Raw genomic sequence first — 56011 nt, forward strand, 5'->3', positions numbered from 1 at the left:
ACCAGTTCTTTACCCGTACCGGACTCGCCGTTAATCAACACGCTGATCGATGAGCGCGACAGGCGGCCGATAATACGGAACACATCCTGCATCGCCGGGGCTTCACCGATAATATCGGTGGTCGGCCCGCTGACCGGCTGGTTACGCGGCTGCTGCTGCTCCTGATAGTGGCTGATGGCACGCTCAACCAGCGCCACCGCTTCATCGATATCAAACGGTTTAGGCAGGTAGTCAAACGCGCCCTGCTGGTAAGCGCTCACCGCCGCGTCCAGATCGGAGTGCGCGGTCATAATGATCACCGGCAGCATCGGGTGGCGTTGTTTAATCTGCTTCAGTAGCGCCAGTCCGTCCATGCCGGGCATACGAATGTCTGACAGTAATACATCTGGGGTCTTAGTGGCGAGGGCTTCCAGCACCTCGTTCGCGCTGTCAAAAGTCGCGCAGCTCAAACCGGCTCCAGTGAGCGCACGTTCGAGCACCCAGCGGATGGAGCTATCGTCATCGACGATCCAAACTATCCCTCGTTGCATAGAAACCTCACTGGCGAATAGGCAGGTAAACCGAGAATTCAGTATGTCCGGGCCAGCTGTTGAACTCTATTTTTCCCGAATGCTGGTCGATCAGGCTGCGGGCGATGGATAACCCCAGCCCGGTGCCGCCTTCGCGGCCGCTCACCATCGGGTAAAACAGCGTGTCCTGTAGCTGCGCCGGAATGCCTGGGCCGTCATCTTCAATATCGATGCGTGCCACCAGGCGATAGCGCGTACCGTGCAGGGTTAACTGAAACGCCGTGCGGGTACGTAAAGTAATGGTGCCGCCTTCTTCACCCAACGCCTGTAACGCGTTGCGGACGACATTCAAAAGGACTTGTTCTATCTGATCCGGGTCGTGCGGCAGCTCCGGCAGGCTTGGGTCGTAATCACGGATTAACGACACATTGTCCGGCAGCTCCATCGACACCAGATTGACCACGCGTTCAGCGACCTGATGGATGCTCTGGGTGACGTGCATCCCCGGCTGTTGCGGGCCAAGCAGACGGTCAACCAGATTGCGCAGGCGATCGGCCTGTTCAATGATGACCTTGGTATATTCGGTTAACGACGGGTCGGGCAAGGCTTTGGCCAGCAGCTGTGCTGCGCCGCGCAGTCCCCCCAGCGGGTTTTTAATTTCGTGTGCCAGACCGCGGACTAAATCCCGCGCTGCCACCTGTTGTGCATGCTGCAGCTGTTCCTGGCTGAGCCTGCGCTGGTTATCCATCGGAGCCATTTCCAGCAGAATCAAACCTTCGGGCAGACGTTGCGCGGTGAGCGACATAATGTGCGCACGGCTGTCGACCACCAGGGTCACTTCGCTATCGGTAAAGCCCTGTCCGGCATCCAGACTTTCGAGCATCACCTCAATATTCAGGGAAAAATAACCCATCAGTTCCGGCAGGGGCGTACCAAACAGCTTGCGGGAACTCTGTGCCAGCAGTTGCTGAGCCGCAGGGTTGGCGTAATGAACCACCAACGCGTTATCAACCAGTAAAATACTGTTGATCAGTGAATTGAGAATCTGCCCAGCATCGGGCAGCGTGCCAGTTGCCATTACAGCGTTCTCCTGAGTAATTTATCTGCACCAGATTGGTGCATTATAGTCATGCAACCCGGAAATCGTCGTCCTGACGTTGAATTCGTGGAGAAAAAAGCCCATCCGAAGATGGGCTGAAAAGTTTCCACGGCAACAAATAAAACCAATTAAACGCTGTAGTACAGTTCGAACTCAACCGGGTGCGGAGTCATACGAATGCGGTCAATTTCTGCCTTACGCAGTTCGATGTACGCTTCGATGGCATCGTCAGTGAACACGCCACCACGGGTCAGGAACTCGCGGTCTTCGTTCAGTGCAGCCAGAGCTTCGTCCAGAGAACCTGCAACTTTTGGAATCTCAGCTTCTTCTTCCGGTGGCAGGTCGTACAGGTTTTTGTCCATAGCATCGCCAGGGTGGATCTTGTTGATGATGCCGTCCAGGCCAGCCATCAGCAGTGCAGCGAAGCACAGGTATGGGTTAGCCGCTGGATCCGGGAAGCGCGCTTCGATACGACGTGCTTTCGGGCTGGCAACCACAGGGATACGGATAGAAGCAGAACGGTTACGGGCAGAGTAAGCCAGCATAACTGGCGCTTCGTAGCCTGGGACCAGACGCTTGTAAGAGTTGGTAGTCGGGTTCGCCAGGGCGTTGATCGCTTTAGCGTGCTTGATCACACCGCCGATGTAGAACAGTGCCATTTCAGACAGGCCGCCGTATTTGTCGCCAGCGAACAGGTTGGTGCCGCCTTTCGACAGAGACATGTGGCAGTGCATACCAGAACCGTTATCACCGAACATTGGCTTAGGCATGAAGGTCGCGGTTTTGCCGTAGGCGTGAGCGACGTTGTGAACCACATATTTGTAGATCTGAATTTCGTCAGCTTTTTTGGTCATGGTGTTGAAGCGGGTTGCCACTTCGTTCTGACCCGCGGTCGCCACTTCGTGGTGGTGAGCTTCAACCACCAGGCCCATCTGCTCCATGGTCAGACACATAGCAGAGCGGATATCCTGTGATGAGTCGACCGGTGGCACTGGGAAGTAACCGCCTTTCAGACCTGGACGGTGGCCTTTGTTGCCGCCTTCATAGGCTTTACCGGAGTTCCAGTAAGCTTCAACGTCGTCGATAGCGACATGGGAACCGGAAGTGCTGCTGCCGAAACGGATATCGTCAAACAGGAAGAACTCGGGTTCTGGTCCAAACAGCACGGTGTCCGCGATGCCGGAAGAGCGCAGGAAATCTTCAGCGCGTTTAGCGATAGAGCGTGGGTCACGATCGTAGCCCTGCATGGTGCCTGGCTCGAGGATGTCACAACGGATGATCAGAGTGGAATCTTCGAAGAACGGGTCAAGGACAGCGGTGGTTGCGTCAGGCATCAGAACCATGTCTGATTCGTTGATACCTTTCCAGCCACCAATCGAGGAGCCGTCAAACATTTTGCCTTCTTCGAAGAAGTCAGCATTAACCTGATGAGCGGGGATAGTCACGTGCTGCTCTTTACCTTTGGTATCGGTAAAACGCAGATCAACAAATTTGACTTCGTGCTCGTTCATCATCGACAGAACGTGTTCAGCGGACATACTTAACTCTCCTGGATTTGTCATTGTCGTCGTGGTTAGAGATCTTCACGGTGCGCTTTGCGTTTCGCCGCGCTTACTCCGATAATAAAGATCTCTGACAAGCTTACAACCGTTGTGGAAACTGGCATTTTTTGCTTGTTAGAGTAATTGCGAAATCTATGCCAACTTTTTTATTTTCCGAAAAAAGCGCTATGATGCGCCCTCTCGTGAGACGAGGACTGCACCACGATGGAAGTCGCGCACCATTTTGGTGCCATTGGCTGATAAATGGGCACTGTTTTGGTGCAATTTTTCGTCACAGTGCAAGCTTTGCACTGAAAATGGCTATAAAAGCAATCCGAACAGTTATCTTTATATGAAATTTGTGATCCTGTTCAGTCCTTCGATTAATCCGTGTACAATAGCGCGCTATTTCTAATGCCTGAGGCAAAGCTGTGATCGAAAATTTGCGTAACATCGCCATTATTGCCCACGTTGACCATGGTAAAACTACCCTGGTTGATAAGTTGCTACAGCAGTCCGGGACCTTTGATGCCCGCACCGAAGCGACCGAACGCGTAATGGACTCCAACGATTTGGAGAAAGAGCGTGGGATTACCATCCTCGCAAAAAACACCGCCATTAAATGGAACGACTATCGCATCAACATCGTTGATACCCCAGGACACGCCGACTTCGGCGGTGAGGTAGAGCGTGTAATGTCGATGGTTGACTCGGTGCTGCTGGTTGTGGATGCAATGGATGGCCCAATGCCGCAAACCCGCTTCGTGACCAAAAAAGCCTTCGCTAATGGTCTGAAGCCGATCGTGGTAATCAACAAAGTTGACCGCCCTGGCGCACGTCCTGACTGGGTTGTTGATCAGGTCTTTGACCTGTTCGTTAACCTGGATGCGACCGACGAGCAGCTCGACTTCCCGATTATCTATGCTTCAGCCCTGAACGGTATTGCAGGTCTGGATCACGCGGATATGGCGGAAGATATGACCCCGCTGTACGAAGCGATCGTGAAACACGTTTCTCCACCACAGGTTGAGCTGGAAGCCCCGCTGCAGATGCAAATCTCCCAGCTGGACTACAACAACTACCTGGGTGTTATCGGTATCGGCCGCATCAAACGCGGTAAAGTGCGTCCTAACCAGCAGGTTACGATCATCGATAGCGAAGGCAAAACCCGTAACGGTAAAGTCGGTAAAGTGCTGGGCCACATGGGTCTGGAGCGTATCGAATCTGCTGAAGCGGAAGCGGGCGACATCATCGCCATCACCGGTCTGGGCGAGCTGAACATCTCTGACACCATCTGCGACACGCAGAATGTGGAAGCGCTGCCAGCCCTGAGCGTTGATGAACCAACCGTAACCATGTTCTTCTGCGTTAACACCTCTCCGTTCTGCGGTAAAGAAGGTAAGTATGTGACTTCACGTCAGATCCTTGACCGTCTGAACAAGGAGCTGGTGCATAACGTGGCACTGCGTGTTGAAGAAACCCCGGACGCCGACGCCTTCCGCGTTTCAGGCCGTGGTGAACTTCACCTGTCAGTTCTGATCGAAAACATGCGTCGTGAAGGTTTCGAACTGGCGGTATCCCGTCCGAAAGTTATCTTCCGTGAATTCGAAGGCCGCAAGCAGGAGCCATTCGAAAACGTGACCCTCGACATCGAAGAACAGCACCAGGGTTCTGTGATGCAGGCGATGGGTGAGCGTAAAGGCGACATGAAAAACATGGACCCGGATGGCAAAGGCCGTGTGCGTCTTGATTATGTTATTCCAAGCCGTGGCCTGATCGGCTTCCGTAACGAATTCATGACCATGACTTCCGGTACCGGTCTGCTGTACTCCACCTTCAGCCACTACGACGACGTTCGTCCGGGCGAAGTGGGCCAGCGTCAGAACGGCGTGCTGATCTCTAACGGTCAGGGTAAAGCGGTAGCCTTCGCCCTGTTCGGTCTGCAGGACCGCGGCAAGCTGTTCCTCGGTCATGGTGCTGAAGTGTATGAAGGCCAGATCATCGGTATTCACTCACGTTCAAACGACCTGACCGTTAACTGCCTGACCGGTAAGAAGCTGACCAACATGCGTGCTTCCGGTACTGACGAAGCCACCACGCTGGTTCCGGCACAGAAGATGTCCCTTGAGCAGGCGCTTGAGTTCATCGATGATGACGAACTGGTAGAAGTGACTCCACAGTCTGTGCGTATTCGTAAACGTCACCTGACTGAAAACGACCGTAAACGCGCAACCCGCGGTCCTAAAGAAGCGTAATTCTTCTTTAGTCTTGTTATGGGCCGGAGCTCTTCCGGCCCATCGTTTTACCTGCTACTTCCCCGCAGTTTTTCAATTTCCCCTCCTGTTCAGCCTCCCGTTTTACGGCTAGAGTGAATACCTCACCGGAACAAAAGGAGATGGCCATGCTGTATATCTTTGATTTGGGTAACGTCATTGTTGATATTGATTTCAACCGGGTTCTTGGTGTCTGGAGCGATTTAAGCCGCGTGCCGCTGGCCGAACTGCGAAATCGTTTCCACATGGGCGAGAGCTTTCACCAGCACGAACGCGGTGAAATCAGCGATGAAGTCTTCGCGCAAAAAATGTCTGACGAGTTAGGCTTGTCGCTAAGTTTTGAACAGTTCGCGGTCGGCTGGCAGGAAGTGTTTGTCGGCGTGCGCCCGGAAGTGATCGCCATTATGAATAAACTGCGTGAGCAGGGCGATCGCGTGGTGATCCTGTCGAACACTAATCGCCTGCACTGTAATTTTTGGCCGTCGCAGTACCCGGAAGTGCAGCAAGCCGCTGATAAAGTCTACCTTTCCCAGGAGATGGGGCTACGCAAGCCGGACAAGAAAATTTATGAGCGCTTGCTAAATGAGGAAGAGACCTCAGCTCAGGAGGCTATCTTCTTTGATGATAATCTGGAAAACATCGAAGGAGCGCGTGCTGTCGGCATTCACAGCCTGCATATTACCGATGCCAACGTTATCCCGGCATTCTTCGCCGACCGTATTAAAACATGAGTTTACTCAATCACTATCGCCACCGCGGGCGGGCATTCTGGTCGTGGATCAAACTGCTGTGGCAGCGCATTGACGAAGATGGCATGACGATACTGGCCGGGCACCTGGCCTATGTTTCGCTGCTGTCGCTGGTGCCGTTAATTGCCGTGGTCTTTGCGCTGTTCGCCGCATTCCCGATGTTTTCGGACGTCAGCGTGCAGCTCAAGAACTTCGTGTTTAACAACTTTGTCCCGGCCGCCGGGGCGACTATCCAGAACTATCTGGAGCAGTTCGTCGCCAACGTCAGCAAAATGACGGCGGTCGGCGTGGGCGGCCTGGTGTTCACCGCGCTGCTGTTGATGTACTCCATCGACACCGCGCTCAACGTTATCTGGCGCAGCAAACGCAAACGGCCGCTGGTTTACTCCTTCGCGGTGTACTGGATGATCCTGACGCTCGGACCCCTGCTGGCCGGTGCCAGTCTGGCAATCAGCTCCTATCTGCTGTCGCTGCACTGGGCAACGGTCAGCGGCGTCAGCGGGCTGGTGGATATGGGGCTGCGCATCTTCCCTCTGCTGCTGTCGATCCTCTCCTTCTGGCTGCTGTACAGCATTGTACCGACCATTCAGGTGGCAGGGCGCGATGCGCTTATCGGCGCGGTGGTGGCCGGATTGCTCTTCGAGTTGGGGAAAAAGGGCTTTGCGCTGTATGTTACGATGTTCCCCTCGTACCAGTTAATTTACGGCGTGCTTGCCGTTATTCCCATCCTGTTCCTGTGGGTGTACTGGACGTGGTGTATCGTTCTATTAGGGGCGGAAATTACCGCCACGCTGGGTGATTACCGCCAGCTGAAACAAGAAGAACAAGAAAGAGAAAACGAGGAATCATGATTGCATTAATTCAACGGGCACTTTCTGCCAGCGTCACGGTAGCGGGCGAAACTGTTGGTGAGATTGGGCCGGGATTACTGATCCTGCTCGGGGTGGAAAAAGAAGATAGCCGGGAGAGCGCGCGCAAACTGGTCGATAAAGTGCTGGGTTACCGTATTTTTGGCGACGAAAATGACAAAATGAATCTGAACGTACAGCAGGCCGGGGGCAGCGTGCTGGTGGTGTCGCAGTTCACGCTAGCAGCAGACACCAAAAAAGGGATGCGCCCGAGCTTCTCCGGCGGGGCCGCCCCGGAGGTTGCCGAAGAGCTGTATGACTACTTCACCGCCTGCTGTCGTGAAAAAGGGATTGCCACGCAAACCGGGCGTTTTGCCGCCGACATGAAAGTGGCGCTGGTCAACGATGGTCCCGTCACCTTCTGGCTGCAGGTTTGACGCAGCTGGCCGAGCGGCAAAGGAATGGCCTGACGGGCTCAGACAGAGAGAACCATTTTATGTATCACCTCCGCGTACCTGAAACCGCAGAAGAGCTAGATACCTACTACCAGTTCCGCTGGGAGATGCTGCGTAAGCCGCTGCACCAGCCGCTGGGGTCCGAGCGTGACGCCTGGGATGCGCTGGCGCATCATCAGATGGTGGTGGATGAACACGGCGACCCGGTTGCCGTTGGCCGCCTCTATATCAATGCCGATAACGAAGCCGCAATCCGCTTCCTCGCCGTTCATCCCTCGGTGCAGGGCAAAGGGCTGGGTACGCTGGTGGCGATGACGCTGGAGTCTGTCGCGCGCCAGGAAGGGGTAAAGCGCGTGGTGTGCAGCGCGCGCGAAGATGCAGTGGAGTTCTTCTCCAAGCTGGGCTACCTCAATCAGGGGGAGATCACCGCGCCGCAAACCACGCCAGTACGGCACTTCCTGATGATCAAACCGGTAGTGACGCTGGACGACATCCTGCACCGTGCCGACTGGTGCGGGCAGCTGCAGCAGGCGTGGTACGAACATATCCCACTGAGCGAAAAGATGGGCGTGCGTATTCTGCAATATACCGGGCAGAAGTTTATTACCACCATGCCGGAAACCGGCAATCAGAACCCGCACCATACGCTGTTTGCCGGTAGCCTGTTCTCGCTGGCGACGCTGACCGGCTGGGGCTTAATCTGGCTGCTGCTGCGCGAGCGTCATCTCGGCGGCACCATTATCCTCGCCGATGCGCATATTCGCTACAGCAAGCCGATTACCGGCAAGCCGGGGGCGATTGCCGACCTTGGCTCGCTGAGCGGCGACCTTGACCGCCTGGCGCGCGGGCGTAAAGCCCGCGTGCAGCTGGAGGTGGAGCTGTTCGGCAATGATGAATCCGGTGCGGTATTTGAAGGGGTGTATATGGTGCTGCCCGCCGATCCCGACGGGCCACTGGAGGAAGGGGGCTGCGGCGTTTAACGCCCCTTTTTCTTGCGACCCGGCTGGACGAAACGCTTGCGTCCGGCCGGGGTGGCAGCCGGTTTATCGGCGGCTTTGGCGGCCGGTTTTTTTGCCGCTGCGGGCTTCGCCTTCTGCGCCGGTCTCTTCGCTTTGCTATTGTCCTCGGAAGAGGAGTTCTCAATCAGCTTAAACAGCTCGATGAGCTCGTCATCAGTCAGGTCGCGCCACTCGCCCGGCGGCACCCCTTTCAGGGAAATGTTCATAATGCGGATGCGTTCGAGCCTGGTCACCTCGTAGCCAAAGTGCTCGGCCATGCGACGGATCTGACGGTTCAGCCCCTGCACCAGCGTAATGCGGAAGACGAACGTCGACTCTTTCTTCACCTTACACTTTTTGGTTACCGTGCCCATCATCGGCACGCCCGCGCCCAGCCCGCGGATAAACTCTTCGGTGACCGGCTTGTTCACGGTGACCAGATACTCTTTTTCGTGGTCGTTGCCGGCGCGCAGGATCTTATTCACCAGATCACCGTGGTTAGTCAACAGGATCAGCCCCTGCGAATCTTTATCCAGGCGGCCAATCGGGAACACGCGCTTGCTGTGGTTAACGAAATCAACGATGTTGTCGCGCTCGCTATTTTCCGTGGTGCTGACGATGCCCACGGGCTTATTCAGCGCAATCAGCACCAGATCTTCTTCGTTACGCGGCTCGATTAGCTGACCGTTAACTTTTACCACATCGCCGGCAAATACCTGGTCGCCCACAGAGGCGCGCTTACCGTTAATAAAAACATTTCCCTGTTCGATAAAGCGATCGGCATCGCGACGCGAGCAGATCCCGCTCTCGGCGATGTATTTGTTCAGACGAATAGATGAGTTGGTCAGCATAGTTCCCCCGTAAAAAAAACGGACTATACCTTACCCGTGACACGTTGCGAAGGGCCGACCTGGCCCTTTTTACCCGTCATACTTCAAGCTGCAGGTGCGTTGGCTGCATGACTCGGCCCATCCGTGGGCCTCGCCCCTTCGGGTCCGCTGTGGACAGCGTTCAAATCTGCTCCAGGCAGATTTGTCGTTCACCCGAATCACTTACGGAAGTCAAGCTCATCGGGATTAGTGAGCCTCATCCCTGAGGCTCAGCCTCCGGCCAGCGCGAGCGCTGCTCAAATCGGTTCCCGACCGATTTGTCGCTCATTTGCCGCCTTCCTGCACCTCGAATTATTTAGGGTATACCTTACTGTGAGCCGCTCAGCTGGCCCCCGCGCAGAGTTTGCTGCACCGACTGCTCGCCGTTGCTGACCGCCAGCGTGGCGTTGACGGAGGGTTTCAGCGGCTGGCTGGCCTGCAGGCTGCCCTGCATTTTCAGCTGCATCGTGGCGTTGCCGTTCAGCGGGATCGTTGGCCAGCCCCAGTTCTGCAGCAGAGTGGCGTTAACCTGGCGGCCATTCAGCGTCAGCGACAGTGTCCGCTGCGGCTGCTGGCTCAGCGTTGCCAGCCCTTCCAGCATGCCGTCGGCACTGAAGGCGCTCATTTCTGACACATTGATAGCGTTGTCATCTGCGCTGAGGGCAATCGACGGATGGCGCAGATCGACGCGATTAAAGGTTGCGGCGGCGGCGTTGAAACTCAGATTGCCTGACCAGATGCCCCACTGATGATTGCGCGCCATCAGCAGGTTGCTGCCATTGCCATCCAGCGCCGTCATCTGGAACGGGAAGTCCGGATTGATATCGATAATCAGGTTACGGCTGGCGCTGAGTTTGGTCACCTGCACGCTCTCCAGCCACGATGGCAGCGTCTCCATCCAGCGCTCGCGCCAGTTGAGCGGCAGGGTGTATTCCAGCCCGGCCACCACCAGTTCATCCAGCGTCAGTTTCTTGTCGCTGCGCGTCCAGCTGCCCTGCGCACGCACCAGGCCATTGACCCAGCGCGAACTGAACTGCGTCAGCTGCACGCCCTGCGCGGAGAAGTCCATATTGGCGATCGGGTCGTCCAGCTGCATGCTGCCATTCACAAAGCTGCTGGCGTTCATCGACAGCGAACCGTTGTCGCTCTGCCAGTCGCCGTTGCTCAGCGTCAGGTCTTTCAATGTCAGGTCCAGGTCGGTCACCGCCCAGTCCTGCCCCTGCAGGCGGGCATCGGTCATATCAATGCGGTCAAAATGCATCGTCGGCAGCGTGCGCAGCGGTTGCAGGAACTCAGCCAGCGTTTTATCACTCTGCAGGCGAATGCTGTTCAGGCGCAGGCTGTTCACCTGCCAGCCCTGCGCATCACGCTGCGCGCTGGCGGTCACCGAGCCGAGCGCCACGTCAGCCCCGAAATTGCTTAACACCAGCTGCGGTCCGTGAATACTGCCCTGCACCAGCACATTCGCCGCAGGAATACCGTCCAGCGTCAGGGAACCGGCGCTCATCTGGAACCTGGCCTCTTTGCCCAGCACGTTGCCCGCTTCAGGCTTCCACGGGGTGACGCCTCCGTCGACGCGCTGTGCCTGCAGCGGCCAGTCGCCCTGATTGCGGTTAAGCGCCATCTGGCTAAGCTGTAAACGGTCTGCCTGTAAGGAGAGGGGGGCACTTTTATCGCTGAGGTTTAGCGTACCCTGATCGAGTCGAATGCTGGCAAAATGCAGCGGGCTGCTGAACTGCATCAGGCTGAGGCCAAGGTCAACGCGCCTGGCCACCAGCGTGGCGGGCTGGTCTTTACGGCCAAAGGCGACATCGTTAAGCAGCAGATGGCTGGGATCGGAAAAATTGTGCTCCATTTTGCTGAGCGACAGCTGGTAATCACTGCTGGCGCTGACCTGGCGGCTAATCCATCCCGCGCCCCACTGGGTTTGCAGCAGCACGTAGATAGCGACCAGGGCCAGCAGCAGAATGAGCAGCAGGGTAAGCAAAACTTTTCCGAAAAACTTCATCACAACCATCCCTATGAATATCGGGTAATGGCTTGTTATGCCTGATTTATCGTCACTTCTCAACCCACAGCGCAGCGGCCGGAGCAAATATCGCACCCGGGCCGCTGTTTTCAGAATGAGCGTAGTCGCTACTTCTCCTGCGGGAACACCAGATTCAGCACGATAGCGGTGATACCGCCGGCAGCGATCCCGGAGGAAAGCAGCGTTTTCAGCCAGTCAGGGGCAAACTGCAGGATCAGCGGCTGCTGGGAGACGCCAAGGCCGACCGCCAGCGAGAGCGCGATAATCATAATCGCCCGGCGGTTGAGCGGCTCGCGCGACACGATACGCACGCCTGAGGCGGCAATAGTGCCAAACATCACCAGCGTGGCACCGCCGAGTACCGGCTCGGGGATGTGCTGCACAAAGCCGCTGACCGCCGGGAACAGCCCGAGCACAATCAGCATCAGGGCCACGACAAAACCGACGTAGCGACTGGCCACGCCGGTTAACTGGATCACGCCGTTGTTCTGACCGAAGCAGGAGTTGGGGAAGGTGTTAAACAGCGCAGAAACGCAGGAGTTCAGTCCGTTCGCCAGCACGCCGCCTTTCAGGCGCTTCATATACAGCGGGCCGCTGACCGGCTGCTCGGAGACATCCGAGGTGGCGGTGATATCGCCAATGGTTTCCAGCGAGGTCACCATAAACACCAGCATCAGCGGGATCAGCAGATTCCAGTCGATACCCAGCCCGTAATAGAGCGGGGTGGGAATGGCGATCAGCGCACTGTTCGCCGCGGCACTATTTTCCGGCAGCATCCCCAGCGCCCAGGCCAGCAGATAGCCTACCGCCATCGCGATCACCAGCGAAGCGACGCGCAGATAGGCATTGCGCTGGCGGTTGAGCAGAATGATCACCGCCAGTACCACACCGGCCAGCAGCAGGTTTTTCGGTGCGCCAAAGGTGTGATCGTTCATTGCGGCAAAACCGCCGCCGATGGAGGTCAGGCCAACCTGGATCAGCGACAGACCGATAATCATCACCACAATGCCGGAAACCAGCGGGGTGATCACCCGGCGCGCCAGATGCAGCACGCGTGACAGCACCATCTCGGTACAGGATGCCAGCATCAGCGTGCCGAACAGTGCCGCCATCATGGTTTTCACGTCGGCCCCGCCGGTTTTCAGCGCCAGGCCACCCATAATCAGCGGGGTGACAAAGTTAAAGCTGGTACCCTGGATCGACAGCAGCCCGGAACCGACCGGCCCCCAGGTTTTAATCTGCAGCAGCGACGCCACGCCGGAGGCGAACAGCGACATGCTGATGATGTGCTGCGTATCCTGCGCGGGCAGGCCCAGCGCCTGGCAGATTAGCAGAGCGGGCGTGATCACCGCCACAAACATCGCCAGCAGATGCTGACAGGCGGCGAACAGCGTTTGCGCCAGCGGCGGACGGTCTTCAAGGCGGTAAATCAGCTCACTTTTTCCCGCCGCGACCGGAGTACGATCGGCGGCAGTATGTTGGCTTTCAACGGACATGTCAGGCTTCCCAGCGGCAATAAAGTGGCGATTTTAATCTTCTTCAGAGTAAAAGCAATCGTTTGCCACCCTATCGACGGTGAAGACAGTCATTGAGGGGGTTACGCGTTGGTATAGCGTTCGGTTTCCGGCAGCCAGCGTTCAATCAGAGCCGAAGCCTGCTCCGGATAGTGCTGGTGGATATGGCGCGCCACGCGCTGCACTTCCGGGATCATCGCCTGGTCGCGCAGCAGGTCAGCAACCTTAAACTCGGCGTTACCGGTTTGTCGCGTGCCCAGCATTTCGCCGGGGCCGCGAATTTCGAGGTCACACTGGGCAATCACAAAGCCGTCGTTGCTGTCGCGCAGCACCTGTAAACGCTTCTGCGCGGTTTTACTCAGCGGCGCCTTATACAGCAGCACGCAGTGGGAAGCGACCGCGCCACGGCCAACGCGACCGCGCAGCTGATGCAGCTGCGCCAGCCCGAGGCGTTCCGGGTTTTCGATAATCATCAGGCTGGCATTGGGTACATCCACGCCGACCTCTATCACCGTGGTGGCAATCAGCAGATGGATTTCACCCTGCTTGAACGCCTGCATTACCGCCTGTTTCTCCTGCGGCTTCATCCGGCCGTGTACCAGGCCGATAGTCAGCTCCGGCAGCGCCAGCTTCAGCTCTTCCCAGGTGGCTTCCGCCGCCTGGGCTTCCAGCAGCTCCGACTCCTCAATCAGGGTACAGACCCAGTAGGCCTGGCGGCCTTCGCTGCCGCAGGCGCTTTTCACCCGGGCAATAATCTCAGCGCGGCGCGTGTCAGGGATCGCGACGGTGGTCACCGGGGTACGTCCCGGCGGCAGTTCGTCGATGGTTGAGGTGTCGAGATCGGCATAGGCGGTCATCGCCAGGGTGCGCGGGATCGGTGTGGCAGTCATAATCAGCTGGTGCGGGTGGAAACCCTGCTCTTCGCCTTTCTCCCACAGCGCCAGACGCTGGTGGACGCCAAAGCGGTGCTGCTCATCGATGATCACCAGCGCCAGCCCGTTGAACTGCACCTGCTCCTGGAAGATGGCGTGGGTGCCAACAATCATCGACACCTGCCCGCTGGCGATCGCTTCCTGCTGGGCGATGCGCGCTTTGCCTTTCTGCTTCCCTGCCAGCCAGCCCACTTCCAGCCCGAGCGGCGCAAACCACTGGCGGAAATTACTGGCGTGCTGCTCGGCCAGCAGCTCGGTCGGCGCCATCAGCGCCACCTGCTTACCGTAAGCAATCACCTGCAGTGCCGCCAGCGCGGCGACCAGCGTTTTACCGGAGCCCACATCGCCCTGCACCAGACGCATCATTGGATAGTCGTGGGCGAGGTCAGTTTCGATCTCACGCACCACACGCTCTTGCGCATGAGTCGGTTTAAACGGCAGCGCGGCCAGCAGCTTATCGCTCAGGTCGTGGCGGGCAGCCATCGGCAGCGCATGATAACGCTGCGCGCCGGCGCGCACTGCCAGCATGCTGAGGTTGTGCGCCAGCAGCTCTTCCATAATCAGGCGGCGCTGCGCCGGGTGGCGGCCGCTGTCGAGATCGGCCAGTGCCATATCCGGCGGCGGGCGGTGCAGCGTGCGCAGCGCTTCCGGCAGGCTGATCATTCCCTGGCTCAGCTCCGGCGGCAGCAGTTCGCTAATCGCGCAGGTTTCCAGCAGGGTTAGCGCCTGATCGGTCAGGTTGCGCAGCGTCGCCTGGCGCACGCCCTCAGTCGTGGAATAGACCGGGGTCAGCGTCTCCTGCAGCTCGGTGACGCTGCTTTCACCCTGTACTTTGTACTCCGGGTGGATGATCTCCGCCCCGCGCTGACCGCGTTTAATCTCACCGTAAGCGGTGACGCGGCGGCCAGTGGCGAGGCTGTTCTTCATTCCGGCATTGAAATTGAAAAAGCGCAGGGTGAGGATGCCGCTGCCGTCGCTGATCTGGCAGGTCAGCATGCGGCGGCGGCCAAACGAAATATCGCTGTGCAGCACTTCGCCCTCTACCGTGGCATAGATGCCCGGCAGCAGGTCGTTGATGGCGTAAAGCTGGGTGCGGTCTTCATAGCGCATCGGCAGATGCAGCAGCAGATCCTGTACGGTCAGCAGGCCAAGTTTGGCCAGCTTTGCCGCCTGGCTGGCGCCCACGCCGGACAGCGTGTTGAGCGGAACGGCATCCAGCAGGCGGCCCTGCATTATTTCCGCGCCTTCGACTGCATGGTGGCCCACCATTCCGGCTCCGCCACCACTTCACCGCGATCGTTGATCTCAGGGTAGGGCAGCCCTTTATGCTTCGCCACGCGGGCCAGCACTGGGTAACCCCCTTCGAACAGCAGACGCTGCTGCTCGGCGTACTCCAGCGTGCTCTCTGCACGCAGATACATACCGGCATTCTGCCGCTGGCGCTGTGCTTCGTAGAGGATCAGGGCGGATGCGACGGAGACGTTCAGCGACTGCACCATACCGATCATCGGGATAATAATATCCTGGTCGGCAAGGTCGAGGGCTTCCTGGGTAATCCCGGTTTTTTCCTGGCCCATCAGGATGCAGGTCGGACGGGTATAGTCGATCTCGCGGAAATCGACCGCTTTAGCGGAGAGGTGCGTCGCCAGAATCTGCATCTTCCGATCCTTAAGATGGCTGACGGCATCACGGATGGTCGGATGGGTTTTCACCTGCACCCAGCTGTTGCTGCCCGCAGCGGAAGAGACCATGGTGCGCATGCGGCTTCCCGGCCATACGGCGTGAACTTCATGCACGCCAACGGCGTCGGCGGTGCGGATCACCGCAGAGACGTTATGAGGTTTATGCACCTGTTCCATACACACCGTCAGGTCGTGCTGGCGGGCGGCAAGCATTGCGCGGATACGGGCATAACGTTGGGCATTCATGCGAAAGTGGACTCCCTAAAATCAGTCATCCCGTCTGCGGTGAGAGGGGAAAGTCAAAGACGGAGGCGGGCCCCGTCTTTGACTTAATTGCGGTTGCGATGGACCTTGATGACATCCGGCATCACGCGGATTTTACGCATGATATTGGCCAGATGAACGCGATCGCGTGCCGTCAGAACGGATAAAGGCGCTGTAAACACGGCCATCTTTTTCTTCAGTGTTCAGGCTCTGGATATTGGAGCCGGCGGTGTTAATGGCCGCCGTCAGGTTTGCCAGCGCGCCCTGGTGGTTAAACATATCCACCTTAATCTCGGCGACAAACTCCTGCTCGGTGGCAATATCCCACTCCACCGCCATGTATTTCTCTGGCTCTTTCTGATAGCCACGAATATTACGGCAGGATTCATGGTGCACCACCAGGCCTTTACCGGGGCTGACGTGCGCCACAATCGGGTCACCGGGGATCGGGCGGCAGCACTTGGCGAAGGTGATCAACACCCCATCGGCGCCCTTAATTGGCAGCTTGCTGCGAGCGCCGCTGATGCTACTGCTGCTGCCGGTGTTGGCGGGAACATTCTGCTCGCTCTGCTGCAGATTTTTCGCCACCACCACGCTCATGGCGTTACCGAGACCGATTTCAGCCAGCAGGTCATCCAGCGAGGTCAGCTTCATGCGCTCCAGCTCGTGCTGGACATTGGCTTCCGGGATCTCAGCCAGCTTGCGGCTGCCACCCAGGGCATGATTGAGCAGGCGTCGGCCAAGGCTGACCGAGTCATCACGCTTGAGGTTTTTCAACAGCTGGCGGATCTTGGCGCGCGCTTTCGAGCTCACGACAAAGTTCAGCCACGCAGCGTTCGGGCGCGCACCCGGTGCGGTAATAATTTCGACGGTCTGGCCGCTGGTGAGCGGCTGCGACAGCGGATAAGGCTGGCGGTCAACGCGTGCGCCCACGCAGGCATGGCCGATATCGGTATGCACGGCGTAGGCAAAGTCGACCGGCGTGGCACCGGCTGGCAGTTCAACAATGCGGCCTTCCGGAGTGAATACGTAAATCTCATCCGGGAACAGATCGGATTTTACGCTTTCGATAAATTCAAATGAGCTTCCGGCGCTCTGCTGCAGCTCCAGCAGGCTTTGCAGCCAGCGCTGCGCGCGGATCTGTGCGGTAGTGCTGCTCTCGCCCTGTTCTTTATAAGCCCAGTGCGCTGCTACCCCCATCTCTGCCATCTGATCCATATCTTCGGTGCGGATCTGCACCTCAACCGGCACGCCGTGCGGACCGATCATTGATGTATGCAGCGACTGATAGCCGTTGGCTTTTGGGATAGCAATATAATCTTTCACCCGGCCCGGGCGCGGCTTATACAAGCTGTGCATCTGGCCCAGTACGCGATAACAGGTATCGACATCACGCACGATGACGCGGAAGGCATAGATATCCATAATCGAATGGAATCGCTGCTCTTTCAGGTGCATTTTGCAGTAGATGGAATAGAGGTGTTTTTCGCGACCGCTGACGCGGCGGGTAATACCGGCTTCTTCCAGACGACCGTCAATTTCCGAGAGGATTTTCTGGATCATCTCTTTACGGTTGCCGCGTGCCGCTTTGACCACTTCCTTAATCACGCGGAAACGGTTCGGATACAGGGCTTCAAAGCCCAGCTCTTCCAGTTCGGTTTTCAGGTGGTGAATACCCAGGCGATGAGCCAGTGGGCTATAGATTTCCAGCGTTTCCAACGCGATACGCCGTTTTTTATCCGGTCGCAGCGCGCCGAGGGTACGCATGTTGTGCGTACGGTCGGCCAGCTTGATCAGAATGACGCGGATATCCTGCACCATCGCCATGATCATCTTGCGGAAGTTTTCAGCCTGGGCTTCTTTCTTGTCGCGGAATTTCAGCTTGTCGAGTTTAGAAACCCCTTCAACCAGCTCGGCGACGGTCTGGCCGAACAGCTGTTCCATATCCTTATAGGTGGCGGGGGTGTCTTCAATAACGTCGTGCAGAAGCGCGGCCATCAGTGTTTCATGGTCGAGTTTCATTTCCGCCAGGATGCAGGCCACGGCTACCGGATGGGTGATATAAGGCTCACCGCTGGAGCGTGTCTGTCCCTCGTGAGCATCACGTGCGACAAGATAAGCTTGCTTGAGGCGCTTGATTTGCTCCTCAGGCAAGTATTTTTCAATCAGCTGATTGAGGCTTTCGAACAGATACAAGGCAGGCCTTTAGTGCTGATTAACGACGACCTTCAGCGATAGCAGTCACAGCCTGTAATTCTGCGGCTTCCTGCTCTTGCTGCTCCTGGCGATCGCGCACGTCGAGGATCTGATTGGTGATCAGGCCTTCTTCGATTTCGCGCAGCGCGATAACGGTAGATTTGTCGTTCTCTTCCGGGACCAGTGGATCTTTACCACCAACCTGCATCTGACGAGCGCGGCGTGCTGCTACCAGAACCAGATCAAAACGGTTACCAATTTTTTCTACTGCGTCCTGTACGGTTACGCGTGCCATAAGTGTGATACTCCACGGGTGGTGACGAAATGACTGGGCATCATACTGAGTTACCCTCAGTCTGCCAATAGTTTGCTGATTAATGCATCATGGCGGGCTTTTTGACGGCCCATACGCAGACGCTCAGCGCGAATAATGGTTTTCAGATCGGACAATGCCAGGTCGAAATCATCATTCACGATTAAATAATCGTATTCGGCGTAGTGGCTCATCTCAGCAACAGCCTGGGCCATACGTTTAGTAATCACTTCTTCGCTGTCCTGACCACGGCCACGAAGGCGGCGGTCCAGTTCGTCTTTCGACGGCGGCAGCACGAAAATGCTGCGTGCTGCCGGCATTTTCTCACGGATCTGTTTAGCACCCTGCCAGTCGATATCGAGAAACACATCAACGCCGGTTGCCAGCACCTGTTCAATGGCTTTACGCGAAGTGCCGTAATAGTTACCGAACACTTCGGCATGTTCTAAAAACGCCTCTTCCTCAATCATGGAACGAAACTCATCGTGGTTCACAAAGTAATAATGCTCACCATGATTTTCGCCCGGCCGTACCCCACGCGTGGTGTGGGAGATCGATACCTGGGTATCGTACAGCGGTTGCGTTTTTAACAGCGCCTGAATCAGGCTGGATTTACCCGCGCCGCTTGGGGCGGAAACAATAAAAAGCGTGCCTTGAGCCATGATTATTCTTGATATGCCAATAAAGCGGAGTCTACTTCCTGCACAGTATACACAGGTGCAGGGCGTGATGCAGCGTTTAGGCGATGATCCAGGGGATTTTCTGAGGAAATGGAAAGCGCTGCACGGCGTTTTGTAGCCCGATGTCGGCTGCATTGAATTGTTCCGGAGCGGCTTTCCATAATCTGACTATGCCACTCGCTAATCCCCGACCCGCACGCTTTACTGTTCAGCGGTATAAGTGGAAAGCAGGAGAGACAGGGATGCGCTACCTCATTTTAGCCATTGGGTTATACAGCGCGGTGCTGGCGGCACAGTGCCCGGTATGGTCGCCTGCGCGGGCCGATCTGGAGATGACCCGGCTGGCAGCACAGCTCACGCACTGGGATGACGCCTACTACCGTCAGGGTAAGAGTAGCGTGACCGATGAACGTTATGATGCATTGCAGGGCAAGCTACAGCAGTGGCAGCACTGCTTTCATCCCGCCAGCGATCGCCGTCAGCCTGTTTTGATGACCGATGGTAAAGTGCGCCATCCGGTTGCCCACGTCGGTGTAAAAAAACTGGCGGGCAAAGCCGAGGTGGCGCGCTGGATGGAGAACCGTCACGGCCTGTGGGTACAGCCTAAAGTCGACGGGGTGGCGGTAACCCTGGTCTATCGTCAGGGAAAACTGACCCGGATGGTTAGCCGCGGCAACGGTATGCAGGGGGAGGACTGGACGGCGAAAGCGCGCCTGATCCCCGCGATCCCACAATCTATTACGCTGAATGCCGGGCAGCAGGTATTCCAGGGCGAGCTTTACCTGAAGATGACCGATCACCAGCAGGGTCGTGACGGCGGGAAAAATGCCCGTTCGCAGGTGGCTGGAGCATTAATGGCAAAACAGCCCTCATCTTTACTGCAGCGCGTTGGGCTATTTGTCTGGGCATGGCCAGATGGCCCAGGGCTGCTGCAACAGAGGCTGGACGCTCTGGAAAGTGCGGGATTTCCTGCTATCCGCAGCTGGACGCGGCAGGTACAAGATGCTGATGAGGTTGAAGGCTGGCGCGAGCGCTGGTTCCACAGCGCGCTTCCGTTTGTGACGGACGGGGTGGTGGTACACAGCATGCCGGTGCTGGCGGGAAAAAGCTGGCTGCCCGAGCTGGGGGACTGGGCCATTGCCTGGAAATATCCGCCACCTGAAGTCACCAGCGAAGTGCGCTCAGTGGAATTCACCGTCGGGCGCAGCGGTAAAATCAGCACGGTACTCCACCTGCAACCCGTACAGCTGGATGATAAACGCGTCAGCCGGGTTAGCATCGGGCCCGTTGCGCGCTGGCGTGAGCGCGATGTGATTGCGGGGGATCAGGTCAGCCTCAGCCTGGCCGGGCAGGGGATCCCGCGCCTCAACAGTGTGGTATGGCGAGTGGCGCAGCGCGACTATCCGCAGCCCCCCGATGCCGGGCGCTTTTCTATGGTCAGCTGTTTTCACCTCAGCCCGGCGTGCCGTCAGCAGTTTCTGGCACGGCTGGAGTGGTTAAGCAGCAGCACGGCCCTGAACCTGACGGGGATGGGGCGGCAAAACTGGCAGCGGCTGATCCAGTCCGGGCACCTCACCCATCTGCTCTCCTGGCTGGCCTTGTCGCAGCAGCAGCTTGAAGACATACCCGGCATCGGTCAGCCCAAAGCGCGCTTCTTCTGGCAGCAGTTCCGGCTCAGCCGCCAGCTGCCGTTTAAACGCTGGGTGCGGGCGCTGGGCGTTCCGATCCCGGAAGGGGCGCTGCGTGCGCTACCTGATGACAGCTGGCAGCAGTTACTGTCGCATAGCGTGGAAGAGTGGCAGCAGCTGCCCGGGGTTGGTACTAAACTGGCCCATACTATTCGCGCCTTTTTGCAGCAGCGCGAAGTGCAGCAGCTCATTGAAGGTCTTAATCTGCGTGGGGATTAGTGGTCGTCATGGGGATAGTTAAATACCGGCAGACCAAGGCGGAAGCGCAGTGCACCCAGGCGCGCGATAAAGCCAGCCAGGAGGGTAATGATGATCACCGTCTCCATCGACAGGGCCGTTTTGAGCAGCAGGATATAGAGCCATCCGGAGGCAAAAGCGATACCTGCATATAACTCTTTCTGAAATACCAGCGGGATGCGGTTGCAGAACATGTCGCGCAGCACGCCGCCAAAGACGCCGGTGACCACGGCACTGATCGCGGCGATAATGCCAGCGTGGCCCATATCCAACGCCACCTGCGCTCCGATAATTGAAAACACCACTAATCCCAGTGCATCCAGCACCAGAAAGACTTTGCGCAGGTGCGGCATCAGCGGCGCCGCCAGGGTCGTCACCACCGCTGCGGCGGCGACTATCATGATGTATTCAGGATGCTTCACCCAGCCAAGCGGATAGTGGCCGAGCAGCATATCGCGCACAGAACCACCGCCTATCGCCGTCACGGAAGCAATAATAATCACGCCAAACATATCCATCTTGCGGCGGCCAGCGGCCAGCGCTCCGGTCATGGATTCTGCTGTAATACCGATGATGTAAAGGACAGTGAGTAACATAGCCAGCTCCTGAAAACAGGCGGCAAGCCTAAGGGATCGCCTGTCAAACGGCAAGATGCTTAAGGGGCTTGCTTTTATCTGAGTAAAACGTCCTGGCGCAATAGGGCTTCACTCTCATTTGCATGTACAGCGTACGCAGGATGTTAATTAGCAATAATAGGCAAGAAATATATTATTTATTCATTATTCCGTCCATTGATTTTAAACCCTGCCTGCCCTTTTCAGTACAGGGATTTTAGAGAGTGCTGCACCTAACCCATTTCACTTTATAAAATAATGCCGCTATTAAATTTCCTGAATTTTCTATTATGTTCTAAATAAATTTTATGTCACTTTCTTACAAGCTCTAACTTTAAGGAGAAAAAAGAATATTTTGTTTTCTTAGTCTGTTAATCGATCGTATATTAGCCCTGTTTGTATTTGTGAAAATCAAGGAGGGCACATGCATCACAGGCACACGGTATCCATATCTGACGATCATCCGCATATATTGCATTCGTTAAAGATGTTGTTTGCTAACGACTCTCGCTATCAGGTTACCAATGAGTCTCTGTGTGGCAAAGAGCTATTAGCTTCGCTGGCCAACAATCGAACGGATATCGTCATTACTGATTTTTCTCTGGGAAACGAAAACTCGACGCTGGATGGATTTTCCAAACTGCGTGCTCTGAGTGGCCGCTTTCCTGATGTGAAGGTGGTTTTGCTGACCTCTCTGGGAAATACTGCGATTCTGAGGAAGGCATGTGATTATGGTGTAAGATCAATAGTCAGTAAGTCAGATGATATCGAAGAGACGCTCACTGCCTGCCACCATGTGATGATGCAGAGTGGGCTCTACTTTTCATCTTCGCTGGATTATCTCAAAGCTGAACCGGGTAAAAATCACGATCGGGGTACTACCCTCACGCCTAAGGAGTTAGAAGTCGTGCGGTTATTCTCTTCAGGCTATTCGCTGGCAGAAATTGCCCGGCGGCAGAACAGAACAATCAGCACTATATCTACGCAGAAGTATAATGCTATGCGGCGGCTTGGTATTTCTTCAAATATTGAACTGATACGCTTTGCCTATGCGCAAGGTTTAATCTGAGGCCGTTTTTTTAATCGCGCTAAAATTTACTGGAAAATAACGTTAGTAAGTTGCCATTTGATACAGAATAAAATTAAAGGTTTATCAGTTTTTTCCGACATTATTCGTTGTTGGATATCGGTTATCCGCAGCGGTAAAAGAGTGCAAAACGCAGGAGATGAAATGGTTGATGAGGGGTAGCAGGTCTGCACCCCCCATCACTCTGCCTGAAAAAACCAAAATTGGCTGACTCAAAGCTTCTCAAAGGCTTTCTTCAGCCCGGTTTCTTCATCGGGATCGGCCCCCTGCTGGGTTTCGCTCTCCGTTGCTACCTCTTCAACCGGTTCGCTGTCGATCGCGGGCATAGTTTCTTCAATCATCTGTTCGTCAAAGGCCGGATTAAGAGCCGGTGACAGTGGAGAACTTACCAGGCTATCCGCCATCACGATATGCGGCACCGGTGCATCCTCGACAAACTGGGCTTCATCCTGTTTCACCGTCCTGCTCAGAGCAACAATCAACAGGCCGCACAGGGCGAAGAAGGCATACAGCGTATTGGCCCCCAGCGGCTCAATCAGTAAGCCCACCACCAGCGGACCAATGCTGGCACCCACGCCAAAGGCCATCAGCAAACAGGCGGCCAGCGACACGCGGCGCTCTGGTTCAATCAGGTCATTGGCCAGCGCGACCGCCAGCGGATAAAGGGAAAACTGCAGCATGCTGACCACAAACCCCAGCACCAGCAGCAGCGGGAAGGTGATATGTGGCAGTACTGCCAGCGGCAGCGCGGCGATGATCAGCACAACGGCATTGAGGCGCATCAGGCGGGTGCGGTTATAGCGGTCGGACAGCCAGCTGAGCGGGAACTGCGCCACCAGCCCGGCGAAAATCGCGATGGCCATAAACAGGCCGGTCTGGCTGGTGGTCAGCTGCTGCTGGCTGGCATACACCGGCGCCAGACCGTAGAACGATCCGACCACCATACCAATCGCCAGCGTGGTGAACAGCACCTTAGGAATGGCGCCGATAAAATAGCGTAATTCCATCGGAGCCGGCGACAGCTGGCGAGCATGAGTACGGGTGGTCAGTGCAATCGGCACCAGGCAGAGCGAGAAACAGAGCGCAATCAGCAGCAGCGTGCTTAGGCCAAGATCGGTCTGCAACATCAGCACGACCTGGCCGAGCGACATGCCGAGATAGGTTGCCACCATATAGCAGCCAAACACCTTGCCGCGCTGGTCGGATTCCGATTGATCGTTCAGCCAGCTCTCCAGCACCATATACTGGCACATCATGCACATGCCGATGATCAGACGCAGACCTACCCAGGCTGGGATAAACTCCGTCAGACCGTGGGCCAGTACCGCCGCGGTAATAATCCCGGCACAGGAGACATAAGTACGAATGTGCCCGACACGGGAGATAAAAAAGTGCCCAACCTTACCGCCAATCACCAGGCCGATATAGTTCGCAGCGATAATCGCCCCGATCAGGCCGCCGGAGACATGGATAGAGGTCAGTCGCAGAGAAACATAGGTGGTCAGCAGCCCGGAACCGAGCAGCATTAATAGTGTGGTGGTATACAGCGGAAAGAACACGCCTATCGTCTTATTCACTCTTCCCCCTGGGGTGTCCTGAGTCGGTCCGTTGAGCGCCGTACGCCCTTAACGCAAACTTATGATGCGTTTTGATACTAGCAGCTTCGCAGGCTTTGAGGAAACCGGGCAGGGGAAAGAGGCCAGTAGCGCGGGGCTACCGGCAGGGATCAGTTCTTTTTGACAAACTCGGACTTCAGCTTCATCTGGCCAAAGCCATCGATTTTGCAGTCGATATTGTGGTCGCCTTCCACCAGACGGATACCTTTCACTTTGGTGCCAATCTTCAGCGGCGTGGAACTGCCTTTCACCTTCAGATCTTTAATCACCGTGACGCTATCGCCGTCGGCCAGCAGGTTGCCATTGGCATCTTTCACCACCAGGCTCTCTTCCGCCGCGTCCTGCGCGCCTTCAGCCCAGACGTGGCCGCACTCCGGACAGTTCAACATGGCGCCATCCTGCCAGCTATATTCTGAGTGGCACTTTGGGCAGGGAGGTAATGTTTGCATGGGTTAGCCTCAATTAAATCCATAATAAAATAAGGGGATAGTTTACCTTGTGGCGCGCTGGGTGCCTACCGCTAAAAGGAAAAGCGCTAAACGCGGTCCCCATCTTCTGAAAAAAAAAGCCCGCCAGTTGGCGAGCTTAGTGATATTTCACCGTCAATCGTGTCGGCAAATTACTCGATATTCTGAATCTGTTCGCGCATCTGCTCAATCAGCACTTTCAGCTCAATCGCCGACGCGGTGATCTCGGCATTGATCGATTTAGACCCCAGGGTGTTCGACTCGCGGTTGAACTCCTGCATCATAAAGTCGAGGCGCCGACCTACGGCCTCCTTCTTCTTCAGGATGTTATAGGTCTCTTTCACGTGCGCTTCCAGGCGGTCCAGCTCTTCAGCCACATCAACGCGCTGGGCCAGCATCACCAGCTCCTGCTCAAGACGATTATTTTCCAGCTGTACCTGGGCCTCTTCCAGACGAGTCAGCAGGCGTTCACGCTGCCATTTCAGTACGTCAGGCATATGGGCGCGCACCTTCAGCACCTCGGCGCTGACGCCTTCCAGACGCTGCTCAATCAGCGCTTTCAGCGCCGAACCTTCGCTTTCGCGGGCGGTAATGAACTCATCGATAGCGGTGTCCAGCGCGCTGAGCAGCTGGGCAGAGATCGCATCCAGATCCTGCTCTTCAGCGGACATCACGCCCGGCCAGCGCAGAATATCAACCGGGTTGATTTCACCCTCGTCGCTCTGCATTTTCACCCAGTTAGCCGCCTGCACCAGCTGCACGGCCAGCTTCTCGTTCAGCACCAGCGAGCTTTGCGCGCTTGGATCAGCATCAAAACGCAGGTTAACTTCGATTTTGCCACGCGTCAGACGGTTGCGGATGCGTTCACGGATAACCGGCTCCAGCCCGCGGAACTGCTCCGGCAGACGGATGTAGGTTTCAAGATAGCGCTGGTTGACGGAACGCAGCTCCCAGGCTGCGCTGCCCCATTCGCCTTTGGTTTCGCGCCGGGCGTAAGCGGTCATACTGCGGATCATTTTGCGTACCGTTATAGAGATAAAAGATGCAGGGATTATAGCGGCGCAGGCGCTGCCTTAACAGGCATTCGCTCAAATGACGGTGTTTTGGCTGACGTTTTGCCGCTCACAGCTTAAGATGATGACAACTCAGACAATAAAAAGCAGGAGCACCCATGGCACCGCGTCTTATCCTCTCTTCCCTGATACTGCTGGCGCTTACCGGCTGTAGTACTCCGGCACGTCAGGCCGTCATGCCGCCCGCCGCCGCCTGCGCGCTGGGTGATGTCATGACGCAGACCACACTTTACTTTGGCCTCAACCGCCCGCAGGGTGCCGCAATCTCAGAGGCAGAATGGCAGGGTTTTGTTGACGGCGAAGTGACGCCACGCTTCAAAGACGGGCTGACGGTATTTGCGGCGCAAGGGCAGTGGCTGGGCAATGATGGCAAGCTGGCGCGCGAAAGCAGCAAAGCGCTGATGCTGATCCACAGCCCGGATAAGGCCAGTGAGCAGAGTATTGAAGCGCTGCGGGCGATCTATAAACAGCGCTTCGCGCAGGAGTCGGTAATGCGGGTGGATGCTCCGGCCTGCGTGGCATTTTAAATCCCCTTCACTCTTCACGCTGCGGGCGCGTTGGCTGCGCCCGGATAGCGCTTACAGAACCAGACCGGCGAAGGCTGCCGACAGCAGGCTGACCAGCGTCGAGCCGTAGATCAGCTTCAGGCCGAAGCGCGACACCACGTTGCCCTGCTGCTCGTTCAGCCCCTTAATGGCTCCGGCGACGATGCCGATAGAGGCAAAGTTGGCGAAGGAGACCAGGAACACCGACAGGATCCCCAGCCCGCGCGGAGACAGCTCAGCCGCAATCTTCTTCAGCTCAATCATCGCCACGAATTCGTTGGTCACCAGCTTGGTGGCCATAATGCTGGCGGCCGGCAGCGCATCCGCCGCCGGGATGCCAATCAGCCAGGCGAACGGCCAGAAGACATAGCCAAGGATCTGCTGGAAGCTGATGCCGAACAGCGTGGAGAACAGTGCATTCACCGCCGCAATCAGCGCAATAAAGCCGATCAGCATCGCCAAAATAATCATCGCCACTTTGAAACCGGCAAGAATATATTCGCCGAGCATCTCGAAGAAGCTCTGATCTTCGTGCAGCTTCTCCAGGCGGATTTCCGGCTCGTCGCCAACCGGCGTCGGGTTGATAATCGACAGAATAATGAAGGTGCTGAACATGTTGAGGATCAGCGCCGCCACCACATAGCGCGGTTCAATCATCGACATATACGCGCCAACAATCGACAGCGAAACGGTGGACATTGCCGCCGCCGCCATAGAGTAAAGGCGGCGCTGTGAAATCTCTGCCAGGATACCTTTGTAAGCGATAAAGTTTTCCGACTGGCCAAGGATTAGCGTGCTGACCGCGTTGAACGACTCCAGCTTGCCCATGCCATTGATTTTAGACAGTGCAGTGCCGACCACTTTAATCAGCACCGGCAGGATTTTCACATGCTGCAAAATACCGATCAGCGCAGAGATAAAAACAATCGGGCACAGCACGCCGAGGAAGATAAACGCCATGCCCTGCGCTGCCATGCCGCCGAAAACAAAATCGGTGCCCTGAGCCGCGTACTTCAGCAGCACTTCGAAGAAGCCGGAAAAGGCGGTGACGATGCTCAACCCGGCGGAGGCGTGCAGGAAGAACCAGGCCAGTAGCGCTTCAATGACCACCAGCTGTAGCAGCACGCGCGGGCGGATTTTACGACGATCGTTGCTGAACAGCAGCGCCAGGCAGCCAATGACCACCAGCGCTAAAATAAAATGGAAAACAGAGGTCATACAAAAGTCCGGTATGCGGGAGAAGAAAAGAGACGTATTTAGCCACATTTACGGCGTTTTTACATCCTGCCGCCGACTATCTTGCTGTTTTAGTGCTTAAATAGCGGCGTTTTGCATAACCCGCGCGGTCATTTCCAGCGCGTTAGGCATTCCCCTGCGAAATCCGTATAATGCGCGGTCAATAATGTTTAGCTAGCCGGAGAGATACTATGCGTCCATCAGGCCGTAGCGCACAGCAGGTGCGCCCTGTCACCCTGACCCGTCATTACACCAAACATGCAGAAGGCTCTGTGCTGGTTGAATTCGGTGATACCAAAGTGCTGTGTACTGCCACCATTGATGAAGGCGTGCCGCGCTTTCTGAAAGGTCAGGGCCAGGGTTGGGTCACCGCCGAATACGGCATGCTGCCACGCGCGACCCACAGCCGTAACGCGCGTGAAGCGGCTAAAGGTAAGCAGGGCGGACGTACGCTGGAGATCCAGCGTCTGATCGCCCGCTCGCTGCGTGCAGCCATTGACCTGAAAGCGCTGGGTGAATTTACCATTACCCTCGACTGCGATGTGCTGCAGGCCGATGGCGGTACCCGTACCGCATCCATCACCGGCGCCTGTGTGGCGCTGGCCGATGCCCTGAATCATCTGGTCGCCATCGGTAAGCTGAAAGCCAACCCGATGAAAGGCATGGTCGCGGCGATTTCCGTCGGTATCGTTAATGGCGAAGCGCTGTGCGACCTCGAGTACGTGGAAGACTCCGCGGCGGAAACCGATATGAACGTGGTGATGACCGAAGATGGCCGCATGATTGAGGTGCAGGGCACCGCAGAAGGCGAACCGTTCAGCCACGACGAGCTGCTCAAGCTGCTGGCGCTGGCGCGAGGCGGTATTGATACCCTGGTCGCGGCGCAGAAAGCGGCGTTATCCAACTAAATTTTTCAGGCGACTTCGCAGTCGCCTTTTTCTTGCCTGAAAATTGAGGAACACGACATGAAAGCCTGGCAGCGCCAATTTATCGAATTCGCCATCAACAAGCAGGTGCTGAAGTTTGGTGAGTTCACGCTGAAATCAGGGCGCAAAAGCCCTTATTTCTTTAACGCAGGCCTGTTCAATACCGGGCGCGATCTTGCCCTGCTGGGCCGTTTCTACGCTCAGGCGCTGGTCGATTCCGGTATTGATTTCGACCTGGTGTTTGGCCCGGCCTACAAAGGTATTCCGATTGCTACCACCACCGTGGTGGCGCTGGCCGATCACCACGACCGCGATGTCCCTTACTGCTTTAACCGTAAGGAAGCCAAAGATCACGGCGAAGGCGGCACGCTGGTGGGTAGCCCGCTGCAGGGAAAAATTATGCTGGTGGATGACGTGATCACCGCGGGAACGGCCATCCGTGAGTCGATGGAGATCATCGCGGCAAACAGTGCCACGCTGGCAGGCGTACTGATCTCGTTAGACCGCCAGGAACGCGGGCGCGGGGCGATTTCTGCGATTCAGGAAGTAGAGCGCGATTACGGCTGCAAGGTGATTTCAATTATTACGCTGAAAGAGCTGATTGCCTATCTGGAAGAGAAGCCGGAACTGGCCGACCACCTGGTGGCGGTGCGCGAGTACCGCAGCGAGTTTGGTATTTAAGTGTTTCTGTAGGGGCCGATCTTCTTTTTCGATCGGCCCTTATGATCAACCCACAATGTCACACCAGCTGAGCGGCCAGTAGCGGCCAGCGCACGTCGAAGTCAACGGTCGGACGATAACGGAACTCTGAACGCACAAAGCGCGACAGCAGCCCTTCGCAGAACGCCAGCAGCTGGCTGGCCAGCAGTGCTTCATCGGTGGCAAAACCTTCACCCTCACGAATTTTCTTTTCGCGCATCACCAGGCGCAGCTGCACCTCGATACGTTCAAACAGCTGATTAATCCGCCCCTGCAAACGATCCTGTTCGAACATCAGCGCATGACCGGTCAGAATGCGCGTTAAACCTGGATTACGCTCACCAAAGCCCAAGATTAACTGGGTAATCAGACGCAGACGCGGCAGCGTCTCTTTCTCGTCTTTTAGTATCAGATTGATGCGCGTAATCAGGCTGTCTTCAATAAATTCGATCAGGCTGTCAAACATCTTGGTTTTGCTGGGAAAATGCCGGTAAAGGGCCGCTTCAGATACCCCAACATTCGCCGCCAGCTTGGCGGTCGTGATGCGCTGGCTGCCATCGCTGGATTCCAGCATCTGCGCCAGTGCCTGCAGGATTTCTTCGCGACGATTCCTTTTCGCACTCTTTTTTTCTGCCATGCCTTAAAAGACCCCTGAGAACATCACCATAAACGGGCAAATGCCCACGCAACGTCCGTGAGCAAAGGCTCACGGAAGAAAAAAATCAGCTTATCGTTCGTTACGGAGCGTTGGAGAGCTACTGGCGGCCGGAATGACCGAAACCACCTTCGCCACGCACGCTGGCGTCGAAGTCGTTCACCAGATTGAACTCTGCCTGTACTACCGGCACGAACACCATCTGAGCGATACGCTCGCCAGGCTCGATAGTAAAGGAGTCCTGCCCACGGTTCCAGACGGAAACCATCAGCTGTCCCTGATAATCAGAATCAATCAGGCCAACCAGGTTGCCCAGAACCACGCCGTGTTTGTGGCCAAGGCCTGAGCGCGGCAGGATCACCGCAGCCAGTTCAGGGTCCGCGATATGAATAGCCAGGCCGGTAGGTACCAGCGTGGTCGCGCCAGGGGTCAGCACGAATGCTTCCTCCAGGCAGGCACGCAGATCCAGCCCGGCGGAACCGGAGGTGGCATAGGTAGGTAACGGGAAATCGCTCCCTACGCGCGCATCCAGGATTTTAACGTCGATTTTTTTCATCATAACGGCTGACAATCTCGTCTAGTAACAGTTGGCCAAGGAGTGACTTATCGCTGAGCGGTAAGACTTTTTCTCCCTCCTGCCAAAAAAGGTGAAGAGCATTGGTATCGCTTTTGAAACCCTGCCCGGCTTTGGCAACATCGTTGGCGCAGATCATGTCCAGATTCTTGCGCACGCGTTTTTGTTGCGCGTATTCTTCCACATTCTGGGTTTCAGCGGCAAATCCTACGACAAAGGGGCGGTGTTGCTGCATCGCCGCCACGCCGGCGACAATATCAGGGTTTTTCACCATCTTCAGGGTAATTTCGTCACCCTGTTTTTTAATTTTTTCCTCAGCAATCGCCACCGCGCGGTAGTCGCCCACGGCGGCACAGCCAATAAAGATTTGCTGGCTTGCTACCTTGCCCATCACCGCCTGCTGCATCTCCAGCGCGCTGACCACATCAACCCGCGTGACGCCCGCCGGTGTCGGCAGCTCTACCGGCCCGGCAACCAGCGTGACGCGGGCACCGCGTTTTGCTGCCGCAGCGGCAATGGCAAAGCCCATTTTGCCCGAGCTGTGATTACTGATAAAACGCACCGGGTCGAGCGCTTCCCGCGTCGGGCCGGCGGTGATCATAAGGTTGAGATGTTGCAAATCGTTGACGGGGGCCGCCCAGTTCACCGCATAGTCAACAATCGCCAGCGGGTCGAGCATACGCCCCGGCCCGATATCACCACAGGCCTGGCTGCCGCTGTCCGGCCCCCAGATCATCACCCCACGCTGTGCCAACACCTGCAAATTGTGCTGGGTAGGCAGGGCGCGGTACATCTGCTGGTTCATCGCCGGGACCACGGCCAGCGGTGCCGCAGAGGCCAGGCAAATGGTGGTCACCAGGTCGTTAGCCATCCCTGCCGCCACGCGGGCAATCAGGTCAGCGGTGGCAGGTGCCAGAATCACCAACTCGGCCCACTTGCCGAGTTCGATATGGCCCATTGCCGCTTCTGCCGCCGGGTCGAGCAGATCGTCAGAGACCGGATAACCGGAAACGGCCTGCAGGCTGAGCGGAGTAATAAACGCTTTTGCTGCGTCGGTCATGACTACGCGCACTTCCGCGCCACGGTCGCGCAGGCGGCGCACCAGCTCGGGGGCTTTATACGCGGCAATACCCCCGCTGACGCCCAGAACAATACGTTTCCCGGTTAATCCCATCATTTTCTGTCGCCTTCTGTTAAGCCTGCTGGCGGTATTCGCGCCACAAGAGAAACATTTTACCACACTCCGTTTGGCTGACTATTTCGCACCTCGCCACCTTTGCGAGCCGTCTCGTAAAGTCAGCACATCACCATAGAAAACTACTGTATATAATGCCATGCTTTCTGCACTTCAGGAAGAGGGAGCAAGCGATGAGCAAAACTAACGGGTGGCAGGAGCCGGGAATGCCTCCGCGCGAAAAACTGGAAAACTTTGGGGTGGCGACGCTCAGTGACAGCGAACTGTTAGCGATTTTTCTGCGCATCGGTACCCGGGATATGTCTGTTATGGCGCTGGCACAGCGGCTGCTGGTCGAGTTCGGTTCTCTCTATCAGTTGATGAATGCGCCCGCGAAAAAATTGCAGGCCGTCCATGGCATCGGATTAGCGAAATATTCCCAGCTCAAGGCGATAGCGGAGCTGGCAAAGCGCTGCCATGCCTGCCGGGAATCGGTGGAAAACCGTGTGGTTGATAGTTCTACCGAGGTGCTGGATTTCTTACGCAGTTCGCTTGGGGATAAAGAAAGGGAGATTTTTCAGGTGATCTTTCTGGATAATCAGCACCGGGTGATTTACACCAGCGAAATGTTCAGCGGCACCCTGAACAGCGTGGAGGTTCACCCGCGGGAAATTGTGCGTGAAGCGTTGAAACGCAATGCAGGCGCAGTGATTCTGGCACATAATCACCCGTCCGGCGTGGCTGAGCCCAGCCGGGCCGACCGCAATATTACGCAGCAAATAGTGAGTGCCTGCACTCTTATGCACATTCGGGTGCTCGACCACTTTGTGCTCGGCCGGGAGGAGTACGTCTCATTTGCCGAACGCGGATGGCTGTGAGCGCCAGCCTGTAATTTAGCCTTTTTTTGCTTTACCTGAGGTTTTACAGCAGCTAAAGCGAACAAATCCCGTGCAGATAAGACAATTGTACGCGATCCAGAGGGATCTTTATCTGTACGGGGCTTGAGCACTCGCGCCACAGGGCGTATACTACGCCACCTTTGAGAATCTCGGGTTTGGCGTTTTGGGCCTGCTCAGCGGGTTCACATAGAACTCGCCTGGATGGGCTATAAGCCTGACGAGGCGGCTAAAACCTTATTTTTAAAGCTCGAGCTGATTTGATTTTTGGAGAATAGACATGTCACGAGTCTGCCAAGTAACTGGCAAGCGTCCGGTGACGGGTAACAACCGTTCCCACGCAATGAACGCGACGAAACGCCGTTTCCTGCCGAACCTGCACTCTCACCGTTTTTGGGTTGAGAGCGAAAAGCGCTTCGTTACACTGCGCGTAACTGCCAAAGGCATGCGCGTAATTGATAAAAAGGGTATTGAGACGGTTCTGGCCGATCTGCGTACCCGTGGTGAGAAGTACTAAGGTAAAGGAACTGAATCATGGCTAAAGGTATTCGCGAGAAGATCAAGCTGGTTTCTTCTGCTGGGACAGGTCACTTCTATACCACCACGAAGAACAAGCGTACTAAGCCGGAAAAACTGGAACTGAAGAAATTCGATCCGGTTGTCCGCCAGCACGTGATCTATAAAGAAGCTAAGATTAAGTAATTAATCTCAGTGGATAAAAACCCGGCTTCGGCCGGGTTTTTTTGTTTCTGCGGGTCTGTAATACTGTGCGGCATCGCAGGTGACCAAACAGCAACGGAGGCGAGAATATGCCAGAGTTACCCGAGGTTGAAACCAGCCGACGCGGGATCGAACCGCACCTGGTTGGCGCCACTATTCTGCATGCGGTGGTGCGAAATTCACGCCTGCGCTGGCCGGTGTCACAGGAGATCCACGCGCTAAGCGACCAGCCGGTGCTCAGCGTTCAGCGCCGGGCGAAATATCTGCTGCTGGAGCTGCCGACGGGCTGGATCATCATCCACCTGGGTATGTCGGGCAGCCTGCGCGTGCTGCCGGAGGAGCTACCTGCGGCGAAGCATGACCACGTCGACCTGGTGATGAGCAATGGCAAAGTGCTGCGTTATACCGACCCGCGTCGCTTTGGCGCCTGGCTGTGGAGCCCGGATCTGACGGCCAGCTCGGTACTCTCCCATCTCGGGCCAGAACCGTTGAGCGATGACTTTTCCGCGCAGTATCTGTTTGAAAAATCACGCGGTAAACGCACGGCGGTAAAACCCTGGCTGATGGACAACAAAATAGTGGTGGGGGTGGGCAACATCTACGCCAGCGAATCGCTGTTTGTCGCCGGGATCCTGCCCGATCGTCCGGCAATGGAACTGAGCGAAGCCGATACCGCGCTGCTGGTCCGCACCATCAAGGCGGTGCTGCTGCGTTCGATTGAGCAGGGCGGCACCACGCTGCGCGACTTTTTACAAAGCGACGGCAAGCCGGGCTATTTTGCTCAGGAGCTGCAGGTTTATGGTCGGGCAGGGGAGCCGTGCAGAGCGTGCGGTACGCCGATTGAAATCAGCAAGCACGGGCAGCGCAGCACCTTCTTCTGCCGCCGCTGCCAGAAGTAATCTCAGAGTTTGGCTTTCAGCGCCTGATATACCGGCGCTGGCAGGAACGCCTGCACTTCACCACCGTGGCGCGCCACCTCTTTCATCAGGGACGATGAGATAAACGAGTACTGTTCGGAAGGCATCAGGAAAACGCTTTCCAGCGTCGGCAGCAGGTGGCGGTTCATATGCGCCAGCTGCAGCTCGTATTCGAAGTCGGAGACGGCGCGCAGGCCGCGCACCAGTACATTAGCCTGCTGCGCTTTAGCAAAGTTCGCCATCAGGTCGCTAAACCCCACCACTGCCACATTTGGCAGATGCGCGACCACCTCGGTCGCCAGCGCCACGCGTTCCTCAAGGGAAAACAGCGGTTTTTTGCTCGGACTGGCGGCAACGGCCAGCACGATGCTGTCAAACATCAGGGCCGCGCGGGACACGATATCAAGGTGGCCGTTAGTCATCGGATCAAAGGTGCCGGGGTAGATGGCTTTGGTGCTCATAGTCTGCCCTTCCTGGATGCGTGATTCAGAGCCCAGAGGGCCGCGTATTTGTTAAAAGTATACTGTGCGTTGACCACCGCCAACAGCCATCCCTGCTTACCGTCAAGAAAACCTGCGCGCAGCACAAGCGTTTTGAAAAATGCCCCGAAGGTATGGCCGAAAATGGCGGCAATCCCACAGCGCTTACCCTGCTGGTGACGCTGTTTAGCCCAGGCTTCCGCGTAGGCAAACTGCTTCCACTGGAAGGCAGAAAAATCCCGGCAGGTCAGATGCAGCAGGTCGCCCTTGAGCGGCGTGGCGCGCTTGCCGGATGTTTCCAGCGACTCATGCACCTGGTTGTCGTTGTAACGGTAGTGGCGTGGATAGAGGCGGGTGACGCGGTCGGGGTACCAGCCGCTGTGGCGCATAAAGCGCCCGAGGAACAGGTTGCGCCGGGCGATGCTGTAGACGCTGTCTGAAGCGGGCTGCTGCAGCACTTGTTCGATGGCGTGCTGCAGTTCAGGCGTGACGCGCTCATCGCTGTCGAGGGTTAAAATCATCGGATGGCTGGCGTAGCTCTGTGCCAGCTGGCGCTGTTTGCCGTAGCCGTGCCACTCGCTGGAGTGATAAACCCGCGCGCCGTGCCGTTCGGCAATGGCCGCGGTGGCGTCGCTGCTGCCGGAGTCGAGTACGATGATTTCATCCGCCCAGCTGACGGACTCAAGACATTCAGGCAGCAGCTCGGCCGCGTTTTTGGCTATCATCACTACCGACAGTTTCTGACGTACGCTCATTTAATGATTCCGCTGTGGCAGATGAGGTTCCAGTAAATGTAGCAGGCGCTGCAGAGCACCCTGGTTCTGATGCAGCACATCAACGGCATGACGGCCGTAGTAGAGGCGGTAGTCCTCATCGGTCAGCAGATTGCCAATCTCTTTATCCAGCGACTCCGCATCCGTAACGGTGATCAGACCATCTGCCTGCTGCAGGCGGGCGCAGATATCTTTAAAATTAAAGGTATGTGGCCCCATCAGTACCGGAATAGCGTGGGCGGCAGGCTCCAGTGGATTGTGGCCACCGCGCTCGACCAGGCTGCCGCCAACAAAGGCGAGATCGGCAATGCCGTACAGCAGCATCAGCTCGCCCATGGTATCGCCAATCACCACCTCAGTGCTGCCGGACGGGATCTCACCGCTGCTGCGCAGGATATAGCTGAAGCCATTTTTTTGCGTCAGCGCGCGCGCCGTCTCGAAACGTTCCGGGTGGCGCGGCACCAGGATCAGCAGCAGATTAGGGAATCGCGCCAGTAATTTGCGGTGCGCGTCCAGAATAATACTCTCTTCCCCTTCATGGGTACTGGTGGCAATCCACACCGGGCGGCGTGGCGCCCACTGGCGGCGCAGGGTGATCGCGCGGGCAGCCAGCTCTGGCGTCACGGAAATATCAAATTTCAGGCTGCCGGTGACCGCCAGATGAGAGCGCTTCAGACCAAGGCTGATAAAGCGCTCCCCGTCTTCGGCATTCTGCGCGGCGATAAGCGTAATACGTTGCAGCAATCGCTTCATAAATTTGCCGATTTTCTGGTAACCCCTGGCGGAGCGTTCTGACAGCCGGGCGTTGGCAATCACCAGCGGGATTTTGCGCTCGTGCAGCTGAGTGATCATGTTCGGCCAGAGCTCGGTTTCCATGATGATCACCAGGCGTGGGCGCACGGTATCGAAGAAGCGGTTCATCGCCCCGGGCAGGTCGTAAGGCAGATAGACGTGATGCACATCTTTGCCGAAGGCAGAGCTGGCACGTTCAGACCCGGTGGGGGTCATGGTGGTGACCACGATAGGCAGATCGGGGTAGCGATGGCGCAGCGCCCGCACCAGCGGAATGGCGGCCAGCGTTTCGCCCACCGAAACTGAATGCAACAGAATACCGTCAGGCTTTACTTTGCCTGCGCAAAAGCCATAGCGTTCCGCCCAGCGTTTGCGATAGGCGGGGGCTTTCCGGCCGCGGAGCCAGAGACGAAGCCAGATTAACGGCTGAATGAGATACAGCAGAGCGGTATAAATGGTAATCATCACATTGCTTTTCAGGTGAACAGAGACTTACGCCCGGAGGTAGCCAAAAAATGAGAAATAATACGGCATGTTAGCAGATAAGTTGGGCGGGCTCACACTACTTCATAAGGGTGAACCTGCGGCCGGAGCACTGGAGTTATCCCCTCATTGGAGAAAATAACAATCCATACAAATTTGAATGGGTTAAAAACGGCTAAGGATTATCTGGATTTTTTTTGACTTTCCGTGTGCAATTCCAGTCCGAGGGGTGTCAAATAGCTAAAGCACCACCCGTTGCCGCTGGCGGGAAGGAGGCAATATTCAATGGATGGGGGTACTCAGGGGATGGTAACGCGCTAATCGCGCCTTAAATTGATTATGTACATCTGGCGCACCTGTGCGCTGCAGGTTAATGAGTAATGAAGAATATTTTAGTGATACGCCGGGACAATATCGGCGATTTGGTTTGTACAACACCGCTGATCGAAGGGATAAAAACGGCTTATCCTGAGGCTAACGTCTATCTGCTGATCAACACTGTTAGTCAGGACGTGGTGAAAAATAATCCGCATATTACCCGCACCTTCATTTACCGCAAGGCGAAGCACGCTGCGGGGAGATCCGCCAAGCTGGGGGTCTATTTTGAACGCCTGAAAATGTTTATGCAGCTGCGCCGCATTCATTTTGACGCCACCATTCTTGCGAATCCCGTTCCTTGTAAATACAGCCTGCGTCTGGCGAAAATGGCCGGTGCAAAGCATATTATTGGCGCCGATACCGGTGACAAAAGCATCACTGTGCCTTACCGCCGTGCGGATTTTCGCGGTGAGCATCAGGTTGAGCAGACCTTCAGCTATCTGTCAGCGATCACTGACCAACAGATTGCCATTCCGCCCGTGCGCATTTGGCTCACCGAGCAGGAGCGCCAGCATGCCCGGCAACGTATTGAACAGCTTCAGCCAGGGCAACCGATTGGGCTGGCTGTGCACATCAGCAGCCGCAGTCCGAAACGGCGTTGGCCGCTGGAGCGCTATGTCGCCATTATTCAGCAGTATCTGCAGGAAAACAGCGGAAGTGTACTGATCTTCTGGTCGCCGCAGGGCACGCTGGCGCCGGATGATGTTGGCGATCGGCACCGCGCCGAGCAGGTACTGGCGGCATGTCATAGCCCGCGTGTTTCACTCTATCCTACCGCTTCCGTGCGTGAGCTGGTTGCAGCGTACGAGCAGTGTGCGCAGGTGTTATGCAGTGATGGTGGGCAGATGCATCTGGCCGCAGCGATGCATAAAAAGCAGGTGGTGTTCTTTGGTGATACCAATAAAAATGAGTGGCACCCGTGGTCAGGTGGTTACGATATTCTGCAAACAGTGTCTGGTGACTGCATTGATGTTCAAGTCAATGAAGTTTGGGAAAAAATACGCGCGTAATTATACATGCCCCGACCTGATGGCTGGGGCGCTTACACTTCAGTACTGAGCTTTTTGCAAAGCTAGATATTTATCCAGAATAATGTCATAGCTAAAACGCTGATACATCTCCTCCACAATCATCGGGGGGGAATGCCAGGCTTTCTGCATTTTCTCTGCTAACGATTCGCTGGTTAATTCCGCCAGAAACGGCCGTAACTCTCCACTCATAATCTCTGCAGCTCCACCTGGACAGTTCGTACTGATTACCGGTGTATGGCACATCAACGCTTCAATCAACACCGAAGGTAGCCCTTCGCTGTCTGAACTGAGCGCAACCATTCTCGCCCCTTTGATAATCGGCAAGGGGTTTTGGGTAAAACCCGCAAGAATAACTTTGTCCTGCAGCTCCAGGCTGGAGATTTTATCCTTAATCTGCTGCGCGACAGATTCTTCGCCCTGACCGACCAGAATTAATTTACCGGGAAGATCGGCGAGAGCAAATGCTTCCAGCAAGCGATCATGGCGCTTCACCTGATGAAAGCGCCCGACATGCGCAATATAGCTTTCTGCCGCATAGGGGTTTTCCCCAGCGGCGCGCTGTATGATTTCGCTGATATTAAACGGGTTGTAGATAGTTTGGATGGTTTTGGGCTTGATACCCACTTTCTGTAAGAGGTCTTTGCCCACAGCATCGGAGACGGTGATCATCTGCTGATTTTTATAAACTTTTTTCAGCTTTAGCTTTTTAAACCACAGGCTGAATCCCCTTTTATTGCCAAGATATGAGCGCGAAAACATGCCGTGCACGCAGAACCACAAATTGCATGAGCGCAGTAATTTTGAGCGCACAACAATCCTGTCTGTTTTATGCAAACTGCTGATAACCAGAGATGGAAGACCATACTTGTCAAAGAGCCCAGGCAACAAGCGATCCAGCGAAGCAGAACGCCTCGCTAATTCAGATAGCTTGCGGAAAGCGCCTTTCCCGTTGTCATGATCTACAAAGTAGTTGATGCAGTCAGGTATCTCGTAGTCGCGACGTTTATCCAGGGCAAGCAAGGTCACAACACATCCGCGCTCGGCGAGTCCCTTTGCCAGCGTCAGAGTAACATTTTCTGCCCCTCCGCCCGGAAGTCCATCGATGATAAACAGGATATGGCTTTTCATTTTGCTAAAACTCGCTGATAAAGATCGATCAGTTGCGCCGACAGACTGGCTGGGCTGTACGGTAAAATTTTTGCCCGTGCAGCTTCTGCCATTGTCGAGCCCAGCGTCTGATGAGGCAATTGCTCAATCGCTGAGGTGAGTGCGGCAACATCCAGTGCATCCGTAACGAAACCATTCACACCCTGAGTAATAAATTCGGCACCACCACAGTTTTTACTGGCGATTACCGGAAGGCCGCAGGCCATCGCTTCGAGGATCACGTTAGGGAAGGGATCGTACAGGGTGGGTAACAGCAAGCCGTCTGCCGCCTGATAAAAAGGCAGAGTCTCTTTCTGAATCCCCATAAAATGGATGCGATCGCTGCAGCCCGATGAAACCGCTAACGCCCGGTATTTTTTTTCATCTTTATCCTGGCCAATAACCATCAGATGGTTGTTGGTTGGGGCCACTGCCTTAATAGCAGCTGCCAACCCTTTCCTTTCAAAACCAGAACCAACAAAAATCAGGCAGCGTACCTGCTGTGGTAGCTGCAGCTTTTGGCGAAGTTGCTGTCTGACTTCTTCATTTGCAGGAAGAAACTTTTGGCTATCAATCGCGTTATAAATGACGGTAATTTTTTCCGGAGTAACGTCAAATCTTTCAATGATTTCCTGTTTAATCATCGCGGCATTGCAAATCACTGCTTTAAGCTCAGGCGCGGCATACATGGCCGCCTCCGCCTGCATGACGTAACGATGATAGGGATTGCCAAATAATAAAGGTTGACGCCATTTCGGCAAAAGGCGTGCACGCTGTTGTAGCCAGTTGTGATGAACGCCATCGCCGGCGCGATAAATATCACAGCCGGCGATACGCTCATGGCTTTGCACCAAGTCAAAGTTCTCGCGTTGCCACAGGGCTCTGGCAGCTGAGGCAAAACCGCGTTCGCGGCTGATGCGCCCAAACTTAAGTGGGTTACAGCGGTGAATATGCCAGTCGGGATGATTTTCCCCCTGCCACTCGCGGGTGATGACATTGAGTTCAAGGTTTTGCTGCTCAAGGGCTGAGAGTGCCCGCGAAATAAAGCGTTCCGCTCCACCGTCCGGGCGATATTTTTGGCGTACAAGCGCCAGGCGAAAAGGCTTCATACCAGCCACTCCTTTGTGGCAGCGATGACGGCGTCGACAGGGATGATATCGAGATAGCGTTGGTTGGTTTTCGTATCCACCTCATCGGGGTCAGGAAGAGGGCCATAGTCGCCAGCCCAAATTGTGGTGCCCCGGCCCTGCCAAGGGTGCCAGAATGTCAGTTTGCTTGGGCCAAATAGGGCTACAAATGGGGTATCTAATGCCGCTGCCATGTGCATAGGAACGGAATCCACCCCAATGAACAACCTCGCATGATCAATGAGTGCAGCAAGCTGACGCAAACTGAGCTGTCCGGACAGGGAAACGATGCGTTCAGCAGGACAGTTGGCCAAAATTTTGGTCACCATCTCCTGCTCGCGTTTGTCAGGGCCTGAAGTGATCACCAGCGTGTGGCCCTTTACTTGTAGCGCAGTGATGGCTGCCGCCATTTTCTCTTCCGTCCAGCATTTGAAAAACCAGCGAGAAGTCGGTTGTACCAGAATATAGGGTTGATTAACTTGATGCTGGTGGAGGAGTTCTTCGGCTCGTTGCCAGTCTACAGCATCATAGCCCATGGTGACCTGAGTAACATGGGTAGCCAGTTTGAGTGGCTCAAGCAATGACAGATTCTGTTCAACGGTGTGCAGTTTATGATGGTGGGTAACCGGGATCAGCTGGGTATGGCACTTACGCCAGAATGCTCCGCGCCGTTTAGGAAAATCGAAACCTAATCTTATCGGTGCTCCTGTCCAGCGCGCTGCAATGGCACTTCGCCACTGATCGGCAAGATTGAGCACCACATCATACTTTTTGCCACGAAGCTGCTGCAGCAACCGCCATTCATAGCCCAGATGCGCTTTTGCACCCTGTTTCTTCCACTGCCTGTCTATAGTAATCAATTCGCCTATCGCAGGATTAGCCGACAGCATTTCCCGTGTTTCATGATAAAGCAGGACATCAATTTCTGCCTGTGGCCAGCACTGTTTCAAACTATTGATCACCGGGGTCAGCAGTAGCATATCGCCGTGATGACGGAGTTTGATAACCAGAATGCGTTGTGGAGTGGAAGTCGAGTCTGAATTCATTATCTGTGGCTTTCCGATGAACAAGTCTGGGATTCTAATGGACCTGAGGCAGCGTGGCTAGCCTTGGCAGATTTTCAGACTCTCACCAGCAGTTAAACATTGTCTGCAAAGTCGTTTGCGCGGGCGTAACGCCCTGCGTAACATATGCAGTAAGGCTTATTTCAGGTTCAACACTCATGTCTAAACCGGCGTTTATCATTACCATTGACACCGAGGGCGATAATTTGTGGCAAAATCACGATCGCATCTCGACAAAAAATACGCACTATCTCCCTCGCTTTCAGGCTTTGTGTGAAAAATATGCCTTTAAGCCGGTTTATTTAACCAACTATGAGATGGCAATTGACCCGGATTATGTCGCTTTTGCCCGTGATGTGATTTCCCGTGATACAGGTGAAATTGGCATGCATCTTCATGCGTGGAATAGTCCTCCGCTAGAACCACTGACGGATGATGACTGGCGGCATAAACCCTACCTGATTGAGTATCCTGCCGAACAAATTCGCAGCAAAGTCGAGTTCATGACCCATCTGCTGGAAGAGACTTTCCAAACCAAGATGCTGAGTCATCGTGCCGGGCGTTGGGCGTTTAATGAATATTATGCTGCCTTACTGATAGAGTTTGGTTATGTGGTTGATTGCTCAGTGACGCCAAAGGTCAACTGGCAATACTCGCCAGGCAATCCTAAAGGCAACGGTGGAACAAACTATACGGATTTCCCCGAGCAGGCCTATTTCATTGATGAGAGAAACATTGCACAAAAAGGGGATTCGCCGCTGTTAGAAGTCCCCATGACGATCCAGTACAAGCACTCTGGCGTAATGAATGCTTTTAAGCAGGGATACGATCGTCTGCGAGGTAAACGGCGTTCACCCTCTGTTCACTGGCTACGTCCATCCGGTGGCAATGTCGAAATGATGAAGCGCGTAGCGCAAAAATCGCTGGATGAAGGTCATGACTACGTTGAATTCATGCTGCACTCCTCGGAGTTCATGCCAGGAGGCAGCCCAACATTCTCGACTGAGCAGCATATTGAGACGCTGTATCAGGACCTGGAGCAGCTTTTTAGCTGGCTTTCAAAAAGGACGGTGGGGAAAACCCTGGCAGAGTATTATCGAGATAAGGTTGCCAAAAAGTGAGAGAGTCTAAAAAAGTTAAAATTGCGCTGTGTAACCTTGTTATGAAACTCTTTTGCCGGCGATCCAAGGTTACGACCGAGAAGCGTCAGCTTTTGGCAACCCAGCAGTTTACCAGCATCCTTGTATATTCTACTACGGCGCTTGGAGACTATATGTTTAACTCTCCAGGAATACATGCAATTCGTTTGCGTTATCCGCAAGCAAAAATTACATTGGTTGCTCATCCTAAATATGCCAATTTGCTGACCCGCCGTGACGATTATGATGATGTGTTGTTTTGGAATAATAAAGTCAGTGATATGTTTAAGTTGGTAGAAGAGGCAAAGCGCATTAGACCCCAACTCGCAGTGCTTTTACATTCACACATGCCCTATGACATCCTCAGCGCTGGTCTTGCCGGGTGCCAGTATATCGTGCGCGATAATTATGCTAAACCTATTGGGAAAATGGCATCCTGGCTGGTTTACGGTTTGGACTATTTTGATGAGCATGTAATTGCCAGGAAAATGAAGCTTGTTTCTGTTCTCGGGTGCTCAACCGATAATGTTGATATGGTGTTACCTTGTGAGTTTCAGCGCCTCGAAAAAAATGCGAGTGTACGGCGGATAGGCTTCCAGTTGGGGGCCTCCTCAAAAGTACGCTGTTGGCCCCCAGAATACTTTGCAATATTAGCAGAAAAGTTAATTGATAAGCATGGTGATATAGAAATCGTCCTTATTGGTTCTGAAATAGAAACTCATTTAGCTACTGATTTTTTGAAGCAACTTGATCCTGTTTTTGCTAAAAAAGTTATCAATTATGTTGGAAAAACGACCTTACCGCAGCTATTGGGAGTGATTGATTCAATGGATTTGCTGATAACCGGTGATACAGGTCCTTTTCATCTTGCTATAGCGCTACATGTATCAACATTAAGCCTGTTTGTTACTGAAGACCCCCGGCGCAGTGGTCCATATCAAGATCCAAAATTGCATAAGCAGATCTATTTGCCTGTAACGGATCCCCGCGTTACTAATTTACAAGAACCTTTAAGAGCTATCTCACCAGAATATGTCTATGAGCGATTAGAACATATGATCTAACGCAATATCACGGGGCGGGGAGATTTTCATCACTCGCCCATTTATCTAATCTTTAAAACCGTGTGGGTTTTTCTCTTGCCAGTTCCAGGTATCCCGCATCATTTGTTCTAAGCCACGTTTTGCCTTCCAACCTAATTGATCTTCGGCCAGATGAGTATCCGCCCAGCACTCTGCAATATCTCCTTCGCGGCGAGGCATAATGTTGTATGGGATACTTTTGCCGGAAATTTTTTCAAAGGCTTTCAGCATCTGCAAAACTGAATAGCCAACACCAGTACCTAAATTATAAGTATTGATGCCTGGAGCAATGTGTTCAAGAGCTTTCAAATGCCCCTCTGCCAAGTCCATGACATGGATATAGTCACGAACACCTGTACCATCGACTGTTGGATAATCATCACCAAAAATGGCCAGTTGAGGCAGTTTGCCACTGGCAACCTGGGAAATAAAAGGCATAAGGTTGTTAGGGATGCCGCCAGGGTCTTCACCTATTAAGCCTGATTCATGAGCACCCACAGGATTAAAATAACGCAATATAGTGACTGCAAATTCTGGGCTGGACTTAACAACATCACGTAAAATTTGCTCTACCATAAATTTTGATGTGCCATAGGGATTTGTTGTACCCCCTGTGCCTGAGTTTTCCGTTAAAGGAATTGCTTCGGGCGTGCCGTAAACTGTTGCTGAAGAGCTAAATATCAGGTTATATACTTGCGCCCTTCGCATCTCCTCAAGCAATGTTAATGTGCCAGTGACATTATTTTGGTAATACTCAAGCGGTTTTTTAACAGACTCACCCACTGACTTGAGTCCAGCGAAATGGATTACCGATGAAATTTTATGCTTTCCAAAAATTTCTTTAATAATACGGCGATCGTTAATATCACCTTGATAAAAAACGGCGCTACGACCAGTTATACAACTCACACGATCCAAAGCGACACTAGAAGAGTTTGTCAAATTATCAAGCACAATAACTTCTTTACTTTTTTCCAGTAGTGCTAGCGTTGTATGGGAGCCAATATATCCAGCTCCGCCAGTGATTAAAATAGTCAATTTAGCCACCTTGTTTATTGTTTAAGTTAATGATTTTTCTATTATTTATAGTGCTGTCAATGCATAGATAAAATGGAAGCAAAAGGATTAATGTCGTGACATAACGATGATCGATTAGTAGTGAATCAGTACTTCCATATAGCAAAGTAGGTGCCATTAACAGTAATGTTATAGTTGTGGAGCCTGTAAATCTGTATGAGGCATATATGGTGAAAATATAAAAAGCGAGTAGGATTATAACACCAAGTATCCCACGCAGTGTAATCGCTTCCAGCAGGTCATTGTGATAATGATATTTAATGACACGTAGTGCCTCGTGATTACCATTCTCATGATTATCAATGTATTGACGGGCAAGTGCATCTCGTCTATCGGCACTTTCCCCTAACATACTGCTACTAATAATTGAAAAGCCAGCTTTCCACATACTGAATCTTGAACCTAGCGAAGTGCTCTCATCATTATTTTTATACTCATTGTACTCGATAAATGAACGCTCTAATCTTTCCGTCGCAGTATGGATTCGTGGAAGAAATAAAGATATCGCACAAACAGTCATTACGGCCAATAAAACAAGGTTCTGTTTGTTAAAGAATTTTTCTTTCAATAATAGTAATAGTAAAATTAGTGGGTAAGTCAGCAAGACCGATCGTGTCTGTGTAAGTAATACAATATAACTACTTATCATCACAACGAAAATCACCGATATGCTTCTGTACCAACCATTGAGCTTTAAAGTGATATAAGTAGCTGCTAGTGAAATAATCACAAAAACATAGGCTGTCATAGTTGCGACTGTTTTCAATTCTAAGCGTCTATTAGGTACTGAAAGTTTAAAAGCAATTAATGTGGTATAAATAAATCCAATTGTTACCCAACTGTAAGCACCAAGCCATCCTTTATCAGATATCTTATCTCTATGAGAGATTAAATATATTGAAATTATTGTACCTAAAAACATCCTTTTCGCCGCTTCTCTATAATTCAGATCTATCTCATGTAACATTGTTGAACTAAAAATAACCGTCTGTAAATAGAGAGAGAAACTTAGTAGAAGGACAATGAATACTATAAATGTTGCATAATTCAATTGCGGTTTGGTTTTCTTTATAAAAAAATCTATCAATGCTATAGCTGCTGCAAGATAAAGCGCATTGCGGCATATTGTCGATGCTACTAAAGATGATGAGAGTGAAATACAGCTAAGCCATAAAACCAGTGTTGTTGTTTTAGAATGTTTCATTAGTTTATACTTCTATCTGATAATTCATTTTTTACATAATAGCTTAGCTTAGTATTAAATTCTGACATGAAGTCATTATAATCAAAATTTTCAGATGTATAGCGTTGCGCATTAGCGCTAAACTTAGCATAGGATTCCTGAAAAAGGAGTCGCTCTACAGCATCAGCACATGCTTTATGAGATAAAACCTGAGGTTCTATCAAAAAGTCATTAACAGGATCATACACCTTATGTGGAAAATCTATACTTACTCCGGATAATTTTTTATGTTCCTCTATGCTGACGGATGGTTTTACACCAATACCACAGTATTCATCACGGATGGCTTCAGGTTGTCCATCAATTAAAGGGAATACTACAGGTACTGAAAAATATAACGCTTCCATTGATGAAAGGCCAAATGGTTCTGTAACGGGTGTACTTAAATAAATGTCGATTCGATTAAAAAAATCTTTAGTGTTGTCTTGGAATCCGCTAAAAATTACTTTTTTTTCTAAATTTAACTTACTCGCTAGTTCCTCAAACGTCACTTGATCTGGACCTTTCCCTGCAATTTCAAGCATGACGTTATGACCGCGATTGATAAGCTCCTGCAGGGTCAGCAACATCACGCTAATTCCTTTTAAAGAAACAAGTCGTGATGCAGTCCCTAATTTCACACACTGTGAAAGTAATCTTGGAGAGGTATCTATACCGGAAGGTGTTTGGATTCGATTTAATACCACATCAACATTACATTTTAAGTTAAATCTTAGCTCCATTACTCTTTTTGATGCATGAGACACTGCAATAATTCCATCCAGCATGGAAAAGAAATTCAGTGTTTTTTTGTTTTTCGCATAACGCCATGAACATCCGTGGTCATAATATATTAACTTACCACGCTTAGGCTTACTTATGAGTCCTGGTACAAGATCCCAGACAATGATTACATCAGCACCAGTGCGTTCTATTTTCCACTGCAATAAATATTTGCGAAAAATTTGAGGGCAGCGTAGTGACAGTGCGTTAAAAATACGATTTGCGAAAGTAATTTTTGTCTTCGGCAGTTGTTTTTTAATTTCTTCACCGATGCTATTACTTATACAAATCACATTGTCATTATTGTCTTTATTTCCGTTGATGTACTGCAGAAAAAGGCGCTCTACGCCACCCATCTTCTCCAGGTTAATAATGTGAAGTTTTTTCATGACGCTACCTGCTGTAATGTATTCCATACCTGACTGGCACTAATCCCCGCCATCTCCTTCCCCGTTTCCGGGCGCAGTACATACTGATTCTTGCCATAACCGCCAATCAACCCCGGGTCCGTCGGGCCATAAAGGGTAATATTCGGTCGATCGAGGGCGGCGGTCAAGTGGCTAAGGCCGGTATCAACCGATACCACTGCACGCGCACCCGCCAGCGTGCGGGCAACCTGTTCCAGCGTCAGCTTAGGCAGGACCTCAACAAAGTCGAAGCCCTCGGCCAGCCTGAGTGCGCGCTGATGCTCATGCTCGGCACCCCAGGGCAATTTAATCTTTAGGCCTGAAGGCTGCATTAATCCGATCAGCTCACGCCAGTGGCTTTCCGGCCAGTGCTTATTATCGCGGGTGGTGGCGTGTAAAAACACCAGGTACTGGTTGGCATCAGCGGGCAGTTCGGCGGTGAAGTGCCGGGCAATGGCGTAGTCACCGGTAGTGGTGGGCAGGTCGTAACCAAGACTTTTGGCGAACAGTTCGCGGGTACGCTGCACCGCGTGCTGCTGCTTACTGATTTCGTAACGCTTATCGTACCACCAGCTGGCAAATGGCTCGCGTGCGCTATTTCTGTCTGCGCCGTGTTTGATACCTTTCGCCAGGCGCGTCACCAGCGCGGCGCTTTTAATCAGCCCCTGGGCGTCAATCACCGCGTCATATTCCCGCGACTGCAGTTCGCGTTTGAATGCGACCCGCTCTTCACGCACCTGGCTACCGAACCAGTGCTTACGCCAGCGGCGGATGGCAACAGGTAACACGCGGTCGACCGCCGGGTGCCAGGAAGGGATCTGGGCAAAGCCCTCTTCCACCACCCAGTCAAAGCGAATACCGGGAATGGCGTGCATGGCGTCAGTTAACGCCGGCAAAGAGTGAAGCACATCCCCCATGGAGGAGGTTTTAATTATCAGAACCCGCATTCAGACTCCAGGCCGGGGGCAAAGCGTTTCCAGCTCGGTCAGGACGCGTTCTGGAGTAATATCAATCAGGCTCTGGTGATAGCCTTCGGCGGCATCACCTTTACGCACTTTATGGTAACCCGTAATCAGGCGGATCACGCGTGCTTTATCGGAAAGTGGTGGGGTGAAATCCGGGCTGCTTGGGCCATACAGCGCGATCAGCGGGCGGTCGAGCGCGGCGGCGATGTGCATCAGCCCCGAGTCATTGCTGATCACGGCATGGCAGGCAGCCAGCAGGATGACTGCCTGCTCCAGCTGGGTTTTCCCGGCCAGATTACAGCAGTGCTGGCGTGACTCTTCAGCCAGCGAGGCGAGGATCGCTTCGCCGGTCTCAGCGTCTTTCGCCGAACCAAACAGCACCACCTGGTAGCCCTGATCGATCAGGCGCTGCGCTAGCGTGGCGTAGTGGTAGTGTGGCCAGCGTTTAGCCGGACCGAACTCAGCGCCGGGGCAAAAACCAACGATCGGGCGCTGCGGGTTAAGGCTGAATGCGGCAACGGTCGCCTGCTTCTCATCTTCCCCTACCGCCAGCTTAGGCCACAGCAGCGGCTGCGGTAGATCTTGCGCGCGCTGAATACGCGCCTTGTCATAGCCAAGCGCGACATAGCGCTGCACCATCAGCGGAAAAGCCGCTTTATCCAGCACGCGGACATCATTCAGCAGCCCGTAACGCATCTCACCGCGCCAGCCGGTACGGCGGGGGATGGCGGCGAAGAAGGGCACCAGCGCAGATTTAAATGAGTTTGGCAGTACGTAAGCACGCTCATAGCCGGCGGCACGCAGCGACTTGCCCAGACGACGGCGCTCGCCAATTTCCAGCGCGCCGTGGCCGAGCGGCATGGACAGCGCCTCGTGCACTTCCGGCATGCGTGATAGCAGAGGACGGCACCACGCGGGTGCCATCACATCGATTACGGCGTCAGGATTTTCGGCCTTCAGGGTGCGATAGAGACTTTGCGACATCATCATATCGCCGACCCATGACGGGCCGATTACCAGAGTTTTCATCGCCGGAAGGCCTCTTACGCGTTACGGTTCAGCCAGGCCATATACTCTGCCACGCCTTCGGCGACGGTTTTAAACGGCTTGTCATAGCCTGCCGCACGCAGTTTGGTCTGGTCCGCCAGGGTAAACGCCTGGTAGCGGCCTTTCAGCTTTTCCGGGAATGGAATGTATTCGATCTCGCCGCTCTGATGATATTTCAGGGCGGCATCGGCCACTTCCTGGAAAGATTCGGCGCGGCCGGTACCGCAGTTAAAGATGCCGGAGACCCCATTTTCCCAGAACCACAGGTTTACGGAGGCCACGTCTTCCACGTAGATGAAGTCGCGCTTAAAGCCGTCGCTGCCTTCAAACAGCTTCGGGTTCTCGCCGTTGTTCAGCTGGGTATTGAGGTGGAAGGCGACGCTCGCCATGCTGCCTTTATGGCCTTCACGCGGCCCGTACACGTTGAAGTAGCGGAATCCGCACACCTGAGACTGCGCCTCCGGCAGGATGTTACGTACGTAGTGGTCGAACAACATTTTCGAGTAGCCGTAGACGTTCAGCGGCTCTTCATACTGGCGCTCTTCGATAAAGTCAGCGTTGCGGCCGCCGTAAGTGGCGGCGGAAGAGGCGTACAGGAATGGAACCTGATGCTCCAGGCACCAGTGCAGCAGCTCTTTCGAGTACTGGTAGTTGTTATCCATCATGTATTTGCCATCCCACTCGGTGGTGGAAGAGCAGGCGCCTTCATGGAAAATGGCTTCCACATCACCGAAGTCTTCATCGGCGAGCAGTGAAATCAGAAAATCTTCTTTATCCATGTAGTCGGCAATATTGAGATCCGTCAGGTTGGCGAATTTAGTGCCATCTTTCAGATTGTCGACCACCAGAATGTCGGTGTGACCCTTATCATTCAGCGCTTTAATGATGTTGCTGCCAATAAATCCAGCGCCGCCGGTAACGATAATCATGAGCTTTAACCCTAATACAGTGGGGTGAAACAGGAGGTTTCACACGCTAATGGCTCTTATCATAACATCTCATTGCGCCCTCGACAGCCAGAGGAGTCCGTAACCCCCGCTGCTCAGCGTTATTTTCCGTGAGTTATGCTGCAAAATTCACATTCCCCCGCGTGGTTGTTCAAGCCTGTGCTTCACTTTCAGTAATCTGTATCGCAAAAAATGATTTCTGGAGGATAAAGGTGAGTCAGGATTTCTATCAACAGCTTAAAGGAGAGTTGGCCCGCGCGGAACAGGAAGGGTTGTTCAAGCGTGAGCGGCAGATTATCAGCGAGCAGCAGGCGGAGATCGTGCTGGCGGATGGCAGCAGGCTGCTGAACTTCTGTGCCAATAACTATCTTGGCCTGGCGAATCATCCCGCCTTAATCGCCGCGGCGAAAACAGGCATGGATACCCACGGTTTTGGCATGGCCTCGGTGCGTTTTATCTGCGGTACGCAGGACAGCCATCGTCAGCTGGAGCAGCAGCTGGCGGCGTTTCTCGGCATGGAAGATGCCATCCTCTACTCCTCCTGCTTTGACGCCAACGGTGGGCTGTTTGAGACGCTGTTAAGCAAGCAGGATGCGGTGATTTCCGATGCGTTGAATCACGCTTCAATCATTGATGGTATCCGCCTGTGTAAAGCGCAGCGCTACCGCTATGCCAACAACGACATGGCGGAGCTGGAAGCGTGCCTGCAGCAGGCGCAGGCGGCCGGAGCGCGCCATATTTTGATCGCCACCGACGGAGTGTTCTCCATGGATGGCGCGATCGCCAACCTGCGCGGCGTCTGTGACCTGGCGGAACACTACAAGGCGCTGGTGATGGTAGACGACTCGCATGCCGTCGGCTTTGTCGGCGAGCAGGGGCGCGGCAGCCATGAACACTGCGACGTAATGGGGCGGGTAGATATTATCACCGGCACGCTGGGTAAAGCGCTTGGGGGCGCCTCAGGTGGCTACACGGCGGCTAAAAAAGAGGTGGTGGAGTGGCTGCGCCAGCGCTCGCGGCCTTACCTGTTCTCTAACTCGCTGGCGCCCTCAATTGTTGCGGCCTCGATTCAGGTGCTGAATATGCTGGCGGACGGGCAGGGCTTGCGCCAGCGCCTGTGGGACAACGTGCGCTATTTCCGCAGTGCGATGAGCGCGGCGGGCTTTACCCTGGCCGGGGCCGATCATGCCATTATCCCGGTGATGCTGGGCGAAGCGCGGCTGGCGCAGGAGTTTGCCAGCCGCCTGCAGCATGAAGGGATTTACGTTACCGGCTTCTTTTATCCGGTGGTGCCAAAAGGAGAGGCGCGTATTCGCACCCAGATCTCCGCCGCGCACAGTCAGGCGCAGCTGGAACGTGCCGTAGCGGCCTTTGTGAAGGTGGGCCAGGAACTGGGCGTGATTGCCCAGCGGGAGGCATGATGAAGGCCTTAGCCAAGCTGCACGCTGAGCCGGGGATCTGGATGATTGAGGATGCGGCAATTCCGGAGCCGGGCCATAACGACGTGCTGATTAAAATCCGCAAAACGGCGATTTGCGGCACCGACGTGCATATCTACAACTGGGATGAGTGGTCGCAGAAGACTATTCCGGTGCCGATGATTACGGGCCATGAATATGTTGGTGAAATTGTTGCGCTGGGCCAGGAAGTGGCTGGCTTTCGCATTGGCGACCGCGTGTCCGGTGAAGGGCATATCACCTGCGGGCACTGCCGCAACTGTCGCGGTGGCCGCACGCATCTGTGCCGCAATGCGATTGGCGTCGGCGTCAACCGACAGGGCTGCTTTGCCGAGTATCTGGTCATCCCGGCGGTGAACGCCTTCAAAATCCCCGATAACATTCCTGACGATCTGGCGGCGATTTTTGACCCGTTTGGGAATGCGGTGCATACCGCGCTCTCCTTTGACCTGGTCGGCGAAGACGTGCTGATCACCGGTGCCGGGCCGATCGGGATAATGGCGGCGGCTATCTGTCGTCACGTTGGCGCCCGGCACGTGGTGATCACCGACGTTAACCAGTATCGGCTGGATCTGGCGCGCAAGATGGGCGTCACGCGGGCGGTGAATGTCAGCCATGAAAATCTGCCGCAGGTGATGGCGGAACTCGGCATGACGGAAGGGTTTGACGTCGGGCTGGAGATGTCCGGCGTACCGGACGGGTTTCGCGCCATGCTCGACGTGATGAACCACGGCGGGCGCATCGCTATGCTCGGTATCCCCCCTGCCTCAATGGCAATCGACTGGAATCAGGTGATTTTCAAAGGGCTGTTTATCAAAGGGATCTATGGCCGGGAGATGTTTGAAACCTGGTATAAAATGGCCGCACTGCTGCAGTCCGGGCTGGATCTGACCCCGGTGATCACCCACCGCTATCCGATTGCTGCCTTCCAGCAGGGCTTTGATGAGATGCGCTCCGGGCATTCAGGGAAAGTGATCCTCGACTGGAGCTAATTCAGACAGGGTCGACCAGAAAAGCGGGCGACCCCTATATTATTATGCATATCAGTGAGTTGTAGAGGCTGGTCCTCATTTTCGGTCAGCCCGGGTGGGTCTGACGGAAAAAAGGTCGGCCTCTACAGCGGCTATTTCCCGAAAAGGTTTTTCTTCAGGCTCTGCACCAGCGGATTGTTGCTGATGCTGTCAGCGATCACGCTCAGCGCACGCGTGGCCGGCACCGGTTTAACCGTCACCTTGCACACGTCTGCGCCGCGGAACGGATTACGCGGCTGCGGTTTTTCTGCCGGCAGCGGGCGATTGCTGCCGCGCTGCGGCTCGTTCAGCAGCTGGCTCGGGCGCACCAGGGTAATATCGGCGGGCAGCGTCGGCAGCATCTGCTGCAGCACGCGCACCGTGGTCGGATGCGGATGGCCGATGGCGATCGCGGAGCCATCGCGCTGCGCCAGGCGTACTGCTCGGGTAAACTGCTGGCGAATATCGGCCTCGTTCTGCGTATCGTCAAGGAATACGCGGCGCTTGATCACCTTCACGCTGGTGCCTGCGGCGGCGCGGGTTGACTGGCTGTTGCCGATGGTCATGCTGTCGAGGAAGTAGAAGTTGTAGCGATCCAGCACCTGCATCACTTTCTGCATTCCCGGCAGGCTGGAGGTCATCGCGCTACCCATATGATTGTTTAGCCCAACGGCAAACGGCACATCGGCGACGGCTTCACGCACGATGCGCGCAATCTCCTCGCTCGACATATCCGGGCGCAGCGTGTCTTTTTCCAGCGGCTGTTTGCTAAGCGGGGCCATCGGCAGGTGGATCAGCACCTCGTGGCCGCGCTGGTGGGCTTTGGTCGCCATCTCACGGGCGTGCGGGGCGTTGGGCAGCACCGCGACGGAGATGGCTGCAGGCATCTGTAATACCTGATTTTCCTGCGCGGGGCGATAGCCGAAATCGTCAATGACAATCGAAAGCTTACCGGCGTACACCGGGCTGACCATCACGATGGCGACCAGCAGACCGCTGAGTTTTCGGAGTTGAAACAAAACTATCTTCCTAACCACGGTAGTGGATTGACTGCCTGTCCCTGACGGCGGATTTCAAAATAGAGTGACGGCGTGCCGCGCCCACCGCTGGTGCCGACCAGCGCGATAGGCTGTCCTGCGCGGACCTGGGTACCTACGCTCACCAGCGCACTCTGGTTATAACCATACAGACTCATATCGCCTTTGCCGTGCTCGACCACGACCACCAGGCCGTAGCCCTGCAGCCAGTCGGCCATCAGCACGCGGCCATCGGCAATCGCTTTGACTTCGGTACCTTCCGGCGCGTCGATGACCAGTCCTTTCCAGCGCAGTTCCCCCTGCAGCTGCTCACCGAAGCGGTGTTCAATGCTGCCGCGGATCGGCCAGACCATCTGACCGCCCGGCCGACCAAGGCCGCCGGTGCGCGACATCAGCGACCGCTCGCTGTCGGTCGGTTTGTAGGTGGTGCCTTTGCTCTTCGCCTGCGCCTCACGCTGGCGAACTTTTTCAGCCTCGCGCGCTTCACGTTCCGCCCGCGCCTTAGCTTCACGTTCGGCCCTGGCGATTTTATCCTGCAGGCGGCTTTCGTTCTGACGCAGCTCAACCAGCTGGGCCTGATCTTTCTCCAGCGAGGATTCGAGCGTGGTGATGGTTTTCTTGCGCGCCTGGCGAGCGCTTTCCAGCTTCGCCTGCTGCGACTGCTGCTGTGCTAATAGCGACTTCTGCTGGGCCTGCTTATCCACCAGGCTGGCTTTCTGCGCAGAGAGATCGCTGCGCGTTTGCTTGAGGTCTTCAATCGATTTCTGGCGCGCCTCATTGAGGTAGCCGAAATAGGCCAGCATACGTTCGCTGCGCTGGCTCTCTTCATTGCTGAGGATCAGCTGCAGCCCGCTGTGCTGGCCCTGGCGGAAAGCGGCATCCAGCTGCTCAGCCAGAATCGATTCCTGCTGGGTCTGCTGCTGCTGGAGTTGAGTAATGGAGGCATTAAGCGCGGAAATCTCTTTATTCAGCGTGGTGAGGCTGCTCTGCGTGTCGCGCAGCTGGCGGCTGGCCTGGGCAATGACCTTCTCCTGGCTCTGCAGCTGGTCAAGGAGCTGGCTGCGCTGCTGCTTTTGCAGCCTGACGCTTTTCTCTTTTGCCGCGATATCCTGTTGAATACTTTGCAGCTGAGACTTGTTGTCTTCTGCCGCGAGAGCGGAAAAAGAGAACAGCAGGGCGCTGGTACAGAGTACCCCGACTGCCAGATTGGACATGCTTACGCGCAGTGGCAGGGCAGCAGCCTGCTGTTTACGCGGGGTCCATGAATGTAACACTGTCGCTTTTTCCCTCATAGCCCCGGATTATTCCACGATGAACAGCAGCTTACCAGCCATCTCGCGCTGGTTTTCTATTACTGACGGTAACATTTCCGCCAGATCCGATGCCACAAAAAGCCCTGATTGCACAACAATTCGCCGCTTAAGAACGCAGCGTCGCCATCACAGGATAGCTGCTTTCACTTAAGGCAACTTTTTTTTGTAATCTGTCGCAGAAAACATCACTCTGAGGCTCTACGCGACTGTACATGGCACTCCTGGCAGGTATACTCAGAAGCCTTGTTTTAGCTTATTAACCCTTTCGGGAGTTGTTACCCCTCATGCAAGATATTATGCAGTTCGCAGGCAATCACACCATTTTAGCTCTGGCGTGGGTTGTTCTGCTGGTTTTGGTGATCGTGACCACCGTTAAGGGCATGTTCTCCAAGGTAAAAGTAATTAGCCGTGGTGAAGCAACCCGTTTAATTAACAAAGAAGAAGCCGTGGTAGTGGACGTGCGTGGGCGCGATGATTACCGCAAGGGCCATATTTCTAATGCGATTAATGTGCTGGCCGCAGATATCAAGAAAGGTAGCTTCGGCGAGCTGGAAAAATATAAAGCCCAACCGCTGATCGTGGTGTGTGCTACCGGCACCTCCGCATCCGATTCTGCGGCGCAGCTGAATGCTGCAGGCTATGAGCAGGTTTACGTGCTGAAAGAAGGCGTATCCGGCTGGAGCGGCGATAATCTGCCGCTGGTGCGCGGTAAATAAACCGCGCGCAATAACGATTACTGGAGGGCCACCATGGCTAACGTTGAGATCTACACCAAAGCAACCTGTCCTTTCTGCCATCGGGCGAAAGCACTACTGAGCCAGAAAGGCGTGAATTTCAAAGAAATTCCAATTGACGGGAATGCTGACCTGCGTGAAAAAATGATTGAACGTAGCGGCCGGACCACGGTGCCTCAGATTTTTATTGATGCACAGCACATCGGCGGCTGTGACGACCTGTTTGCACTCGACGGTCGTGATGGCCTTGAACCGCTGTTAAAATAAGGGAAGGCTGCGCATCTGGCGCACATTGCCTGACTATTGCTGCAGCGCAATAACGGATTATTAACCAATAGGATTACGTACCATGTCAGAACAGAACAACACCGATATGTCTTTCCAGATCCAGCGTATCTACACCAAAGATATCTCTTTCGAAGCGCCTAACGCGCCACAGGTTT

Annotated in this window: 54 protein-coding genes and 1 pseudogene (2 of these 55 cut by a window edge); 22 read left to right on the forward strand and 33 right to left on the reverse strand. The window is 54.6% G+C overall.

Annotation, left to right across the window (positions count from 1 at the left end; translation table 11 throughout):
• The 3 genes from glnG to glnA all read right to left on the reverse strand — a co-directional run.
• A protein-coding gene (glnG, locus tag ACLI4M_RS09870) for a nitrogen regulation protein NR(I) (RefSeq protein ID WP_048914197.1) crosses the window boundary here: on the reverse strand, nt 1-530 show its beginning. It extends 880 nt beyond the left edge of the window; the window shows 530 of its 1410 coding nt (coding positions 1-530); the start codon lies at nt 528-530; its stop codon lies off the left edge, out of view.
• 7 nt (nt 531-537) lie between these two features.
• Nucleotides 538-1587 carry a nitrogen regulation protein NR(II) gene (glnL, locus tag ACLI4M_RS09875; RefSeq protein WP_133622331.1) on the reverse strand — a complete coding sequence of 350 codons (1050 nt, stop codon included), beginning with the start codon at nt 1585-1587 and terminating at the stop codon, nt 538-540.
• Between the two features lie 149 nt (nt 1588-1736).
• Complete coding sequence (glnA, locus tag ACLI4M_RS09880) at nt 1737-3146, reverse strand: glutamate--ammonia ligase (RefSeq protein ID WP_133622330.1); 1410 nt, start codon at nt 3144-3146, stop codon at nt 1737-1739.
• 434 nt (nt 3147-3580) lie between these two features.
• Between glnA and typA the strand changes: the two genes are divergently transcribed.
• The 5 genes from typA (at nt 3581) to fabY (ending at nt 8454) form a co-directional block, all read left to right on the forward strand.
• The gene (gene typA, locus ACLI4M_RS09885) at nt 3581-5404 is read left to right on the forward strand and encodes a ribosome-dependent GTPase TypA (protein WP_048914200.1); all 1824 of its coding nucleotides are present in this window, start codon (nt 3581-3583) and stop codon (nt 5402-5404) included.
• Between the two features lie 146 nt (nt 5405-5550).
• Complete coding sequence (yihX, locus tag ACLI4M_RS09890) at nt 5551-6153, forward strand: glucose-1-phosphatase (protein WP_133622329.1); 603 nt, start codon at nt 5551-5553, stop codon at nt 6151-6153.
• Nucleotides 6150-7022, forward strand: a complete 873-nt coding sequence (locus tag ACLI4M_RS09895) for a virulence factor BrkB family protein (protein ID WP_048914202.1) — start codon at nt 6150-6152, stop codon at nt 7020-7022. The genes yihX and ACLI4M_RS09895 overlap by 4 nt, the downstream gene beginning before the upstream one ends.
• Nucleotides 7019-7456: a D-aminoacyl-tRNA deacylase gene (gene dtd, locus ACLI4M_RS09900; RefSeq protein WP_133622328.1), complete on the forward strand. Its 438-nt coding sequence runs from the start codon at nt 7019-7021 to the stop codon at nt 7454-7456. The genes ACLI4M_RS09895 and dtd overlap by 4 nt, the downstream gene beginning before the upstream one ends.
• Before the next feature lie 59 nt (nt 7457-7515).
• Entirely contained in the window at nt 7516-8454 is a 939-nt protein-coding gene (fabY, locus tag ACLI4M_RS09905) for a fatty acid biosynthesis protein FabY (RefSeq protein WP_099754591.1), read from the forward strand.
• On the opposite strand, the gene rluF is transcribed toward fabY, so the two are convergent.
• The 8 genes and pseudogenes from rluF to gmk all read right to left on the reverse strand — a co-directional run bounded on the left by rluF (nt 8451) and on the right by gmk (nt 18933).
• Nucleotides 8451-9323: a 23S rRNA pseudouridine(2604) synthase RluF gene (gene rluF, locus ACLI4M_RS09910; RefSeq protein WP_048914205.1), complete on the reverse strand. Its 873-nt coding sequence runs from the start codon at nt 9321-9323 to the stop codon at nt 8451-8453. The two genes, fabY and rluF, sit on opposite strands and share 4 nt — an antisense overlap.
• Before the next feature lie 346 nt (nt 9324-9669).
• The gene (locus ACLI4M_RS09915) at nt 9670-11349 is read right to left on the reverse strand and encodes an AsmA family protein (protein ID WP_133622327.1); all 1680 of its coding nucleotides are present in this window, start codon (nt 11347-11349) and stop codon (nt 9670-9672) included.
• A 128-nt stretch (nt 11350-11477) separates the two neighbouring features.
• On the reverse strand, nt 11478-12866 hold the full coding sequence (locus ACLI4M_RS09920) for a nucleobase:cation symporter-2 family protein (RefSeq protein ID WP_062818041.1): 1389 nt from the start codon (nt 12864-12866) through the stop codon (nt 11478-11480).
• A gap of 101 nt (nt 12867-12967) precedes the next feature.
• Nucleotides 12968-15049 (reverse strand): ATP-dependent DNA helicase RecG, encoded by a 2082-nt coding sequence (gene recG, locus ACLI4M_RS09925; protein ID WP_133624975.1) that lies wholly within the window; start codon nt 15047-15049, stop codon nt 12968-12970.
• Nucleotides 15049-15744: a tRNA (guanosine(18)-2'-O)-methyltransferase TrmH gene (trmH, locus tag ACLI4M_RS09930; protein WP_133622326.1), complete on the reverse strand. Its 696-nt coding sequence runs from the start codon at nt 15742-15744 to the stop codon at nt 15049-15051. The genes recG and trmH overlap by 1 nt, the downstream gene beginning before the upstream one ends.
• An 83-nt stretch (nt 15745-15827) precedes the next feature.
• Nucleotides 15828-17958, reverse strand: a pseudogene (gene spoT / locus ACLI4M_RS09935) (bifunctional GTP diphosphokinase/guanosine-3',5'-bis pyrophosphate 3'-pyrophosphohydrolase).
• Between the two features lie 19 nt (nt 17959-17977).
• A complete protein-coding gene (gene rpoZ / locus ACLI4M_RS09940; RefSeq protein ID WP_016191359.1) occupies nt 17978-18253 on the reverse strand; it encodes a DNA-directed RNA polymerase subunit omega in 276 nt (91 codons plus the stop codon).
• A gap of 56 nt (nt 18254-18309) precedes the next feature.
• Nucleotides 18310-18933: a guanylate kinase gene (gene gmk, locus ACLI4M_RS09945; RefSeq protein ID WP_048914210.1), complete on the reverse strand. Its 624-nt coding sequence runs from the start codon at nt 18931-18933 to the stop codon at nt 18310-18312.
• Nucleotides 18934-19193: 260 nt separating this feature from the next.
• On the opposite strand from gmk, the gene ligB reads away from it, so the two are divergent.
• Nucleotides 19194-20858 (forward strand): NAD-dependent DNA ligase LigB, encoded by a 1665-nt coding sequence (gene ligB, locus ACLI4M_RS09950; protein ID WP_133622325.1) that lies wholly within the window; start codon nt 19194-19196, stop codon nt 20856-20858.
• Here the strand turns inward: ligB and ACLI4M_RS09955 are convergent.
• A complete protein-coding gene (locus tag ACLI4M_RS09955; protein WP_048914212.1) occupies nt 20855-21472 on the reverse strand; it encodes a trimeric intracellular cation channel family protein in 618 nt (205 codons plus the stop codon). The genes ligB and ACLI4M_RS09955 overlap by 4 nt on opposite strands.
• Nucleotides 21473-21914: 442 nt before the next feature.
• Between ACLI4M_RS09955 and ACLI4M_RS09960 the strand changes: the two genes are divergently transcribed.
• Nucleotides 21915-22559 (forward strand): response regulator transcription factor, encoded by a 645-nt coding sequence (locus tag ACLI4M_RS09960; protein WP_048914217.1) that lies wholly within the window; start codon nt 21915-21917, stop codon nt 22557-22559.
• Nucleotides 22560-22789: 230 nt separating this feature from the next.
• On the opposite strand, the gene ACLI4M_RS09965 is transcribed toward ACLI4M_RS09960, so the two are convergent.
• The 3 genes from ACLI4M_RS09965 to ACLI4M_RS09975 form a co-directional block, all read right to left on the reverse strand.
• Entirely contained in the window at nt 22790-24154 is a 1365-nt protein-coding gene (locus ACLI4M_RS09965) for an MFS transporter (RefSeq protein ID WP_048914218.1), read from the reverse strand.
• Between the two features lie 149 nt (nt 24155-24303).
• A complete protein-coding gene (locus ACLI4M_RS09970; protein ID WP_048914219.1) occupies nt 24304-24642 on the reverse strand; it encodes a zinc ribbon domain-containing protein YjdM in 339 nt (112 codons plus the stop codon).
• A gap of 170 nt (nt 24643-24812) precedes the next feature.
• Nucleotides 24813-25676: a YicC/YloC family endoribonuclease gene (locus ACLI4M_RS09975; RefSeq protein WP_048914220.1), complete on the reverse strand. Its 864-nt coding sequence runs from the start codon at nt 25674-25676 to the stop codon at nt 24813-24815.
• A gap of 155 nt (nt 25677-25831) precedes the next feature.
• Between ACLI4M_RS09975 and ACLI4M_RS09980 the strand changes: the two genes are divergently transcribed.
• On the forward strand, nt 25832-26260 hold the full coding sequence (locus ACLI4M_RS09980; RefSeq protein ID WP_133622324.1) for a DUF3574 domain-containing protein: 429 nt from the start codon (nt 25832-25834) through the stop codon (nt 26258-26260).
• A gap of 51 nt (nt 26261-26311) precedes the next feature.
• Here the strand turns inward: ACLI4M_RS09980 and ACLI4M_RS09985 are convergent, their stop codons facing one another.
• A complete protein-coding gene (locus tag ACLI4M_RS09985) occupies nt 26312-27496 on the reverse strand; it encodes a NupC/NupG family nucleoside CNT transporter (protein WP_133622323.1) in 1185 nt (394 codons plus the stop codon).
• Between the two features lie 209 nt (nt 27497-27705).
• Between ACLI4M_RS09985 and rph the strand changes: the two genes are divergently transcribed.
• Both rph and pyrE read left to right on the forward strand, forming a co-directional pair.
• Complete coding sequence (gene rph, locus ACLI4M_RS09990) at nt 27706-28422, forward strand: ribonuclease PH (RefSeq protein ID WP_048914223.1); 717 nt, start codon at nt 27706-27708, stop codon at nt 28420-28422.
• Between the two features lie 57 nt (nt 28423-28479).
• Nucleotides 28480-29121 (forward strand): orotate phosphoribosyltransferase, encoded by a 642-nt coding sequence (pyrE, locus tag ACLI4M_RS09995; RefSeq protein ID WP_133622322.1) that lies wholly within the window; start codon nt 28480-28482, stop codon nt 29119-29121.
• Nucleotides 29122-29179: 58 nt separating this feature from the next.
• Here the strand turns inward: pyrE and slmA are convergent, their stop codons facing one another.
• From slmA to coaBC, 3 genes are all read right to left on the reverse strand, one after another.
• A complete protein-coding gene (gene slmA, locus ACLI4M_RS10000; protein ID WP_099755044.1) occupies nt 29180-29776 on the reverse strand; it encodes a nucleoid occlusion factor SlmA in 597 nt (198 codons plus the stop codon).
• A gap of 118 nt (nt 29777-29894) precedes the next feature.
• Entirely contained in the window at nt 29895-30353 is a 459-nt protein-coding gene (dut, locus tag ACLI4M_RS10005; protein WP_133622321.1) for a dUTP diphosphatase, read from the reverse strand.
• The gene (gene coaBC / locus ACLI4M_RS10010) at nt 30331-31542 is read right to left on the reverse strand and encodes a bifunctional phosphopantothenoylcysteine decarboxylase/phosphopantothenate--cysteine ligase CoaBC (RefSeq protein ID WP_208864901.1); all 1212 of its coding nucleotides are present in this window, start codon (nt 31540-31542) and stop codon (nt 30331-30333) included. Before coaBC ends, dut begins: the two co-directional genes overlap by 23 nt.
• Before the next feature lie 194 nt (nt 31543-31736).
• Between coaBC and radC the strand changes: the two genes are divergently transcribed.
• From radC to mutM, 4 genes are all read left to right on the forward strand, one after another.
• Nucleotides 31737-32420, forward strand: coding sequence for a RadC family protein (gene radC / locus ACLI4M_RS10015; protein ID WP_133622319.1), 684 nt, complete (start codon nt 31737-31739; stop codon nt 32418-32420).
• A 298-nt stretch (nt 32421-32718) separates the two neighbouring features.
• Entirely contained in the window at nt 32719-32955 is a 237-nt protein-coding gene (gene rpmB / locus ACLI4M_RS10020) for a 50S ribosomal protein L28 (RefSeq protein ID WP_034888493.1), read from the forward strand.
• Nucleotides 32956-32972: 17 nt separating this feature from the next.
• Nucleotides 32973-33140: a 50S ribosomal protein L33 gene (rpmG, locus tag ACLI4M_RS10025; RefSeq protein ID WP_001051798.1), complete on the forward strand. Its 168-nt coding sequence runs from the start codon at nt 32973-32975 to the stop codon at nt 33138-33140.
• Nucleotides 33141-33247: 107 nt separating this feature from the next.
• Nucleotides 33248-34057 (forward strand): bifunctional DNA-formamidopyrimidine glycosylase/DNA-(apurinic or apyrimidinic site) lyase, encoded by an 810-nt coding sequence (gene mutM / locus ACLI4M_RS10030; protein WP_133622318.1) that lies wholly within the window; start codon nt 33248-33250, stop codon nt 34055-34057.
• Between the two features lie 2 nt (nt 34058-34059).
• Here the strand turns inward: mutM and coaD are convergent, their stop codons facing one another.
• Genes coaD through waaA form a run of 3 tightly spaced genes read right to left on the reverse strand, consistent with a single transcriptional unit; the run spans nt 34060 to nt 36584 of the window.
• Complete coding sequence (coaD, locus tag ACLI4M_RS10035) at nt 34060-34536, reverse strand: pantetheine-phosphate adenylyltransferase (RefSeq protein ID WP_099754955.1); 477 nt, start codon at nt 34534-34536, stop codon at nt 34060-34062.
• On the reverse strand, nt 34533-35309 hold the full coding sequence (locus ACLI4M_RS10040; protein WP_048914231.1) for a glycosyltransferase family 2 protein: 777 nt from the start codon (nt 35307-35309) through the stop codon (nt 34533-34535). Before ACLI4M_RS10040 ends, coaD begins: the two co-directional genes overlap by 4 nt.
• A complete protein-coding gene (waaA, locus tag ACLI4M_RS10045; protein ID WP_048914232.1) occupies nt 35310-36584 on the reverse strand; it encodes a lipid IV(A) 3-deoxy-D-manno-octulosonic acid transferase in 1275 nt (424 codons plus the stop codon).
• Between the two features lie 398 nt (nt 36585-36982).
• Here waaA and ACLI4M_RS10050 point away from each other — a divergent pair, with 398 nt between their 5' ends.
• Nucleotides 36983-37990 (forward strand): glycosyltransferase family 9 protein, encoded by a 1008-nt coding sequence (locus tag ACLI4M_RS10050; protein ID WP_133622317.1) that lies wholly within the window; start codon nt 36983-36985, stop codon nt 37988-37990.
• Nucleotides 37991-38029: 39 nt separating this feature from the next.
• Here ACLI4M_RS10050 and ACLI4M_RS10055 read toward each other — a convergent pair whose 3' ends face one another.
• From ACLI4M_RS10055 to rfaQ, 3 genes are read right to left on the reverse strand one after another with little or no spacing between them, the layout of a single operon-like run.
• Entirely contained in the window at nt 38030-39139 is a 1110-nt protein-coding gene (locus ACLI4M_RS10055) for a glycosyltransferase (RefSeq protein WP_133622316.1), read from the reverse strand.
• Nucleotides 39136-40266 carry a glycosyltransferase family 4 protein gene (locus ACLI4M_RS10060; protein ID WP_133622315.1) on the reverse strand — a complete coding sequence of 377 codons (1131 nt, stop codon included), beginning with the start codon at nt 40264-40266 and terminating at the stop codon, nt 39136-39138. The genes ACLI4M_RS10055 and ACLI4M_RS10060 overlap by 4 nt, the downstream gene beginning before the upstream one ends.
• Nucleotides 40263-41330 carry a putative lipopolysaccharide heptosyltransferase III gene (rfaQ, locus tag ACLI4M_RS10065; RefSeq protein WP_133622314.1) on the reverse strand — a complete coding sequence of 356 codons (1068 nt, stop codon included), beginning with the start codon at nt 41328-41330 and terminating at the stop codon, nt 40263-40265. Before rfaQ ends, ACLI4M_RS10060 begins: the two co-directional genes overlap by 4 nt.
• A gap of 176 nt (nt 41331-41506) precedes the next feature.
• Here rfaQ and ACLI4M_RS10070 point away from each other — a divergent pair, with 176 nt between their 5' ends.
• Together ACLI4M_RS10070 and ACLI4M_RS10075 are read left to right on the forward strand one after the other, a co-directional pair.
• Complete coding sequence (locus ACLI4M_RS10070; RefSeq protein ID WP_133622313.1) at nt 41507-42469, forward strand: polysaccharide deacetylase family protein; 963 nt, start codon at nt 41507-41509, stop codon at nt 42467-42469.
• Nucleotides 42466-43551, forward strand: a complete 1086-nt coding sequence (locus tag ACLI4M_RS10075; protein WP_133622312.1) for a glycosyltransferase family 9 protein — start codon at nt 42466-42468, stop codon at nt 43549-43551. The genes ACLI4M_RS10070 and ACLI4M_RS10075 overlap by 4 nt, the downstream gene beginning before the upstream one ends.
• Before the next feature lie 45 nt (nt 43552-43596).
• Here ACLI4M_RS10075 and galE read toward each other — a convergent pair whose 3' ends face one another.
• The 6 genes from galE to rfaD are packed head-to-tail and all read right to left on the reverse strand — an operon-like array spanning nt 43597 to nt 49999.
• Complete coding sequence (gene galE, locus ACLI4M_RS10080; protein WP_133622311.1) at nt 43597-44607, reverse strand: UDP-glucose 4-epimerase GalE; 1011 nt, start codon at nt 44605-44607, stop codon at nt 43597-43599.
• Nucleotide 44608: 1 nt separating this feature from the next.
• The gene (locus tag ACLI4M_RS10085) at nt 44609-45850 is read right to left on the reverse strand and encodes an O-antigen ligase family protein (RefSeq protein WP_133622310.1); all 1242 of its coding nucleotides are present in this window, start codon (nt 45848-45850) and stop codon (nt 44609-44611) included.
• Nucleotides 45850-47040: a glycosyltransferase family 4 protein gene (locus ACLI4M_RS10090; RefSeq protein ID WP_133622309.1), complete on the reverse strand. Its 1191-nt coding sequence runs from the start codon at nt 47038-47040 to the stop codon at nt 45850-45852. The genes ACLI4M_RS10085 and ACLI4M_RS10090 overlap by 1 nt, the downstream gene beginning before the upstream one ends.
• A complete protein-coding gene (gene rfaC / locus ACLI4M_RS10095; protein ID WP_133622308.1) occupies nt 47037-48005 on the reverse strand; it encodes a lipopolysaccharide heptosyltransferase RfaC in 969 nt (322 codons plus the stop codon). The genes ACLI4M_RS10090 and rfaC overlap by 4 nt, the downstream gene beginning before the upstream one ends.
• Nucleotides 48006-49052: an ADP-heptose--LPS heptosyltransferase RfaF gene (gene rfaF, locus ACLI4M_RS10100; RefSeq protein ID WP_133622307.1), complete on the reverse strand. Its 1047-nt coding sequence runs from the start codon at nt 49050-49052 to the stop codon at nt 48006-48008.
• A gap of 14 nt (nt 49053-49066) precedes the next feature.
• Complete coding sequence (gene rfaD, locus ACLI4M_RS10105) at nt 49067-49999, reverse strand: ADP-glyceromanno-heptose 6-epimerase (protein ID WP_099754394.1); 933 nt, start codon at nt 49997-49999, stop codon at nt 49067-49069.
• Between the two features lie 230 nt (nt 50000-50229).
• On the opposite strand from rfaD, the gene kbl reads away from it, so the two are divergent.
• A complete protein-coding gene (gene kbl, locus ACLI4M_RS10110) occupies nt 50230-51438 on the forward strand; it encodes a glycine C-acetyltransferase (RefSeq protein WP_133622306.1) in 1209 nt (402 codons plus the stop codon).
• Nucleotides 51438-52466 carry an L-threonine 3-dehydrogenase gene (gene tdh, locus ACLI4M_RS10115; RefSeq protein WP_099754404.1) on the forward strand — a complete coding sequence of 343 codons (1029 nt, stop codon included), beginning with the start codon at nt 51438-51440 and terminating at the stop codon, nt 52464-52466. Before kbl ends, tdh begins: the two co-directional genes overlap by 1 nt.
• A gap of 131 nt (nt 52467-52597) precedes the next feature.
• Here the strand turns inward: tdh and ACLI4M_RS10120 are convergent, their stop codons facing one another.
• Both ACLI4M_RS10120 and envC read right to left on the reverse strand, forming a co-directional pair.
• On the reverse strand, nt 52598-53503 hold the full coding sequence (locus ACLI4M_RS10120) for a divergent polysaccharide deacetylase family protein (protein WP_133622305.1): 906 nt from the start codon (nt 53501-53503) through the stop codon (nt 52598-52600).
• A gap of 2 nt (nt 53504-53505) precedes the next feature.
• Nucleotides 53506-54813 (reverse strand): murein hydrolase activator EnvC, encoded by a 1308-nt coding sequence (envC, locus tag ACLI4M_RS10125; protein ID WP_048914246.1) that lies wholly within the window; start codon nt 54811-54813, stop codon nt 53506-53508.
• A gap of 305 nt (nt 54814-55118) precedes the next feature.
• On the opposite strand from envC, the gene ACLI4M_RS10130 reads away from it, so the two are divergent.
• From ACLI4M_RS10130 to secB, 3 genes are all read left to right on the forward strand, one after another.
• Entirely contained in the window at nt 55119-55550 is a 432-nt protein-coding gene (locus ACLI4M_RS10130; RefSeq protein WP_048914247.1) for a rhodanese-like domain-containing protein, read from the forward strand.
• 33 nt (nt 55551-55583) lie between these two features.
• Nucleotides 55584-55835, forward strand: a complete 252-nt coding sequence (gene grxC, locus ACLI4M_RS10135) for a glutaredoxin 3 (RefSeq protein ID WP_048914248.1) — start codon at nt 55584-55586, stop codon at nt 55833-55835.
• An 82-nt stretch (nt 55836-55917) separates the two neighbouring features.
• On the forward strand, nt 55918-56011 hold the start of the coding sequence (secB, locus tag ACLI4M_RS10140) for a protein-export chaperone SecB (RefSeq protein ID WP_048914249.1). Its footprint extends 374 nt past the window's final position; the window shows 94 of its 468 coding nt (coding positions 1-94); the start codon lies at nt 55918-55920; the stop codon falls past the right edge of the window.

It is taken from the genome of Erwinia sp. LJJL01, from assembly GCF_047300805.2.
Lineage (GTDB): Bacteria > Pseudomonadota > Gammaproteobacteria > Enterobacterales > Enterobacteriaceae > Erwinia > Erwinia aphidicola.

What these genes read in the sequence shown, in the direction of transcription:
- glnL (WP_133622331.1), bottom strand. Translation starts at nt 1,587, where the DNA reads ATGGCAACTGGCACGCTGCCCGATGCTGGGCAGATTCTCAATTCACTG.
- glnA (WP_133622330.1), bottom strand. Translation starts at nt 3,146, where the DNA reads ATGTCCGCTGAACACGTTCTGTCGATGATGAACGAGCACGAAGTCAAA.
- yihX (WP_133622329.1), top strand. Translation starts at nt 5,551, where the DNA reads ATGCTGTATATCTTTGATTTGGGTAACGTCATTGTTGATATTGATTTC.
- ACLI4M_RS09895 (WP_048914202.1), top strand. Translation starts at nt 6,150, where the DNA reads ATGAGTTTACTCAATCACTATCGCCACCGCGGGCGGGCATTCTGGTCG.
- dtd (WP_133622328.1), top strand. Translation starts at nt 7,019, where the DNA reads ATGATTGCATTAATTCAACGGGCACTTTCTGCCAGCGTCACGGTAGCG.
- fabY (WP_099754591.1), top strand. Translation starts at nt 7,516, where the DNA reads ATGTATCACCTCCGCGTACCTGAAACCGCAGAAGAGCTAGATACCTAC.
- rluF (WP_048914205.1), bottom strand. Translation starts at nt 9,323, where the DNA reads ATGCTGACCAACTCATCTATTCGTCTGAACAAATACATCGCCGAGAGC.
- ACLI4M_RS09915 (WP_133622327.1), bottom strand. Translation starts at nt 11,349, where the DNA reads ATGAAGTTTTTCGGAAAAGTTTTGCTTACCCTGCTGCTCATTCTGCTG.
- ACLI4M_RS09920 (WP_062818041.1), bottom strand. Translation starts at nt 12,866, where the DNA reads ATGTCCGTTGAAAGCCAACATACTGCCGCCGATCGTACTCCGGTCGCG.
- recG (WP_133624975.1), bottom strand. Translation starts at nt 15,049, where the DNA reads ATGCAGGGCCGCCTGCTGGATGCCGTTCCGCTCAACACGCTGTCCGGC.
- trmH (WP_133622326.1), bottom strand. Translation starts at nt 15,744, where the DNA reads ATGAATGCCCAACGTTATGCCCGTATCCGCGCAATGCTTGCCGCCCGC.
- rpoZ (WP_016191359.1), bottom strand. Translation starts at nt 18,253, where the DNA reads ATGGCACGCGTAACCGTACAGGACGCAGTAGAAAAAATTGGTAACCGT.
- gmk (WP_048914210.1), bottom strand. Translation starts at nt 18,933, where the DNA reads ATGGCTCAAGGCACGCTTTTTATTGTTTCCGCCCCAAGCGGCGCGGGT.
- ligB (WP_133622325.1), top strand. Translation starts at nt 19,194, where the DNA reads ATGCGCTACCTCATTTTAGCCATTGGGTTATACAGCGCGGTGCTGGCG.
- ACLI4M_RS09955 (WP_048914212.1), bottom strand. Translation starts at nt 21,472, where the DNA reads ATGTTACTCACTGTCCTTTACATCATCGGTATTACAGCAGAATCCATG.
- ACLI4M_RS09960 (WP_048914217.1), top strand. Translation starts at nt 21,915, where the DNA reads ATGCATCACAGGCACACGGTATCCATATCTGACGATCATCCGCATATA.
- ACLI4M_RS09970 (WP_048914219.1), bottom strand. Translation starts at nt 24,642, where the DNA reads ATGCAAACATTACCTCCCTGCCCAAAGTGCCACTCAGAATATAGCTGG.
- ACLI4M_RS09975 (WP_048914220.1), bottom strand. Translation starts at nt 25,676, where the DNA reads ATGATCCGCAGTATGACCGCTTACGCCCGGCGCGAAACCAAAGGCGAA.
- ACLI4M_RS09980 (WP_133622324.1), top strand. Translation starts at nt 25,832, where the DNA reads ATGGCACCGCGTCTTATCCTCTCTTCCCTGATACTGCTGGCGCTTACC.
- ACLI4M_RS09985 (WP_133622323.1), bottom strand. Translation starts at nt 27,496, where the DNA reads ATGACCTCTGTTTTCCATTTTATTTTAGCGCTGGTGGTCATTGGCTGC.
- rph (WP_048914223.1), top strand. Translation starts at nt 27,706, where the DNA reads ATGCGTCCATCAGGCCGTAGCGCACAGCAGGTGCGCCCTGTCACCCTG.
- pyrE (WP_133622322.1), top strand. Translation starts at nt 28,480, where the DNA reads ATGAAAGCCTGGCAGCGCCAATTTATCGAATTCGCCATCAACAAGCAG.
- slmA (WP_099755044.1), bottom strand. Translation starts at nt 29,776, where the DNA reads ATGGCAGAAAAAAAGAGTGCGAAAAGGAATCGTCGCGAAGAAATCCTG.
- dut (WP_133622321.1), bottom strand. Translation starts at nt 30,353, where the DNA reads ATGATGAAAAAAATCGACGTTAAAATCCTGGATGCGCGCGTAGGGAGC.
- coaBC (WP_208864901.1), bottom strand. Translation starts at nt 31,542, where the DNA reads ATGGGATTAACCGGGAAACGTATTGTTCTGGGCGTCAGCGGGGGTATT.
- radC (WP_133622319.1), top strand. Translation starts at nt 31,737, where the DNA reads ATGAGCAAAACTAACGGGTGGCAGGAGCCGGGAATGCCTCCGCGCGAA.
- rpmB (WP_034888493.1), top strand. Translation starts at nt 32,719, where the DNA reads ATGTCACGAGTCTGCCAAGTAACTGGCAAGCGTCCGGTGACGGGTAAC.
- rpmG (WP_001051798.1), top strand. Translation starts at nt 32,973, where the DNA reads ATGGCTAAAGGTATTCGCGAGAAGATCAAGCTGGTTTCTTCTGCTGGG.
- mutM (WP_133622318.1), top strand. Translation starts at nt 33,248, where the DNA reads ATGCCAGAGTTACCCGAGGTTGAAACCAGCCGACGCGGGATCGAACCG.
- coaD (WP_099754955.1), bottom strand. Translation starts at nt 34,536, where the DNA reads ATGAGCACCAAAGCCATCTACCCCGGCACCTTTGATCCGATGACTAAC.
- ACLI4M_RS10040 (WP_048914231.1), bottom strand. Translation starts at nt 35,309, where the DNA reads ATGAGCGTACGTCAGAAACTGTCGGTAGTGATGATAGCCAAAAACGCG.
- waaA (WP_048914232.1), bottom strand. Translation starts at nt 36,584, where the DNA reads ATGATTACCATTTATACCGCTCTGCTGTATCTCATTCAGCCGTTAATC.
- ACLI4M_RS10050 (WP_133622317.1), top strand. Translation starts at nt 36,983, where the DNA reads ATGAAGAATATTTTAGTGATACGCCGGGACAATATCGGCGATTTGGTT.
- ACLI4M_RS10055 (WP_133622316.1), bottom strand. Translation starts at nt 39,139, where the DNA reads ATGAAAAGCCATATCCTGTTTATCATCGATGGACTTCCGGGCGGAGGG.
- ACLI4M_RS10060 (WP_133622315.1), bottom strand. Translation starts at nt 40,266, where the DNA reads ATGAAGCCTTTTCGCCTGGCGCTTGTACGCCAAAAATATCGCCCGGAC.
- rfaQ (WP_133622314.1), bottom strand. Translation starts at nt 41,330, where the DNA reads ATGAATTCAGACTCGACTTCCACTCCACAACGCATTCTGGTTATCAAA.
- ACLI4M_RS10070 (WP_133622313.1), top strand. Translation starts at nt 41,507, where the DNA reads ATGTCTAAACCGGCGTTTATCATTACCATTGACACCGAGGGCGATAAT.
- ACLI4M_RS10085 (WP_133622310.1), bottom strand. Translation starts at nt 45,850, where the DNA reads ATGAAACATTCTAAAACAACAACACTGGTTTTATGGCTTAGCTGTATT.
- ACLI4M_RS10090 (WP_133622309.1), bottom strand. Translation starts at nt 47,040, where the DNA reads ATGAAAAAACTTCACATTATTAACCTGGAGAAGATGGGTGGCGTAGAG.
- rfaC (WP_133622308.1), bottom strand. Translation starts at nt 48,005, where the DNA reads ATGCGGGTTCTGATAATTAAAACCTCCTCCATGGGGGATGTGCTTCAC.
- rfaF (WP_133622307.1), bottom strand. Translation starts at nt 49,052, where the DNA reads ATGAAAACTCTGGTAATCGGCCCGTCATGGGTCGGCGATATGATGATG.
- rfaD (WP_099754394.1), bottom strand. Translation starts at nt 49,999, where the DNA reads ATGATTATCGTTACCGGCGGCGCTGGATTTATTGGCAGCAACATCATT.
- tdh (WP_099754404.1), top strand. Translation starts at nt 51,438, where the DNA reads ATGAAGGCCTTAGCCAAGCTGCACGCTGAGCCGGGGATCTGGATGATT.
- envC (WP_048914246.1), bottom strand. Translation starts at nt 54,813, where the DNA reads ATGAGGGAAAAAGCGACAGTGTTACATTCATGGACCCCGCGTAAACAG.
- ACLI4M_RS10130 (WP_048914247.1), top strand. Translation starts at nt 55,119, where the DNA reads ATGCAAGATATTATGCAGTTCGCAGGCAATCACACCATTTTAGCTCTG.
- grxC (WP_048914248.1), top strand. Translation starts at nt 55,584, where the DNA reads ATGGCTAACGTTGAGATCTACACCAAAGCAACCTGTCCTTTCTGCCAT.